Source organism: uncultured Rikenella sp., from assembly GCF_948810725.1.
Lineage (GTDB): Bacteria > Bacteroidota > Bacteroidia > Bacteroidales > Rikenellaceae > Rikenella.
In genome coordinates, this window is record NZ_CAQIVA010000010.1 from 1 (window position 1) to 57,671 (window position 57,671).

Here is a 57,671-nt window from a genome sequence, read left to right on the forward strand (position 1 = left end):
ATTCAACGCGTTTGAATGATTTTCTTCTTCAGCGATCGCGCGCGGATGAGCTTTGTCCCGCCTGAAACTGCCCTGCGCGGGCGGCGTCCGGGTGACCCCGGCGGGACGGAGCGATACTGCGTATCGCTTAATCAACTCAGCCCAACTCTTCGTTCGCGCGCCTGGGGAAATCTTGTCAAAACGCGCCAGCACATTTTGACGATTTCCCTCTTTAGGCGAGGCGCGCGATCTGATCACTGCCCCGGCTGGTACTGTTCTCGTTGGCTTTGCCTTCCTCCTCGCCGCTCGGCAATTCGCAAACTGCGTTTGCATTGCACTCGCTGGCAGCGTCGGTTGTGAACAAAGAGAACCAGAAAAACTTTTGACGGATGCTTCGCATCCTCCAGCTGCCGACGGCCCAATAAAACGCCCGATGGCAGTCTCGGCCCAGTCCCTTAGCTGGCGCCCTGTGCGGAGGTCGGAAAAAGACGAAAATTCCTGCCTTCTTCCCCTCTCCGACTGAACGACAAACAAATAAATGTCGTATCTTTGTACTTTAAAACAAACAACAACTTACGACAGTGAAAAAAATCAAAGGCGCGCTGATTTCCGTCTTCTATAAGGACGGGTTGGCAGAGATCGTTCGCGAGTTAGATAAGCACGGCGTGAAGATATATTCGACCGGCGGGACACAGACCTTTATCGAAGAACTGGGCGTCAAAGCCCATGCCGTCGAGGATCTGACCGGGTATCCGTCGATACTCGGCGGGCGGGTCAAGACCCTGCATCCGAAAGTCTTCGGCGGTATTCTCTCCCGCAGGGACAACGAGACCGATATTCAGCAGGTCGCACAGTATGAAATTCCCGAGATCGACCTCGTGATCGTCGACCTCTATCCTTTCGAACAGACCGTGGCCACGCCGGGAGCGACCGAACAGCAGATTATCGAGAAGATCGACATCGGCGGTATCTCGCTCATTCGCGCCGCAGCCAAGAATTTCAAGGACGTCGCGATTGTGCCGAGTGTGGCGCAGTACGGCTATATCCTCGACCTGCTTAAGACGCAAGATGGGGCGACTACGTTGGAGCAGCGCAGGCATTTGGCGGCAGAGGCGTTCAACGTGAGTTCGCACTACGACACCGCGATTTTCAACTACTTCAACCGCACCGAAGGGATTCCGGCATTCAAGCAGAGCTTTACGGAACAGAAAGCTACCCACTTGCGGTACGGCGAAAATCCGCATCAGGCGGCGACATTCTACGGGGATCTGTCCGAACGGTTCGAACAGCTGCACGGCAAGGAGATCTCCTATAATAATATGCTCGACATGGATGCCGCGGTGAACCTCATCGGCGAATTCGCCAATGACTCTTCCGACGCTGCATTCGTGATCATGAAGCACAACAACGCCTGCGGGGTGGCGGTAAGGCCTACTTTGGTCGAGGCGTGGAAAGATGCGCTGGCGGGCGATCCGGTGTCGGCGTTCGGCGGAGTGCTGATTACCAACCGGGTAGTCGATAAGGCTACGGCTGAAAAAATCAACGAAATCTTCTTCGAAGTCATTATGGCGCCGGGGTATGAACCGGAGGCGCTGGCCATTCTCGAAACCAAGAAAAACCGGATTATTCTCAAAACCAAGACCGATGTCAGTGCGGGGGGGGGCTGTGCTTGCGGACGGCAGTTCCGGTCGCTGCTCGGCGGGGTCGCCGTACAGGAGCGGGATGCGAAGGTAGGGGGGCTGGATTCCGAGGCTAAACAGGTGACGGCCAAAGGAATTACCGATGCGGAATTGAAAGACCTGATCTTCGCCAACAAAATTGTGAAACACTCGAAATCCAATGCGATCGTTTTGGCCAAAGGCGGCATGCTGCTCGCCAGCGGCATCGGGCAGACCTCGCGGGTCGATGCCTTGAAACAGGCCATTGCCAAAGCGAAGTCGTTCGGGTTCGACCTGCGGGGTGCGGTGCTCGCTTCGGACGCCTTCTTCCCGTTCGCCGACTGCGCCGAGATCGCTCATGGCGAAGGGATCGATACGATCATTCAGCCCGGCGGCTCGGTGCGCGACCAGGAGACCATCGACTATTGCAATGCTAACGGGATGGCCATGGTATTCACCGGATTGCGCCACTTCAAACACTAAACCGCCTCATGGGACTCTTTTCATTCCTCACCCAGGAGTTGGCCATGGACCTCGGGACGGCCAACACCATTATTATTTATAACGACAAGATCGTCGTCGACGAGCCCTCGATCGTCGCGCTCGACCAGCATGCCAACCAGCCGGTGGCCATCGGGAATCAGGCCCGGCAGATGCACGGGAAGACGCACCAGGATATCAAGACTATCCGGCCGTTGCGGGACGGGGTGATCGCCGACTTTACGGCTGCCGAGATGATGATCCGCGGGATGATCAAGATGATCAAATCGCGGAACAAGATGTTCAGTCCGTCGCTCCGGATGGTGATCTGCATCCCGAGCGGTTCGACCAACGTCGAGATTCGTGCCGTGCGCGACTCGGCGGAGCATGCGGGGGGGCGCGAAGTCTATATGATCTACGAACCGATGGCGGCAGCGTTGGGGATGGGACTCGACGTCGAGGCGCCGGAGGGACACATGGTCGTCGACATCGGAGGGGGGACGGCCGAAGTGGCTGTGATATCCTTGGGCGGTATTGTGTGCAACGAGTCGATCAACGTGGCAGGAGATGTTTTCACGGAGGACATCCAGACTTACATGCGGCAGCAGCACAACATCAAGATAGGCGAGCGGACGGCCGAAGAGATTAAGATTGCGGTGGGGGCTGCGATCGACAATCTGGACAATCCGCCGGACGACCACATCGTGCGGGGGCCGAACATCATCACCTCGTTGCCGCTGGAGATTCCGGTGTCGTACAAGGAGGTGGCGCATGCGCTGGATAAGTCGTTGATGAAGGTCGACGCGGCGATTATGAAGGTGCTCGAAAAGATTCCGCCGGAGTTGTATTCGGATATCGTGAAGAACGGGATCTACCTTGCTGGTGGGGGGGCTTTGCTGCGGGGTTTGGACAAACGGCTGTTTCAAAAGACGCGGATACCGTTCCACGTTTCGGAAGACCCGTTGCGTGCGGTGGCGCGGGGGACGGGGATCGCGCTGAAGAACATCGGTCGTTTCTCTTTCCTGATGCGGTAGGGCGCAGGGGGTAGAGGCTGCTAGTGGAAATGCGCGAGCATTTCCTGTCTACGGGACGTGGGGCCTGCGCGGCCTGAGCGCAGTTTTGGCGGGCGCGCGAACAGAGATTAGGGCCGTCGGCAGCTTTAGGATGCGTCAGCATCCGTCAAAAGTTTTTCAGGTTCTCTTTGTTCACAACCGACGCTACCAGCGAGGGCAATGCAAACGCAGTTTGCAAATTGCCGAGCGGCGAGGAGGAAAACGAGCTCAGCGAAGTTAAAAAGAACAGTTCCAGCCGGGGTAATGACCAGATCGCGCGCCGACGCCTTAAAAGGGAAATCGCCCAAATGTGCTGGCACGTTTTGACTGGATTTCCCCGGCGCGCACCAAAAACTGGGCTGAGTTGATTAAGCGATACGCAGTATCGCTCCGTCCCGCCGGGGTCACCCGGACGCCGCCCGCGCAGGGCAGTTTCAGGCGGGACAAAGCTCTTCCGCGCGCGATCGCTGAAGTAGGAAATCATTCAAAGCGTCTTGCGCTTTGAATAAGATTTCCGTCAGCGCGCGGAACAGAGAACTGCGTGCGAAAACCGTCGTCCGCCCGCTTAAAGGGCAGATTCTGCCGGTTGGCATTTAGCCAATCCGGCAAGAATTGCCGCGGGCGACGGCAAATGCGGCGGAGCGAAAGCGGAGCCGCAGTGAGGCTGATACGGGGCGGAGAACTGGGCCGAGCTTTTGCGGCTCTTTGAGCCGCGCAGTTCGCCGCCACCCCGCGCGGCGGACTGCAACTCGTCGGAGCTCGTTGCACTCACCGCTGGCGGCGAACAGCATCAACAAGGCGCGCCGAAGACGCATTTGAAAAAACGGGGCAAACTTAGATGTGGTGGGTTGGGCTGAGTTCTTGCGGTTCGAAGAACCGCGCGGGTCGGACGCTTCTTCACGGGAGGCCCGCAACACGCCGCTGCGCGTCGAAAATTGCAGTCTTTCCCGGGCGTCCGACCCACCAAGGTTAAAAAAAGTAGGGTAGCGGCTGCCGGTTGTTGGGGCAGTTCCAGCCAGTATTCGCGTGCCGAGCGTCCCCGTTTATTCCGAGAGGCAACGCAACGGAATACCGTGGCCGACACGTCCTGTGAAACCGGGAGCGAGCCAGGTCATGTGGAAATCCAAACGCATGCCACCGGCACTGTCGGCTTTCGAAGCCCAACAGAATCCTCCGTTGCCGACGCTCGTTGGATTGCCATGAGCAATCTCGCGGTAGCCCGGGGCGGTGTCGCTCAGCACTCGAAAGCTGGCCGTGTTTACCCTAGGCAATTGACCTGCCTCGGTTTCAAGTAGGGGTAGAGGCTGCAATAAAACACCCTGTGGGTGCGAGAGGCAACGCAACTGAAAACCGAAGCCGCGATGGTACGCATACGAAGGATCCATGCCCGCCGCACCGAACAACAAACGCCAGGCGCGCGTGCTGCCGCCCGGCACCCATGCAGACCAGACCGTACCCTCGCCGCCGACGCCGAGCAGCGCGCCATCCGTATGATTGCGGTAGCCCGGGGCGGGCGTGCGCAAAACCTTGAGCCAGCCTCGGAAGCGGCCGGAAGAGCGCTGTGGCAAACGCTCTCTCGACCGTAAACAAAGGCCGGAGCCTGATGTCCAACAGACTCCGCCGACACGATAAAACCGAACCAGAGTTGCTGAAACTACTTCTTTTTCTCAAACGGATCTACTACGTCCTCCTGTTTATCGCCCTCGAAGCGATAGCCATCGGCGTATTCCTCCACAGCAACCTCTACCAAAAAGCACGTCTTGCCGGTGCCTCCGACCGCCTCGTCAGCGGCATCTACGACAAACTCGCCGACATCGGCGAATACTTCAGTCTGCGCGCCGAGAACCGGCGGCTGCTCGACGAAATCGCCCGGCTGAGGAGCCTGCCCCAGCCCGTCACGCCCGTATTGGGACACACTGCAGCCACCGATTCGATCCCCGTCGCCGAACTCCTTCAACAGTATCGCTATCAGCCCGCCCGAGTCATCCGGAACAGCATCAGCAAACGCGAAAACTACATCACCATCGACCGCGGAACCGTCGATGGCGTCGAACCCGAGATGGCCCTGATCGCCGACGACGGAATCGTCGGATACGTCGTGCGCTGCTCCGACCACTTCTCCGTCGCCGTCTCCATTCTCAACACCCGGGATTTCCGAACCAGCGGACGGATACAGGGGAGCGACTTCTTCGGCTCCATCTATTGGGACGGGCTCAACCACCGCGAAGTCATCCTCGACGAGATTCCCAAATACGCCGACATGGAGGTCGGCGATACCGTCGTGACCACCAACTATTCGTATATCTTTCCGCCCGACCAGCCCATCGGCACCGTCGAGAGCTTCGAGATGGTCAACGGGACATTCTATAAAGTCCGCGTGCGGCTCTTTACCGACCTCGCACGGCTTCGCCGCGTCTACGCCGTGCACTACCTCGAGCAGGAAGAGCGGCGCGCCCTGGAGAGCACCGTCGGGAATGCCGAGACCGGCATCAGCGACCAGACCGCAGCCTCGGTGGCCGGAAACGGCGGCAATAACTTCGGCATTTCGGACGGAACAGAAGAAGGAGGTCGACCATGATCCGGTTTTTGGAATACACCGCAATTTTCCTGCTCCTGCTCATTCTTCAGGAGTTCGTCTTCGACAACATCAACCTCGGCGGCGTGGTGAACCCGTACATCTACATCATGTTCATCATCCTCCTGCCGTTAGATACGCCGGGATGGCTCTTGCTGATGCTCGGCTTCGGGAGCGGAGCCGCCGTGGACTTCATGTCCGGGACGGCAGGGTTGCAGACCATCGCATCCACCTGGCTCGCATTCGTGCGACCGACCGTCGTCGGGCTTTTTCTCGGCAAAGAACTCGTTTACGAAGGAGGGATACCTACGGCGGGGCGCGTCGGGACATCCCGTTTTCTGCGCTATGTCACCGCCCTCGTCCTGCTCTTCAACCTTCCGTTTTTTATCCTCGAAGATCCTTCGGGAGCGGTGTGGATGATCGCCCTCCGTATCGTGCTCAGCTCGATATTCAGCATCGGAATCATATACTTTTTGCACCTCCCGCTCGTTCGTACCGCAGTGAAAGCCTGATTCCCCCTCCTTTAGTTTGCAGCGAAAGTCCATGAATATCCCCTCCAGACGCCAACAGATACTCTACCTCGGCCTCATTCTCGTCGTGCTCGTTCTCGTCGGCCGCCTCTTTTGGATCCAGGTCGTGGACAGCTCCTACAAAGAGTACGCCCGGAACAACGCCATGCGCTACATGGTGCAATACCCCTCGCGCGGCGAAGTCTACGACCGGAACGGCGAATTCCTCGTCCAGAGCACCGAATCCTACGACCTGATGGTCATTCCGCGCGACGTCGAACCCTTCGACACCGTTTTCCTCGCCGAGACCTTGGGCGTCACCGTCGAAGATATCCGCAAAGCCCTCGACAAAGCCCGGCGGTACTCCAAACGGCGCCCCTCGATGATCTTCAAACAGCTCCCCAAAGAGGTGAAATTCAAACTCGACGAACGCCACCTCGTCGGTTTCTATACCCAATACCGCACCTCGCGCACCTATCCCCGGAAGATCGCCGGCAACCTCCTCGGCTACATCAACGAAGTCGACGAAGCCACCATCAAACGCGACCCCTATTACCGCATGGGCGACTACATCGGCAAGAGCGGCATCGAGAAGTCCTACGAGCAGTATCTGCGCGGGAAAAAAGGGGTGAAAGTCGAACTCGTCGACGTCTACGGCATGCCCAAAGGATCGTATGCCGACGGGCGTTACGACACCCTTCCGGTGCCGGGCGAGGCGATCACCTGCACCATCGACGCCGACCTGCAACAGCTCGCCGAAGAGCTCATGGCGGGTAAAATCGGCTCCGTCGTGGCCATCGAGCCCGCCACCGGCGAGATACTCGTCATGGCCAGCTCCCCCTCCTACGACCCCGACAAACTCGTCGGGCGCGATTTGGGGAACAACTACATGGAACTCCTGCGGAATCCGCGGCATCCGCTTTTCAACCGCGCCGTGATGTCCCGCTACCCGCCCGGCTCCACCTTCAAGGCAGTGACCGGCCTGATCGGGCTCGAAGAGGGCGTCTCGCGGCCCGAAGACTACCACCCGTGCAGCGGCGGATATACCGTCGGACGCGGCGTGAAGTGCCACACCCACTACTCGCCGATGAACCTCGTGCAGGCCACCGCCAATTCGTGCAACGCTTACTTCTGCTACGTCTTCCGCGACATCCTCGACAACCGCCAGTACGGCGGCGTCGCCAAGGGCGGATTCGACATGTGGTACGACTATGTGCGGAGCTTCGGTTTCGGACGAAAACTCGAATCCGACTTCTGGGACGAACTCGCCGGCTACGTGCCGACCAAAGAGTTCTACGACCGGCGGTATCGCAGCCGGTGGAACTCGCTCACCGTCATCTCGCTCGCCATCGGACAGGGCGAGCTCGGGGTTACCCCCTTGCAGCTCGCCAACCTCGGCGCCACGATTGCCAACCGGGGATACTACTACATTCCGCACGTGGTGAAGAAGATCGCCGGCCACGACTCCATCGACGCCCGGTTCTACCGGAAAAACTACACGAAAGTCAATCCGAAATACTTCGAACCCATCGTCGAAGGGATGTGGGAAGGGGTGAACGTCGCCGGAACCGGCGGACGCGCCAGCGTGCCCGGGCTGAACATCTGCGGCAAGACCGGCACCGCCCAGAACCCGAACGGGGCCGACCACTCGACCTTTCTGTGCTTCGCGCCGCGATACGACCCCAAGATCGTCGTTTCGGTCTACGTCGAGCACGGCGGTTTCGGCGGTTCGGCCGCCGCCCCCATCGCCAGCCTGCTGATCGAGCAGTACCTCACCGATACCATCCGGCGTCCCGAGCTCGTCCGGCAGATGAAAGAGATGACCATAGCTTATCCCATGTATGACAAACGCGGCAAATAGACTCATCTTCGGCTCCGACCGGGCCGCTGCTCACAAAGGCGGCGGACGGCTCTTTGCCGCCGACATCGACTGGTGGACCGTGGCCATCTACGTCGTGATGGTCTTCTTCGGCTGGCTCAACATCTTCGCCGCCGTCTACGACGAGGAGCACGCCGGGATTTTCGACCTCTCACAGCGCTACGGCATGCAGATGCTCTGGATCGGCATCAGCTTCTTTCTGGCCATCTCCATCCTGCTGATCGACGGCAAATACTGGCACATGCTTGCCTATCCGCTCTATTTTTTCATGTTGGGCGTGATGCTCTTCGTGCTGCTCTTCGGGCACGAGAGTCATGGGGCGCAGTCGTGGCTCTCGATCGGCTCCGTCAGGATACAGCCCGCCGAGTTCATGAAATTCGTCACCGCATTGGCCTTGGCCCGGTATATGAGCGCCTACAACTTCGACCTGCGAACCGGGAAAGCGATCTATTACATCGGGTTGATTATCGGGATTCCCGTTCTGCTGATTCTGGCCCAGAATGACACCGGGTCGGCCATGGTCTTCGCCGCCTTCTTCCTGATGCTCTACCGCGAAGGGTTCGGCACCGCGCTCTACGTGGTGGCCCTGATGTTCGTATTCCTTTTCGTCATCTCCTTCCTGCTCGAACCGCTGCCCATTCTCTTCGTCGTCTTCTTCCTCTGTCTGGCGGCACAGGGGCTCGTGAACCGAAACTGGCGCGACAGCGCGCGCTATGCCGCGCTGGTGCTGCTGCTCGGGACGGTCGTCTTCGGCATCGGGACGCTGGTCGGCGCGCACCTGTCGCTCTTCGCTTCGATGCTCACCGGAGCCGTCCTCTCCTTGCCTTGGCTCGTGCGGTACGGCATCCGGCACCACATGACCAACCTCTGGAAATACGTCGTCTTCTTCGCCGGGGCCGTCGTTTTCACCGGGCTGGTGGACTACGTTTTTGACAACATTCTCCAGCTGCACCAGCAGAAGCGGATCCTCGATCTGCTCGGTATCGAGAACGACCCGCACGGGTGGAGCTACAACGTGATCCAGTCCAAGATCGCCATCGGTTCCGGCGGATTCGCCGGCAAGGGCTTTCTGGGCGGGACGCAGACCCGTTTCAGCTTCGTGCCGGAGCAGAGCACCGACTTCATTTTCTGTACCGTGGGCGAGGAGTGGGGATTCATCGGGTCGCTGTTCGTCGTGACCCTCTTTTTCGCCTTGATTCTGCGGCTGATGCGCATGGGCGAACGACAGAAAGAGCCTTTCGGCCGGATCTATTGCTATTCGGTGGCGGCGATCGTCTTCACCCACTTCGCCATCAACATCGGGATGACCGTCGGCCTCTTTCCGGTGGTCGGGATTCCGCTCCCGTTCTTCAGCTACGGGGGCTCGTCGTTGATGGCCTTCACCATCCTGCTCTTCGTCGCCTTGCGGCTCGATGCGTCGCAGTACGAGGAGAGCGCGCGGAAATTGCTGTAAGACTCAGCGATTCTTCTCCGCCTTGGCCAGCTCCCGCTGCCGGGTGCGGCACCACGACGCGATGCCGCACGTCGCGCACTTCGGCGCGCGCGCCGTGCAGATATACCGGCCGTGCAGGATCAGCCAGTGGTGCGCCCGGCCGAGCAGCTTCTCCGGAATGTGCCGCACCAGCGCCCGCTCCGTCTGCAACGGATTCTTCGATCCGGTCGTCAGTCCGATCCGCTCCGCCACCCGGAACACATGCGTGTCCACCGCCATCGCCGGTTTGTCGTAGACGATCGAGACGATGACGTTGGCCGTCTTGCGTCCCACCCCTTGCAGGGTGGTGAGCTCCTCGACCGTGTCCGGCACCCGTCCTCCGTAGACCTCCTCCAACCGTTGCGCCATCGCCACTAAGTGCTCCGACTTCGACCGGGGGTAGGAGACCGACCGGATGTATTCGAACACCTCGTCCGAGGTCGCTCCGGCCAGCTCGTGCGCCGTGGGGAAGCGTTCGAAGAGCGCCGGCGTGACGAGATTGACCCGTTTGTCGGTGCACTGCGCCGAGAGCATCACGGCGACCAGCAGCTCGTACGGCGACCGGTAATGCAGTTCGGTATCCGCCCCGGGCATGTTTTCAGAAAACCAGCCGATAATTCCTTCGAATCTCTCCTTGACGGTCATAAAATAGAAAAGGTAGACATTACAACAAGAAACAAAGTTAGTGAAAAGCCGTTAATGCGGATAGATTTTCAGAATGACCATCCGATGTTTTAACCGCTTAAAATCGGATTTCGAAGATTTCCGGTTCCAGTGTATCCGGCGCCTTGCCGAATGCGAAGAGTCTTCCCTTGCCCGGAGCTCCGGCCGTTTCAGGCACCCACACGATTTGCGTTGCTGGTCGGTCGAGCATGATGTGTCGTACCGGTTTTCCGGAAAGGTCGAACACATAAATGTCTGAAGCCTCCAGGATTCGTTCTTTCATCGTTTTCGAAGAATATAACGCATAAAAATGTTTCTCGTCAGCCGTCGAACTTATGGTTCCCCACTCGTCGTTCTGATTGTGCTCCACCCCGTTTTGCGCACTTTCGCGAGCTGAGAATGAAGATACGTGCAATATATATTCGGTGATTTTGACCGGTTTATTGTTTGAAAAATCATAGAACCGGAAGATTGTACCCAGCACGGGCGTCCACATCATCCGGTGTCCGTCCGGTGACGGTGTCATGGTTCCCTGCATTCCCATGCATTGCTGCATGTATGTTAGGTTTGCCATCGGTGTCCCCTCCAGCGGGAACGAGTCGAAATAACGCGTGACTCGTAACGCGCTATCCAATAGGGCGAACTGTGCTTTTGTTTCCGGAGCCATAATTCCGGAAGCTACATAGCGATTCTTGGCTACCGGAACCATCTTGAACCAGGCGAAGTCGCGTTCCTGTGCGTGCGAACGTAGAACTCGTTCCGGACGCACGGAATGGAGGCTGTCCACCCTCCGCCAAAATACCTTACCGTCCATCGAGCTGTAAATGAATAACTCGTTCCCTGTCCCGTACATCGACGATATTCGGATCATCTCGTACTTTGATTTTCCCTTCGGTTGAATCCCTTTGACCGCCGTTTGAGTATCTACCTCATAGACCCCGATCATCGGATCGACAAAAAAGGATCCGCTTAATATCTTGTTGTTTAATGCGGTTAGGAATATGGGCTCGATAATTTGCTCGGACGGGATGTCGAGTTTTATCATCTTTGCTTCCGTCGTTTTTGTATGTCGGAACAGCTCTTCGATCTCGATTGTTTTTCCCGACGAGCAACTTGCCAGTAATCCTGATACAATCAGGAAAAAATGTAATTTCATGAATCTTTGCGCTTAATTAATAAAAGTACAGAGGAAAGAAATTTTTCTTTCCTCTGTGAAAATCTGAATTTTAATTGGAGTAAAAAATGCCGGGAAATTCCACGGGGATCGGGCCGCCGCTATTATCTGCCGGTTTGCCCGGATAACCGTTGTTAAATACGTCGACATCGCATAGACAATTCCACGGCGGATCACAACGTCCGACTTTGTCTCGACCCTCATTGTCATAGAGATAACCCAGCGCTTCGATATTGGCCAGCGTGAGGTCCGAGATCTGCGGTGCTGGCTGTGCCTGCCGGTAGCTCAGGTAGGCACTGAGCCCGAGAACTGCTGCAAAGGTGCAACCGACAATCTTTTTTAGATGTTTTTTCATGAATATAAAGTTTAGGGGGTTTAGGAAACAAAATTGATGTAATTCGCATCTTTGTTATGGCGTAAATGTAAGAATAAAATTTTAAAATGCAATAGATATAGTTGAGGCTGAAGTGGTGTTTTTTTGCCTGCTCGTCAAATTTCTTGGGTCGGAGCCTTGCTGCGGAGGTGACCTCCCTGTACCCCGTTTGCTTGACCTCTGACCGGACGAGCTCCTTTGGCAGAAATCGCTATCTTTGTCTTCGACCATACCGAAATCGATTCTTATGAAAAAGAGCCTTTTTCTTTTGCTCGCCCTTTTCGGGCTGTGTGCGGCCCACGGCATGCGGCGACAGAGCGTTTCGCTCGACCGCGGATGGACCTATACCCCCAGCTGGGAGATGAACGCCGCCGCTGCCGCCCGGCCCGTCGATCTGCCCCATACGTGGAACACCGACCTGCTCGGCGGCAAACCCGACTACTATCGCGGGCTCGGGAACTACGTCAAAGTGATCGAAATTCCCGCCGGATGGAACGGGCGGAGGCTTTTCCTGCGCTTCGGCGGCGCCAACTCCGTCTGCGACCTCTTCGTGAACGGCAAACATGTGGGGCAGCACCGCGGCGGGTACACTGCTTTTGCCTGGGAGATTACTCCTCTCGTGCGCTTCGGCGGGCGCAACACCTTATGGGTGAGGGTCAATAATGCCCCCGACCTCGACGTCGCGCCGCTGACCGGCGACCTCAATGTCTACGGCGGTCTGTATCGCAGCGTCGAGCTGATTTCGACTCCCGCGACGCACATCGCCCTCGACGATTACGGGTCGAGCGGGCTTTACATCACCCCCACCCGGGTTTCTGCCGAGCGGGCCGAGGTGAATGCCCTTGCGGCGGTGCGGGGACGGAGCGGTGAGATGACGACCGCCGTCTTCACGGTGCGCGACGGCGAGGGGAACGTCGTCGAGACGTTGAACCGGCGCGTGAAACTCGATCAGGAGGGGCGCAGCGAGGTAGGCGTCTCGTTCGCGATCGACCATCCGCACTTGTGGAACGGTACGGAAGATCCCTATCTCTATACCTTGGAGGCGCGTGTGAGCAGCTCGGCGGGGACGCAGGATACGGTGTGCCAGGCGTTCGGCGTGCGGTGGTTCAACGTGGGCGACGACAATCGGTTCTATTTGAACGGCAAACCGTTGCGGATTCAGGGGGTTTGTCGTGTGGAGGACTGGGACGGCATCGGGAATGCGCTGCGGCGGCAGAACCATCGGCGCGATGTCGAACTGATGCGCGAGATGGGGGTGAATGCCGTTCGGTGCGCCTATTTCCCGAACGATCCGTATTTTCTCGACCTGTGCGACCGGGCCGGGATTCTGGTTTGGAGCGACCTGCCGCTGGTCGGCGCGGGGGGCTATAGGTACAAGGGATTCAACGATAGCGAGGGGTTTCGGGCGAACCTGCTGCAACAGCTGCGCGAGATGATGCGGCAGCAGTACAACCACCCGTCGGTCATCTGGTGGGGGCTGTTCGATCAGCTGACCCAGCGGGGGGCTGATCCGATCGGGGTGGTGCGCGAGTTGAATCGGGTGGCGAAAGAGGAGGGCGGCGGTCGGTTGACGGTGGCGGCGAGCAATCAGGACGGCGAGTTGAACTTCGTGACGGATTTGATCGGGTTCAATCAGTTTTTGGGTTGGAAATCGGGTCAGCCTCAGGATTTTGCCATTTGGACGCGCGATTTGCGGCGCGGGTTTCCGACGCTCCGGAGCGGCGTGAGCGAGTACGGCGCGGGGGCGAGCATCTATCAGTGGGCCGACAGTCTCAGTCGTCCGGACGCGGCGGGGAGCTGGCATCCGGAGCAGTGGCAGACGTGGTTGCACGAGAATTATTGGGGGGTGATCGCGTCGCGTCCGAACTTCTGGGGGACTTTCGTCTGGACGATGTTCGATTACGGGGCGGCGCATCGCACGGACGGCGCACGACCGGGGGTGGCGGATTACGGGTTGGTGACTTTCGACCGGCGGGTGCGGAAAGATGCTTTTTACTTTTACAAGGCGAACTGGAATGCTTCGGAATCGTTTGTCCATCTGGCGGACAGCCGTATCGAGGAGCGGTTCTCGCGGGTGCAGGCGGTGCGGGTCTTCTCGAACGCGAGCGATGTGGAGCTTTTTGTCAATGGGGTTTCTCAGGGGTTGAGGTCGAACGACGGTTTGGGACGGTTTCAGTGGACGAGGGTGACGTTGCGGCCGGGCGAGAATCTCTTAGAGGCGGTCGATCCGTTGTCGGGGGCTCGGGACAGCAGTGTGTGGGTGGTCGGCAGCCGGATCCAGCTGCCGGGTATCGAGTCTGCGGGCGGTCCGGAGGTGACTTCGTCATCGGGCGCCCGTTTGCAGCGTTCGCGGCAGTAGCGGGCTGAGTTGAGCATTGGGTCGAGGCTGTCCATTCCGAGTGCCGGGAGGCACCGCCCGCCCGGCGGACGCGTTCGCGCCACGGCGGGCGGCCTTTATTACTTCAAAGCAAACGCGCCCCCCGCCTAAAGAAGCGATTCAACTACTTCGGCGCGAGCCGAATATAGATGAATCGCGCAAGGCGCGCGAAAAAGCGGCGGAGCGACAGCGGAGCCGCAGTGGGGTGGACACGGGGCGGAGAACTGGGACGAGCTTTGGGCTTTGCTTTTGGTCGGGCTTTGGGCTGCGAGCGAATAGCGAAGCCTCCGCAGGCTGCGGTCGAGAACGCACCCGACAACTGTGTGCAGTGAATGGGGTGAACTATTGGTCTGGCTTTGGGCTGAACTGTTGGTCGTGCTTCTGCGACCCTTTGGGTCGCGCGGGCCGGACGCCTGCCCACGGGCGGCCCGCAACACGCCGCTTGCGCGTCGATAGTTGCGAGACCTCCCGGGCGTCCGACCGCCCAAGGTCAAACCAAAGTAGGGTAGAGGCTGTCGGTTACTTGGAGTAGAGGCTGCCAGCAAAATGCCCTGTGGGCGCGTTTATTCCGAGAGGCAACGCAACTGGACACCGTGGGCGCGGTAGCCGGAGCTGTTGGGGTTGATCCGTTGGGTATAGAAGCTCAAAAATGTGCCGTAGATGCGGTTGGTGCCGCCGACTGCGGGCGACCAGCTGAATCCGCCGTAGCCGACGTTGTCGGGCTGGCCTCCTCGCCCATAGTAGCCGCAGTCGCGGAAGCCCGGGGCGGCGCTTGGTTTTCGAAAACTCCCCAACCGCCTCTTCCTACTCGCCACTACCTCAAGTCGGAGCACCTTGCCCGCGCCCGTTTGTCGAACCGTTAAACAAAGATCGCCTCGCCGATACGCCGAAAAAACGGTTTTTTGCCCTATCTTTGTGAACCACAAACCGAAACCCTATGGCCAAGACCGAAGAACAGCAGGCGGGAACCGAGAAAAAATACGTCCTCACCCCTTTGATGAAGCAATACTACTCCATCAAAGACCAGCATCCCGACGCCATTCTGCTCTTCCGCGCCGGCGACTTCTACGAGACCTTCGGGCCCGACGCCATCATCGCCAGCAAGATACTCGGCATCACCCTTACCAAACGCGCCAACGGATCCGCCGCCAGCGTCGAACTCGCCGGCTTTCCGTACCACGCCCTGGACGTCTATTTGCCTAAGCTCGTGCGGGCCGGCCAGCGCGTCGCCGTCTGCGAACAGCTCGAAGACCCCAAACAGGCCAAAGGGATCGTCAAACGCGGCGTCACGGAGCTCGTGACCCCCGGTATCACCTTCGACGACAATATCTTAGACCATAAGGAGAATACCTACCTCGCCGCCGTTTCGCTCGGGCCGAAGGGCAGGGCAGGCGTCGCCTTCATCGACATTTCCACCGGCGAATTTTACGCCGCCGAAGGAGCCTACGACTACATCGACAAACTCCTGGCCAACCTCATGCCCAAGGAGGTCATTTTCAAAAAAGGCGACGAAAACGACTTCCGGCAAGCCTTCGGCGACCGGTACTACACCTATAAACTCGACGAGTGGGCCTTCAACTACGACAGCAACCGCGAGAAGCTCCTCAAACAGTTCGACACCACCTCTCTGAAAGGATTCGGGATCGACCTCCTGCCTCTGGCCGTGAGCGCCGCAGGGGCCGTGATCTACTACCTCGAATACACCGAACACAAAGACCTGAGCCATGTGCGGGGGATTTCCAGACTCGATCAGGACAAATACGTCTGGATCGACCGCTTCTCGATCCGCAACCTCGAACTCTTCCACCCGCTGAGCGAGAACGGCACCTCGCTCACCGACGTCATCGACCAGACGCTCTCGCCGATGGGAGCGCGGCTCTTGCGACGGTGGATCTCGCTGCCGCTCAAGGACAAAGCGGCCATCGACACTCGGTTGGAAGTGGTCAGTCACCTGATGCGCGACGCCAAGTTGCGGGATGAGTTGGGGGCCGAACTCACCGATATCGGCGACATGGAACGAATCGTTTCGAAACTCGCCGTCGGACGCGTCAATCCGCGCGAACTCGTACAACTGGCCAAAGGGTTGGCTGCCGCTGAGCGGATACGGACGCTCTGCGCCGAGAGCCCGAACGCCGAGCTGCGCAAATTCGCCGAACGCTTTGCCGACTGCTCCTCGGCGCGGACAGCGATCGAACAGTGCATCCTCGCCGAACCGGCCTTGATTCCGGGGCGCGGGCCGGTGATCGCTTACGGCGTGCACGACGAGTTGGACCAGCTGCGCGAGATCGCCACCGGCGGGAAAGACTATCTCCTCGCCTTGCAGCAGCGCGAGAGCGAAGCCGTCGGTATTCCGCTTAAAATCAGCTACAACAACGTTTTCGGCTACTACATCGAAGTCCGCAATGCCCATCGCGACAAGGTGCCCGAGGGGTGGATCCGGAAACAGACCTTAGTGAACGCCGAACGCTATATCACCGAAGAGCTCAAGGAGTACGAAGAGAAAATTCTGGGGGCCGAGGACAAGATCAACGCCATCGAAGTGCGCTTGTACGGCGAACTCGTTTCGGTTTTGCAGCCCCATGTGGCGATGATTCAGGGGAATGCCATGGCTGTGGCCGAACTCGACTGCCTCCAGTCTTTTGCCCATGACGCCATCGAACACAACTACTGTCGGCCGGAGATTACCGAAGACGATGTGCTGGAGATCAAAGACGGGCGGCATCCGGTGATCGAACAACGGCTGCCCATCGGCGAACCGTACATCCCGAACGACCTCTATTTGGACGCTTCGTCGCAGCAGATTATCATTATCACGGGGCCCAATATGGCAGGTAAATCGGCGCTGTTGCGGCAGACCGCCCTGATCGTTCTGCTCGCTCAGATCGGATGTTTCGTGCCGGCCTCTTCGGCCCGGATCGGGCTGGTCGACCGGATTTTCACGCGCGTGGGGGCCTCGGACAACATTTCGCAGGGCGAATCGACCTTTATGGTCGAGATGCTGGAGTCGGCCAACATCCTGAACAACATCTCGGGGCGGAGCCTCGTGTTGCTGGACGAGATCGGGCGCGGGACGAGCACCTACGACGGAATTTCGATTGCGTGGGCGATGGTCGAATACCTCCATGAACATCCGGCGGGGCGGGCCAAGACGCTCTTTGCAACTCACTACCACGAGTTGAACGAGATGGAGGCGCGGTTCGAGCGGATCAAGAACTTCAACGTCCAGGTGCGGGAGGTGGACAAACGGGTGATTTTCCTTCGGAAGCTGGTTCCGGGCGGTACGGAGCATTCGTTCGGGATCCATGTGGCGAAGATGGCGGGGATGCCTCCGCGGGTGATCGACCGGGCCAAGACGGTGTTGGAGGACTTGGAGCGGCAGCGGCGCAACGGTTCTTCGGCTCATGATGCGTCGGATGGCGGTGGCTCGGCTTTGTCGGCCGATTCGCCGGATACGACCGCTGTGTCGGCTGCACCTTCTCCCACGCCTTCTGTGTCTTCGAGCGAGAAGTCGATGCAGTTGAGTTTCTTCCAGCTGGATGACCCGGTGTTGAAAGATATCCGGGATCAGATCAAGGATTTGGACATCAACTCGCTGACCCCTATCGAGGCGCTCAACAAGCTGCATGAGATCAAGAAGTTGAGCGGTTTGTAGGGATGGACTGGGCCGGCTGTGGCGCAGCTTGTTTGTGTTCTGCGGGTAGACCCGGCCAGAGCATCCCGCAGGGATGCGCTCTAAAGTTTTTTCGGTTCCTTTTGTTCACAACCGACGCTGCCAGCGAGGGCAATGCAAACGCAGTTTGCGAATTGCCGAGCTGGCGAGGAGAAAGGCGAAGCCAAAAGGAACAGTTCGAGCCGGGGCAATGACCATCCGCGCGCGGACGAAGAACGGGGGTAGAGGCGGCCAGTTGAAATGCGTCAGCATTTCCCGTCCACGGGACGTGGGGCCCGCCCGGCGTAAGGGCAGTACCCTCCCGTAGGACGCGCGCGCCCCGCCTAAAGAAGCGATTCAGCTGTTTCGGCGGTGAGCCGAAACAGCTGAATCGCGCAAGGCGCGCGAAAAAGCGGCGGAGCGAAAGCGGAGCCGCAGTGAAGGCGGACACGGGGCGGAGAGCTGGGCTGTGCTTGTTTTCGCGCCGCGTTGGGCCGAGCTGTTGGTCGTGTCTTTGCGGTTCGTAGAACCGCCGGGCCTGCGCGCTGGGCCTTTGGCCCACCCCCCGGAGCGCGCAGCCCGAACCCAACAGAATGGGGCGAGTTTTGAGCTGCGAATTGTGCTGAATCTTTGGGTTGATTTGTTGGCCGAGCTCTTGCGGCTCTTTGAGCCGCGCAGTTCGCCGCCACCCCATGCGGCGGGCTGCAACTCGACGGAGCTCGTTGCACTCACCGCTGGCGGCAAACTGCTTTAACAAGACGCGCCGAGGACGAATGCCACAGAATTGGGCCGAGTTTCTGCGACCCAACGGGTCGCGCGGGCCGAAGCCTCCCGTAGCGGAGGCCCGCAACTGACGTTGCCGTGGGCCCCGCAGGCTTCGGCCGCCAATGTCAAACAAAAAAGGTAGGGTAGAGGCTGCCAGTCGTTAGGGTAGCTCCAGCCCATTGCCCCCCCCGGGCCCGCGGCGTTTATTCCGAGAGGCAACGCAACAGAAAACCGCGGGCACGAGTATCCGAAGTTCCCGAGTAGAGACTCTGGACATTGAAATTCAAATCCATGCCGTTGGTCCCGCCGACCGTAGAAGCCCAGTTGAATGCGTAGTTGCCCACATAGTTCAGCATACCCGACGCGTGATGGCGGAAGCCCGGGGCGGTCTTCCGTTAGAGCAACTCGTACCGCTGGTTGCGCAGAGCCGGCGTGAAGCCCGCCGCACGGATCGCCTCCTGCATCCGCTCGGCATCGATCGTCGTTCGACCCTCGAATCCCGTCGCGCTCACCACATTCTCCTCGATCATGATCGAACCCATGTCGTTCGCCCCCCCGTGCAACGCCATCTGGCCCGCCGCCAGACCCGTCGTCAGCCACGACGCCTGAATGTTCGGGATGTTGTGCAGCACCAGCCGGCTGACAGCGATCATGCGCAGAAACTCCGCCGTCTCCGCCCCTCCCGAAAGCCCCGTCTCCGCCTCCAGCGCCGTTCCCCGTCCTTGGTACGGCCACGCGATGAACGACAGAAAACCCGGTGCCGAATCCGATTTCAGAGATTGTAAATCCCTGATTTTTAAAAGATGCAGTATGCGATGCTCCGGTCGCTCCACATGGCCGTACATCATCGTCGCCGACGTGCAGAGCCCCATTCGGTGCGCCACCCGCATCACCTCCAGCCACGTGTCCGCCGAGCACTTTCCCGGCGAGATGCGGCGGCGGATCTCGTTGTCTAAAATCTCCGCCCCAGCCCCCGGCAGCGAGTCCAATCCCGCCGTCACGAGCCGTTCCAGAATCGTCCGATACCCCTCGGCATCGCTGCCGAAGCCCGAAATGCGCGCGATATGCGCGATTTCGGGCGGTCCCAGCGCATGCAGTTTGACATTCGGAAACTCGCTCTTGAGCGCTGAGAACAGCTCCTCGTACCACGTCAGATCGAGCCTTGGGTGCAGTCCGCCCTGCAACAGCAGCTGTTCGCCCCCCAGTGCCAGCATCTCCCGGATCTTCCGGCGGTACTCCTCCATCGACGTTACGTACGCCCGCTCCCGATCGGCCAGTCGGCAGTGGAAACTACAGAACTTGCACCCGCTCACGCAGACATTCGTGATGTTCACATTGCGGTCGATCTGCCACGTCACCCTCTCTTCCGGATGGAGCCGACGACGAACCGCGTCCGCCGCAGTCATCAATTCGGCCAGCGGCGCATCGTTCCACAGGGCCATCGCTTCGGCGAACGTGAGCGGCGTCCCGTCCAGCGCACGGTGATAAATGTCAGTGAGTGAGGTCATGTCGTAGAGAAATTTTCGTGCGACAAAGATAATATCCCGCTCGCCGGAAAGCAACCGCGCCCGTCGGACAGTGCGTTTCGACGAAACAAAATTTTGGAAAACCCGACGAAAAGGGTTACCTTTGTTCTGTTGTTCGTCTCCGCTTGGTGCGGGGGCAGAACGCTGTCGGCGCCGTAGCTTAATTGAATAGAGCATCTGACTACGGATCAGAAGGTTACAGGTTTGAGTCCTGTCGGCGTCACTTATTTCGAAATTGGGGCGAGGGTTCGCCCCTTTTTTTTGTGCAGAGGAGTGAGAAGATTTGGCGATCTGTCTGAAAAATCGTATCTTTAGGGAGGATCACTCAACTGTTTCAGAGATGAAAATCATAGGATTTTATGCCGATAGTTTCGAGGCTTCGCTGGTGCAGGGACAGCTGGCGAATGCGGGCATTCAGGCTTGTTTGCTCAACGAATACGTCAATGAGGTGATGCCTTGGGGTTCGGATTCGGATCGGGCGGTACGCGTGGGGGTGGCCGACGAGGACTATGCGGCTGCGATGGCCGTGCTGGCGCCGGAGGGGAGCGAAGAGGCGGAGGCTGCGGTGCCGAAAGCGTGTCCGTTCTGCGGTTCGGAACAGGTCTCGCTGGGGCTCAGAGGGCCGAAACGGTGGCGGAAAATTTTGTGGACGGCATTGGCGGCGCTGACCATGTCGCCTCCGGGGAAGGTGCGGGCGAATTACTACTGCCGGGAGTGCCGTCGGGAGTTCTGAACAGAGGGATTTTTGGTCGCGGCGGGCTGTGATTCCCGCACAACGCGCCGGGAATCGTAGGAGGTCAGCAGCCGGATGTATTGCTCTTCGTCGATGACCTGCCCGGTCAGAATGTCGGCAATCAGTTGCCGGTACAAGTCTGTCGCTTTTTCCGCCTCGTGGCTTCGGGGCGAGTGAAGCGTCAGTGTCCAGAGGTCGTATCCCACGACGCTGCGGAAGGTGATCTGTTCGCCGTCGAAAACCATGTCCGGATATTCGCTGCCCACATACCGGTTGATAAGGTGGGTCGTGTATTCATAAATCTGTTTTGCCAGCGCCTCGCCGACGGGCACTTTTTTCGCCTCGATGCGATATAGGTCGGGAGCTTCTGTCCGGATGCGCCGGATCATGGCGCGATTGTGTCGCAAAGAGCTGTCGATCAGAGTGCTGTCTCTGAATTGTTCCGCCGAAAAGCTCATGAGCGGGAACGCTTTCGTTAATTCGTCTTCCACCTCCCTGTAATTCGTTACCTGCTTGGCCTCCAGCATCCAGTTGCCGGTCGAGTCCCGGTAGAGGCAGAGTCCCGAACTCCCTTCGAACGACGGAGCGACGAAAAATTCGATCGGGGCGTTGAAATCGCCGAAAAAGCGTTTCTCCAGCTCGCTTTTGGAGTCGAGGTTGTACATTCCGTGCACCGACCCGTCCGGCTCGATGACGCGCACGGAGTTGGCGTAGTTGTTTTCGATGCGTTTCAGGAAACGGCCTCCGTTTTGCTGTGCTTCGGCCGCCTTGTGTGCGGCGAGCAGCATGGAGGCGAGCAGGAGGAGTCGTTTTTTCATATCGGTTGTCGAGTCGGAGTTGCTTCCCGAAGATAGGTTATTTTTACGGATTTCTGCAATTTTCCGGATAATAGAAAAGGAGAGGGGGCGATGTGCACAATGTGTCACATCGCCCCCTCTCCTTTGGGTTATATAGAGGCATGGGCGAGAAACCCATGCCTCTATGTCGATTATTTCCCCTCTTTCAATGCCGCGTGAGCCGCTGCGAGCCGTGCGATCGGCACCCGGAACGGCGAGCACGATACGTAATTGAGCCCTGCATAGTGGCAGAACTCTACCGAGCTCGGTTCGCCGCCGTGTTCGCCGCAGATCCCGCACTTCAAGCCTTCGCGCACCCCGCGACCCTTGAACACCGCTTCGCGGATCAGCTGGCCGACGCCCTTGACGTCCAGAATCTGGAACGGGTCTTGTTTCAAGATCCCCTTCTTCAGGTATTCCGGCAGGAACTTGCTGATGTCGTCGCGCGAGAAACCGAGCGTCATCTGGGTCAGGTCGTTGGTACCGAACGAGAAGAATTGAGCCACTTCGGCGATTTCATTGGCCGTAACCGCCGCACGCGGAACTTCGATCATCGTACCGATCATGTAGTCGATCTTGTCGTTGCGTTCGGCGAACACTTCGTTGGCCGTTGCGTCGATGACCTTCTTCTGGTATTTGAGCTCTTTGTGGTTCCCTACGAGCGGCACCATGATTTCGACGTGTACCGGAATCCCTTTCTTCTTCACGTTCATGGCCGCTTCGATAATCGCGCGGGTCTGCATTTCGGTGATTTCCGGATAGGTGTTCCCCAACCGGCAGCCGCGGTGCCCCAGCATCGGGTTGAACTCAGCCAGCGCTTCGACCTTTTCGCGGATCGTTTCGTAGCTGACGCCCATTTCGGCAGCCATTTCGCGCTGTTCTTTTTCGAAGTGGGGTACGAATTCGTGCAACGGCGGGTCGAGCAACCGAACGGTCACCGGGTTGCCTTCCATCACTTCGAACAGCCCTTCGAAGTCGCCGCGCTGAATCGGCAGCAGTTTGGCCAGTGCCTTGCGCCGTCCTTCTTCGTCGTCGGCGAGGATCATTTCGCGTACTGCCTTGATCCGATCCCCTTCGAAGAACATGTGTTCGGTGCGGCAGAGACCGATCCCCTGTGCCCCGAACGCGAATGCCTGTTTCGCGTCGCGCGGCGAGTCGGCATTGGCCCGCACCTGCAAACGTGCATATTTGCTGGCCAAGTCCATCAACTTGCCGAAGTCGCCCGACAGGTCAGCCGCCTGCGTAGCCACTTTGCCTTCGTAAACTTCACCCGTCGAGCCGTTCAGCGAGATCCAGTCGCCTTCTTTCAAGACCGTCCCGTCGATGGTCATCGTCCGAGCTTTGTAGTCCACCTGAATAGCCCCCGCACCGGAAACGCAGCATTTGCCCATCCCTCTGGCAACCACAGCGGCATGAGAAGTCATCCCCCCGCGCGCAGTGAGGATCCCGTTAGCGGCGTTCATCCCTTTCAGGTCTTCCGGCGAGGTTTCGATACGGACAAGAATGGTCTCTTTGCCCTGTTCTTTCCACGCTTCGGCGTCGTCGGCGAAGAAGACGATCTGGCCGGTGGCAGCCCCCGGCGATGCCGGCAGCCCTTTGGTCAGCACTTTGGCCGATTTCACCGCAGTTTTGTCGAACACCGGGTGCAGCAGCTCGTCGAGCTTGGCGGGTTCCACCCGCAGCACGGCGGTCTTTTCATCGATCAACCCTTCTGCGAGCATCTCCATCGCCATCCGTACCATCGCTTCGCCGGTACGTTTCCCCGACCGGGTCTGGAGCATCCACAGTTTACCGTCCTGGATGGTAAACTCGATGTCCTGCATGTCGGTGAAGTAGGTTTCGAGGTGGTTCTGGATGTCGTTCAGCTCTTTGTAAACCGTCGGCATCACCTCTTCGAGGGAGGGGTATTTCGCTTTCCGTTCCTCTTCGCTGATCCCCTGCAAGGCTGCCCATCTTCTGGAGCCTTCGATGGTGATCTGCTGCGGAGTCCGAATCCCTGCTACCACGTCTTCCCCCTGTGCATTGACTAAGTATTCGCCGTTGAAGATGTTTTCGCCGGTCGCCGCGTCGCGGGTGAAAGCCACCCCCGTCGCCGAGTTGTCGCCCATGTTCCCGAAGACCATGGCCTGTACGTTGACCGCGGTTCCCCATTCCGACGGGTATTTGTGCATCTGGCGGTAGAGGATGGCGCGTTCGTTCATCCAGCTTTCGAACACGGCGCAGATGGCGCCCCAGAGCTGTTCCCACGGATCGGCCGGGAAGTCCTTGCCGGTCTGTGCCTTAACCGCAGCTTTGAACCGGGTCACCATCTCTTTGAGGTCGTCGGTGGTGAGTTCGGTGTCGTTCTTCACCCCGCGTTTCGCTTTGATTTCGTCGATGATGACTTCGAACGGGTCGTGGTCTTCCTTGGATTCGGGTTTCATCCCGAGCACCACGTCGCCGTACATCTGCACGAACCGGCGGTACGAGTCCCAGGCGAACCGGGCGTTCCCGCTTCGTTTGGCCACCGCTTCGACCGCCTGGTCGTTCATCCCGAGGTTGAGGATGGTGTCCATCATCCCCGGCATCGAAACGCGCGCGCCCGACCGAACCGACATCAGCAGCGGGTTGGTAGCCGATCCGAATTCCATGCCCATCTGGCTTTCGACCTCTTTCATGGCTTTTTCGACGTCGGGTTTGATCATGGCGATCACGCCTTCTTTCCCGTGCGTATAGAATTCGGTACAAACTTCGGTGGTGATGGTGAAGCCCGCCGGCACCGGAATGCCGATGAGGTTCATCTCGGCGAGGTTGGCCCCCTTGCCGCCGAGCAGTTCTTTCATCTTGCCGTTTCCTTCGGCCTTTTTGTTACCGAACGAATAAACGCGTTTTACGTTAGACATGTGTGTGTTGATTTATGAATGAATTGTTTGTAAATCAGGGTGATTTCGGGCCGATCCCGTCCGTGCGCGGGCGCGTCCGTTCGGCAAATATACTGTATTTTTCGGGAATTTCATACCGCCTTCCGAAGGTTGGGCTTGCGGAGGCGCGGGTGAACTGGAACATTTGCGGGAATAGCCGGTATTCTGTATCTTTGGTGATAAAAATCAGGAAAGAATGCAAAAGGAACGTTCGACTTTATGCGGCGCTTTGGTTGTGGAAAGTACGCCGCTGACGGTACTCGTAGGGTTTGACCTGGAAGAGGGGCAGGAGGATGCCACTCGTTTTTTCGACAGTAACGGGAAGGTCATTTCAGAAGAGGAGTACAATGAATTGTGGTGCAATGTGATAGAAAACAGCTGGGCTGAAAAGGTGGATGAGTTGGGCGAACGGCTGATAGCCGAGGGGAAAGAGGACGATTTGATGACCGTGGATTGGGATCAATACGGATTGGGGGAGGGAGACGAGTTCTGGAATGAGTTTTGGAGCCAGCCGTTTACGCATGTGAATGACATGAAGGGTAATATTCAGGGCTGTAAACTGGTCGTGTTCAATCAGGAGGAGTGGCAGGGGCGATATCGGAAGGGGGATACCTTGGTGTGTCGCGTGACCTGTAGCCGGCCGGATCCGGAGAGCGGACTCTGGACGCAGGCGGATATCGTTCCCGTGGCAGATGCCGAACCGACCGGGGAGCTGTTCCGGGCGCCGGTGTCCAAGATTCTTACGGATGCTGAAGAAACGGAACCGTTGAAGCAGGACGTTTTGTATCAGGTACTGTATCTGCCGGCCGGTGTATATTTACCCAGCGGAGACTCGTGGGAATATCGGTTGATTCCTCTTCTTCAGGGCGGAGAGTAGGCGGAGGTCGATTTTTCTGTATCAGCGCATGTCGGAGAGTCCGTTTGGGTTCTCCGACAGGTGTTTTAGGGGCGGCATATTGTCGTTAGAGCCTCGCCGCCCCGGGCTTCCGCGATGCGGGATTTTACGAACATTCGGGGGTGCTATATCATGTGGGGAATGATGGATACTGTTGGGCCTCTACGCTCAGCGAGACTTACGGTATGATTCTGGGATTCAGTGTCACTTGGCTCGCTCCCTGCGGCGTGTACCACCGAGCTGTCGGTTTTCAGTTACGTTGCCTCTCGGAATAAACAGGAACCGAGGCTGCCAGTAAACGCCCTGTGGGCATGCCCCGGGCTACCGCGAGAGAGCCAATGGCGGGCTGAGCAACGTCGGCAGCCTCGGGTTCAGCTATTCGTCGGCGGTCAGCGGTACCAATGGCATGAACTTGGATTTCGGCGTGATGCACCTCAATACCAGCAACGCGAACGGCCGCATCTACGGTCATCAATTACGTTGCCTCTCGGAATAAACGGGGCCGAGGCGGCCTTAGCGATGCGCAAGCATCGCCCGTCCCGCCGGGGTCACCCGGCCGCCGCCCGCGCAGGGCAGTTCTATCCGGGGCAATGACCGGATCGCGCGCCGCCGCCTATAAAAGGGGAAATCGTCAAAATGTGCTGGCACGTTTTGACAAGATTTCCCAAAGGCGCGCGGGAAAAGAAAGCCCCGCCCCGGGCTTCCGCCAGGGTGCCTCGGGCGTGTTGGGCGATATCGGAGGCAACAGTTATAGCTGGTCTTCTGCGGTCAGTAAAATTAATGCTATTTATTTTTATTTCAGCATGATCCAGCTGACTCCGAGCAATGCGGCATACCGCACCTACGGTTTTCAGTTGCGTTGCCTCTCGGAATAAACGGGACAAGCGAGCTCCGCCCCGGGCCACCGCTATTCCCATTCGGGCGCGCTGATGGGCATCGCCAACTGCGGGTTCGTCTGGTCGTCCGTCACAAGCGACATCTACGGTTTGGACTTGCTTTTCAGCGTGACGAGTCTCGGTCTTGGCTATTCAGACAACTGCGCCCATGGTTTTCAGTTGCGTTGCCTCTCGGAAGAAACGGAACCCCCGCCCCGGGCTGCCGCGATTTCGGTCGCACGGACTATGAGGGCATAATAAGATTCGTTGGCAATAGTGGATTTTACTGGTCATCCACCACGAACGACATCTACGAGTTCGATTTACTTTTCCACTCACAGGATCTCGTTCCCAGTTATACAGACAGCCGCGGCCACGGTTTTCAGTTGCGTTGCCTCTCGGAAGAAACGGAACCCCCGCCCCGGGCTACCGCTGGTCAGCTTCAGGCGTGCTGGACGGCTACGGCAACGTCGGATTTTGCTATTCGTCGTCGGTGCACGGCAGCGGTGGGATGTACTTGTACTTCGACACGCAGAACCTCAATCCCAGCCACTCGGACGGACATGCCTACGGTCTTCAGTTGCGTTGCCTCTCGGAATAAACGGAGGGAGAAACGGCGCATTGAAAAAAATCGTAAATTTGTTGCGCTAACTGCGCCCTCGCCGCGCCCTCACGATGAGCATGGAACCGAACGAACCTTCGTCATACTACACCCTCTACCACTTCTTCCGCGAGCGGTTCGTGCTGCCCGTGCGGTTGTGGCTCTTCCGGTTCGTCCGGACGGTGCTGCTCGTCTTCATCGTGGCCTCGGTCGTCAATTTCGTCTTCTCCTACTTCTTCTATACCCCCAAGATGCACCGCCTGAGCGAGCAGAACGAAGCGATCGTGCACGACTACCAGCTGCTCGAAAAGCGTGTCGACGCTTCGCTGGCCCAGCTCTCGGAGCTCCGGGAGCGCGATCATGCCGTCTATCGGGCCATCTTTTCGGCCGATACGCTCGATATGCCGGGCGTCTATGTGCCGTATGCCGACGAGAAATACGCGTCGGTGGGCTACGGACGCTATGCGCCGCTGATGACCCGCGTGTGGGAAAAGATGGACGCTTTGGCCCGGCAGCTCTATTTGCAGTCCCTCTCTTACGACGAGATCGAGAAACTTGCCGTCGACAAGGACTTGATGGCCGAGGTCGTGCCGGCCATCATGCCGCTCGACAAGACCAAACTGCGCGGCGATATCGGCGCCTTCGGGATGCGGATGCACCCGATCCTGAAACGGTGGATCGGTCACGAGGGGATCGACATGGGGGCGGCGACCGGAACCCCGGTCTATGCCACCGGGACGGGGCTCGTCGCCGACCAGAAACCGCAGTCCGGATACGGTATCCAGATCGTGATCGACCACGGATTCGGCTACCGCACGCGTTATGCCCACCTCAGCAAAAGCCTCGTCAAACCGGGACAACTCGTCAAACGCGGCGAGCTGATCGGCGAAGTCGGCAGCACGGGACGCTCCACCGGGCCTCACCTCCACTACGAAGTGATCTACCGCGGACGCCCCGTCAATCCGATCAACTACATCAGTCGCGATATGAGCGAAGAAGAGTTCCGCACCATTACCGAATCGGCCAAGGCCACCATTTACGAACTCGATGAGTAAGAACCCGGTACATAATTCGACCCGTCCCCGGCGGCGCAAGAAACTGGTGACATGGACCTTCCGGTTCTTCAGCGGGTTGGCCGTGGCGGTGATCTATTTCGTCGTCTTCTCCCTCTTTTTCGACACCCCGATCGAGTACGAACTCAAGAAAAGCACCGCGAAGATCGAAAAAGAGTACCGCGCTTTGGAACAGCGGTACGCCATGTTGCAGGAGATTCTGGAAAACGTCTCGGAACGGGACAGGAGCGTCTATAAGATTCTTTTCGAGGCCGATCCGGCGACCCGGGCCGAAGAGGATCGGCAGCGGGGCATCGCTTTTCGGACACGCCTCGACGGGATGACCAACAAGGAGTTGGGGAACTATTTCGACGAACACCTCGGGCTGCTGTATCAGCGGGTCTCGAACTACGACGCCACCACGGAGCGGTTGCACGAGCGGGTGGCCCGGGATGTCGCCCGGGCGCTCTCCACGCCGGCGATCCAGCCGGTCGACAACCGGCAGCTGAAACTCCTCACCGCATCGTTCGGCGAGCGGGTGCATCCGTTTTTCAAGACCATGTCGCAGCATAACGGAGTGGACTACTCGGTGCCGGCGGGTTCGGCGGTCTTCGCCACGGCGGACGGCACGGTACAGAGCTTGCAGACCCGGGGACAGACTTCGGGGCTCAGCCTGACGATCGACCACGGGAACGGCTATCAGACCGTCTACTCGCATCTGGACAAGGTGACGGTCGAGCCGGGCCGGCGGGTGAGTCGGGGGGATATCATCGCTTTTTCGGGGAATTCGGGCCTTTCGTTCGCGCCTCACCTGCACTACGAGGTGCACTATCGGGGGCGGCCGGTCGATCCGATCAACTACTTCTTCATGGAGCTCGGGATGCCCCAGCAGCAACGGCTTCAGGATATCTCCCGACTCGGGATGCAGTCCTTCGACTAGGATTCGGGCTGTTAGGAAAATAAAAATAAATACCACATAACGAAATGAAAAACAAAGTCTTACTGATGATCCTCGACGGTTGGGGGAAAGGCGACCACTCGTCGCGGGACGCCATCTTCTCGACCCATCCGAAATTCATCGACTCGTTGATGCAAAGCTATCCCAATGCCGAACTGCTCACCAGCGGCGAAAACGTCGGACTGCCCGACGGACAGATGGGGAACTCCGAAGTGGGACACCAGAATATCGGTGCCGGGCGCATCATCTACCAAGACCTCGTGAAGATCAACCGCGCGGCGAAAGACGGCTCCATTATGAAGAATCCGGAGATCGTCGCCGCTTTCGAATATGCCAAATCCAACGGCAAAAAAGTCCATTTTATGGGACTCGTTTCAGCCGGGGGAGTGCACAGCTCGCTGGAACACCTGTTTACGCTGTGCGACATCGCGAAACACTACGGGATTTCGGATACTTACGTCCATGCCTTTATGGACGGTCGCGACACCGACCCCAAGAGCGGAGCGGGATACTTGCGCGAGTTGGAGGCACACATGGCGAAGTCGACCGGAAAGATTGCCAGTGTGATCGGACGCTACTACGCCATGGATCGCGACAAACGGTGGGAACGGGTCAAAGAGGCTTACGATTTGATTGTCAAGGGAGTTGGGGCGAAGGCGACCGACGCGGTGGCGGCAGTCGAGGCGTCGTATGCCGAAGGGGTGACCGACGAGTTTATCAAACCGATCGCTCTGACCGATGCGGCCGGGGCGCCGATCGGTTTGATCGAAGAGGGGGATATGGTCATCTTCTTCAACTACCGGAACGACCGCGCCAAGGAGCTGACCCAGGTGCTGACCCAGTGCGACATGCCGGAGCAGGGGATGACGACCATTCCGCTCTACTATTGTACGATGACTCCTTACGACTCGTCGTTCCGGGGGTTGCATATTCTGTTCGACAAGGAGAATGTGGAAAACACGCTCGGCGAGTGGATATCGAAGCAGGGGCTTTCGCAGTTGCGGATTGCCGAGACCGAAAAGTTCGCTCACGTGACCTTCTTCTTCAACGGCGGCCGCGAGCAACCGTTCGAGCGGGAAAAACGCATCCTGATCAACTCGCCGAAGGTGGCGACCTATGATTTGCAGCCCGAGATGAGCGCTTACGAGGTGGCTGACGCGTTGGTGAACGACATTCGGTCCGAGGCGCCGGACTTCATCTGCCTGAACTTCGCGAACGGCGATATGGTGGGGCATACGGGGGTCTATGACGCGATTCAGAAGGCGGTTCGTGCGGTGGACGAGTGTGCCGAAAAGGTGGTGACAGCGGCTCGGGAAGCGGGTTATACGATCTTGATTTGTGCTGACCACGGGAATGCGGACAATGCGGTGAATGCGGACGGGACGCCGAATACGGCGCATTCGTTGAATCCGGTGCCGTTGATCGTGGTTTCGGATTCCATCAAAGCGGTGCATGACGGTGTATTGGCGGACTTGGCGCCGACGGTGCTGAAGATCATGGGCCTGCCTCAGCCGGCTGAGATGACGGGACACGCATTGGTTTAGGCCGGTCGTTTTCCGAGGCTTACGGACGTTTCTCGGGGCCTTAAATATGAGCGAGGGCGTCGTTCTGCGGAACGACGCCCTCTTTTTGTCAGCCTTTTCCGCCCCGGGCTATCGCTATGCCGGATCGGGCACACTGGGCGAAGTCGGCAGCTACGGATGCAGTTGGGCATCTGCAATCAGCGGGACTAATAGTATAGACTTGAACTTCAATGCGACGTGGCTCTACCCCAGCGGCACAAACGGTCGTAACCTCGGTTTTCAGTTGCGTTGCCTCTCGGAATAAACGCAACTGAAGACCGTAGGTGCGGCGATCCGCAACGCTGGAAAAGAACCATGTCGTGCCGAAACTCAAGTGCAGGCCGTAGGTGTCGCTTGTAATGGAAGACTAGATGAAACCACCGTAGCCCATGTCGCTCAGCGCGCCCAAGGGGTAGTAGCGGTAGCCCGGGGCGAACCTCAGCACGCCGAAACTCAACGTGCTTATCCGGTATCCAGCGCCTACTTTTTCCGTGCCATCACCCGGCGAACGGCAGCTATGACGTCCGGCGTGTCAAGATGGAACTTGACCAACAATTCCTCCGGAGTTCCGCTCTCGCCGAAATGGTCGTTGACCGCCACATACTCCTGAGGCACAGGCTGATTCTGGGTTAACAGCTGTGACACGCTATCCCCCAAGCCTCCGTTGATCATGTGCTCTTCGCACGTGACGACACAGCCGGTCTTTCGCACCGAAGCGAGGATAGCTTCCGTGTCCAACGGTTTGATCGTGTGGATGTTCAGCAAATCTACACCGATCCCCTCCCGTTCGAGCTGTTCGGTGGCCTGAATCGCCCGCCACATCAGATGGCCGGTTGCCAGAATCGTCACGTCCTTACCCTCGCTCCACCGGACGGCCCGACCGATCTCGAACGGTTCGTCCGCCGGCGTGTAGATCGGCTCCGTCGGCCGGCCGAAACGCAGATAGACCGGCCCCTGATAAGCCGCCGCCGCTAGTGTGGCAGCTTTGGTCTGGTTGTAGTCGCACGGGTTGATGACGACCATATTGGGCAGCATTTTCATCAGCCCGATGTCTTCCATGATCTGGTGCGTGGCTCCGTCTTCCCCCAGCGTGATTCCGGCATGCGAAGCCGCGATTTTGACATTCGTGCAGGAGTAGGCGACGCTCTGCCGGATCTGGTCGTAGACGCGTCCGGTGGCGAACGCGGCGAAGGTGGTCACGAACGGCACCTTTCCGCCCAACGCCAAGCCGGCGCCGACGCTGATCATATTGGCTTCGGCAATCCCTGCCTGGAAAAAGCGGTCGGGGTTTTCCTTGGCAAAGGTGTTGAGTTTCAGCGATCCGGTGAGGTCGGCGCAGAGGGCGACGACTCGCGGGTCGGTCTCTCCGAGCAGGGTCATGGCGTCGCCGAATCCGGAACGGGTATCTTTTTTCCCTGTGATGGTATAGGGTCTCATGGTGTATGTAGGTTCTGTGTTAGTGGTTTGATTTCGGGGCCGTGTGGCTCTTTCGCTTTTTTCCGCCTCAATAGTCCCCCAGCTCTGTCGCCGGCAACTGTGCCAGGGCCCGTTCCGTCTGTGCCGCGTCCGGAGCCTTGCCGTGCCATTCGTTCGTCCCGGCCATGAAATCCACCCCGCAGCCCATCACCGTGCGTGCCAGAATCACCACCGGTTTCCCGTGTCCGCACGCCTCGTTCCGGGCATAGCGCAGCGTTTCGACCACCTGGCGCATGTCGTGTCCGTCCATCTCCAGCACCGTCCAGCCGAATGCCTCCCACTTCGCCCGCAGTTGCGCTCCGCATCCCATCCCCAGCACCGTGTCGCAGGTGCCGTCGATCTGCTGGCCGTTCATGTCCACGATGCCGACCACGTTGTCGATGCCTCGCGCCGCGGCGAACATCGCCGCTTCCCAAATCTGTCCCTCTTCGAGCTCGCCGTCGCCCATCATGACGAAAACGCGGTGTTCCGCATCTCCCGAGAGCCGCTTGGCCAGCGCCGCCCCCAGCGCCACGGAGAGTCCCTGTCCGAGCGATCCGGAGGCGACCCGCACACCGGGCAATCCTTTTGCCGGCGTGGGGTGTCCCTGCACTCGCGTTCCGAGTTTCCGGAAGCCGGACAGCTCCGACACTGGGAAATATCCTTTCCGTGCCAGAACGCTGTACCAAACGGGCGAGATGTGTCCGTTGGAGAGGAAAAAGAGGTCTTCACCGATTCCGGTATTTTCTGTTCCGGCTGCCGGAGTCTGCGGAATCTGCATCGTGTCGAAGTAGAGCGCGACGAGGGTGTCGGTGGCTCCGAGCGAACCGCCGGGATGGCCCGAGGCGGCTCCGGAAACCATCCGCACGATGTCGCGACGTACTTGTGCGGCCAGGGTTTCCAACTGTTTGATTTCTGCCATGTGTGATCTGTGTATCTGTTCTTTATGCGGGGACGGAAAGGGGTTATATGTTTTCCGTCAGTTTTTGTACCACCCGGAAGTGGTTGAAAAATTCTTTGGCGAAGACGCGGATGACGGTGTAGGCCGGAATGGCGAACAGCATCCCTGTCACGCCGGCGATGTAGCCGGCCATCAGGATGACCAGAAAGATCTCCAGCGGGTGTGCTTTCACGGAGCTGGAGTAGATGTAGGGTTGCAGGATGATGTTGTCGATCAGCTGGAATACGACGAGAATGATCACCATCGGGAAAATGATCGCTCCGGGTGTCGCTCCGGCCGGGAGGCTGAGCAGGGCGATGATGCAGCCGAGAATCCCGCCGATCAGGGGCCCGATGTAGGGTATGACGTTCAGCACGGCGGTGATCGCGCCGATGACTACGGCGGTGTTGAATTCCAGTCCGATCAGGTACAAGGGTACGGTAATGCAGATCAATTTGATGAGCATTTCGATGCAGATGCCGATAAAGTAGCGCACGAGGAGGGTGGTGGTGGAGTCGAGCGCGCGTCGGATGTTGGCTTCGTATTTGGAGGGGAAGAAGATGACGACGCTTTCGAAAAAGAGGCGGTCGTCTTTCAGGAAGAAGTAGGTGATGAAGCTGATGGAGAAGAGGGCGATGGCGAGGTCGACGACCCAGACGGTGACCGAGGTGATGGATTGTCCGAGGTTGACGCTGTCGAAGAGGGGGGCGAGCCGGGTGTCGAGGTAGGCTCGTGCCGAGAAGTTGTTGTCGGGCAGGAAGGTGTTGATGTAGGTTTCGATCTGGTGCATGGGTTCGCCGAGTGCGGCGGTGAGCCGGTCGATGTCGAACGAGGCGAGTTGGTTGATCTGCTGGAGCACGACGGGAATGAGCCACCGGGCGAGGATGTAGATCACGACGAGCATGACGATCAGTGTGGCCATGGCGGCGAGCCATCGCGGAATGTGGCGGCCTCGTATCCGGAGGTGTCCGAATGCGGTGACGAGGGGTTTCCCCATCAGCGAGAGGACGGCGGCGATGAGGATATAAAAGACGATGGTCTGGAAGTACCAGACGAGGAAGCCGGCGGCCAAAAGGCCGGCGCCTGCTGCGATCCATCGGTATATGGGGTTCATCGTCGTTCGGTTTCGCCGTTGTCCGTGCGGGTGCTGGACGTGGCGTTTCAATTATATGCTGGTGTGAGTCGACTGGCAGTCTTGTCGGTTTGTCGGGGTCGGCCGACTTTTGGTTGAGGCCGCCGGTTGTTTGGGGTCGAGGTGCCCGATTAGGGTAGAGGCTACCCGGTTCGAGTGCTGTTCGGCCCCGCCCCGGGCTACCGCAACTATAATACGGGCGCGCCGGTGAATGTCGGCAATTACGGGTTCAACTGGTCTTTCACGGTTAGCGGTGCTTATGGCATGAACTTGGGTTTCTACGCGACGTGGCTCGATCCCAGCTATGCGGACAACCGCGGCTATGGTTTTCCGTTGCGCTGCCTCTCGGAATAAACGGGGCCGAAAACCTGCGGTTCGCAGAACCGCCCGGGCCGGATGCCTTCCCCTCGGAAGGGACGCACAGCGTCTTTTGCTGACAGTCTCTACCCACGATGACCACTCCCGGGCGTCCGACCCACAAAAGCTATCCCCAGTCACCGCCCGGCTGTCATGTTCGGCCTGTCGCCTGGCCTCGTAGAGCCGCTAAAGCACGACCCATTCGTCTCTTTTAAGCTGTTCGCTGCCAGCGGTGAATGCAACGAGCCCCGACGAGTTGCAGTCCGCCGCGCGGGGTGGCGGCGAACTGCGCGACCCTAAAGGGTCGCAAGAGCACAGCCAATGATTCAGCTCCCCGCTCGGCCCAGCGCGGCGGGAAAACCGGCTACGGTTTTCCCGCCCAAAACAGGCACAGCCCAAAACTCGCCCCAGTTCTCCGCCCCGTGTCCGCCTCACTGCGGCTCCGCTGTCGCTCCGCCGCGTTTCCGCGCGCCTGGGGAAATCTTGTCAAAACACGCAAGCGAGTTTTGACGATTCCCCTCTTTAGGCGGCGGCGCGCAATCTGGACACTGCCCCGGCTGGTACTGTTCTTTCTGTGAACAGAAAGAACCAAAGAAACTTTAGACGGATGCTAACGCATCCTCAAACTGCCGACGGCCCCGTTTTTCGTTCACGCGCCTGCGCGATTCATTCCATTTCGGCTCATGCCGAAATAGCTGAATCGCTTCTTTAGGTGTGGCGCGCGTTTGGTTGGAGGGGACTGCGCTCGGGCCGCGCGTCCCGTGGACGGGAAATGCTTACGCATTTCAACTACCAGCCTCTACCCCACTTTGTTCACGCGCCGGGGGAAATCTTGTCAAAACGCACAAGTGCATTTTGACGATTTCCCTTTTTAGGCGTGGCGCGCGGTCTGATCACTGCCCCGGATAGAACTGTTCTTTCTGTGAACAGAAAGAACCAAAGAAACTTTAGACGGATGCTAACGCATCCTCACGCTGCCGATAGCCCAACCCTTTGCCCGGCACTCGGAATGGGCCGCTTCGACCTTAATCAGCTGTCTTTATGGTTTTCGGCAGACGTGCGATCACGGTGCGCATCCCCGTGGTCTTCTCGTCCAATTTCACGCAAATCTCACTCCCGACCGGTAACAAAATGTCAACCCGGGAACCGAATTTGATAAAGCCGCACTCGCGTCCCCGCTGCGCCGTCCCGCCCACGCAGGAATAACTCACGATCCGTCGCGCAACGAAACCGGCGATCTGGCGAAACAAAACCCGATGACCGCCCGCCGTCCGTACCACGGTGGTCGTCCGTTCGTTGTCGGTCGAGGATTTCGGATGCCAGGCCACCAGAAAACGTCCCGGATGGTACCGGAAGTAATCGATGATGCCGTTCACCGGATACCAGTTGATGTGGATGTTCCAGATCGACATGAAGATCGAGACCTGGATCCGCGGCTCGGAGAGAATCTCCTCTTCGAAGACCTCTTCGATCGCCACCACGCGACCGTCGGCCGGTGCCAGCACGCAGGCGTCGTCCGTGCAGTCCAACGCCGCCCGACGCACCGGAATCCGGAAAAATCGGCACACGAAAAGCACTTTCAGCAGCATGAAAAAGACAATCGTCCCGCTCAGCCAGAGCGGGAGAAAACGCACCGCCGCAAGTGCCGCTACGAGAGCGATAAGAATACTGGTCGTGATGATCCGTCGTCCTTCCCGGTGTAAATATTTGCGCATCTGGTTCGATTATAGTCGTTTCCGTATCGTTTCGGGCTGGGCCCGACCCCCTCTGATTCATCCTATTCGATCAATCCGGTCAGCAGGATGTAGACCCACGCCGCCGGCACCGCCAGCAACAAGGCGTCGAACCGATCCAGCAGGCCGCCGTGTCCCGGAATGATATTTCCGGAGTCCTTGACTCCGATCACGCGTTTGAATTTCGATTCGATCAGGTCGCCTCCCGTCGCCGCCAGGGCAATGATGAGGCCGAAGCCGAACCAGGCTAACCTGAGCCACAGCGGATTCTCCACGCCCGCCGTTCCGAACAAGTTCCGCAGGTCGGCATATAGCGCCCCCGTCTCCGGACTCCAATAGAGCGCGTACCACACCAAAGCCGTCCCCACCGCAAAAAGAATCCCTCCCGCAAACCCCTCCCACGTCTTTTTGGGCGAGATCACCGGCGCCATCTTATGCCGCCCCACCGCGCTCCCCACCAGATAAGCCCCCGTGTCCGAAAGCCACACGACGGTCATCAGCGTCACCACCAGCATCGGGTTCAAGAGCTGGATCAGGACGAAAGCCTGCGCGATGTACAATCCGCCCCACACCGTCCATCTCCCCCGCCGCTCGCCGAGAACGCCCCGGTTTTTGGCGAGCAGGCGGTAGTATTCCCACAAAGTAAGCCCCCCGAGTGTCGTCCACAGCAGGTAGAACGTTCCTCCCGGTCGCTCCGTCTCCGGATCGTACCACGCCAGCGTCAGGCCCACCATCACCAGAACGAGAACGATTCCGCTCACGGTGCGTGTGATCAGAGACTTAGCTTTCATTCGCCGAGCCCTCCTCCGTTTTAGCCTCCGTTTTGTCCGCTTCGGTAGCTGCGGGCTGCACCGAGTCCAGCGGATTCCGCGCCCCCTCCTGCCGTTTGCCGAAAATCCGCTCCAAGTCCTCCGTAAAAATCACTTCACGTTCCAACAGCAACTCTGCCAGCTGCCGAAGCCCTTCGCGCTGTTCCCAGAGCACTTGTTTGGCCAGTTGGTAGCACTCTTTGAGCAGGGTGTTGACTTCGTCGTCGATCAGCCGGGCGGTCTCCTCGCTGTACGGCTTCCCGAAAGCCATCTCGCTCTGCCCCGTGCTGTCGTAAAAACTCCGGTGTCCCACCGCCCGGCTCATCCCGTAGTAGGCCACCATCGCGTATGCCTGCTTCGTCGCCCGCTCCAGGTCATTCAACGCCCCCGACGATATCTCCCCGAAGGTAAGTTCCTCCGAAGCCCGCCCGCCGAGCAGCGACGCGATCTCGTGGGTCATCTGTTCGCGTGTGGTGATCTGCCGTTCGTCCGGCAGGTACCACGCCGCTCCCAAAGCCTTTCCGCGCGGGATAATGGTCACTTTCAGCAGCGGATCGGCCCATTTGAGCATCCAGCTGACCGTAGCGTGCCCCGCCTCGTGGTAAGCGATCGCCCGCCGTTCCACGTCGGTGAGGATTTTGTTTTTCCGCTCCAGACCGCCGATAATCCGATCCACAGCGTCCATAAAGTCCTGTCGTTCGACCTGTTTCTTGTTTTTCCGGGCCGCGATCAACGCCGCCTCGTTGCAAACATTCGCAATATCGGCTCCCGAGAAGCCCGGTGTCTGCCGTGCGAGGAAGTCGGTGTCCAAGTCCGGATCGAGTTTCAGCTTCTTGAGGTGGACGGCGAAGATCTCGGCCCGCTCCTTGATGTCCGGCAGTCCGACTTCGATCTGGCGGTCGAACCGGCCCGCCCGCAGCAAAGCCTTGTCCAAAATATCCGCCCGATTCGTGGCGGCCAAAATGATGACCCCCGCATTGGTGCCGAACCCGTCCATCTCGGTCAGCAGCTGGTTGAGGGTATTTTCCCGCTCGTCGTTGGACGACCACCCGCTGTTCTTCGACCGGGCCCGTCCGATGGCGTCGATTTCGTCGATAAAGACGATACACGGCGCCTTCTCTTTCGCCTGCTTGAAGAGGTCGCGCACGCGCGATGCCCCCACCCCCACAAACATCTCGACAAAATCGGAACCGCTGATCGAGAAGAACGGCACATTGGCCTCCCCGGCCACCGCCTTGGCCAGCAAGGTCTTACCCGTCCCCGGAGGCCCCACGAGCAGAGCACCTTTCGGAATCTTCCCGCCGAGTTCGCTGTATTTCCCCGGATTCCGCAGGAAGTCGACCACCTCCATCACTTCGATCTTCACCTCTTCGAGCCCCGCCACATCTTTGAAGGTGACTTTCTGGTCGTTGTCCTTGTCGAAAAGTCTGGCCTTCGCTTTCCCCACGCTGAACACGCCGCCGCCTCCGCCTCCCGCGCCGCCCGACATCCGCCGCATCAGGATGATCCAGAAGACGACGATGGCGATAAACGGCAAGGCCTGCCAGAACAGCGTCCCCCATCCGGAGTTGTCGTTCTCGAACGTGAGCCCCGGCACGTCGCCCTGCCCCCGTCCCGCAGCCGTCCCGTCGATCGTCCTGCGGTTGATGCTGTCCCGCGCCGCCTGGTAGTCGTTCTCGAACTTTTCGAGCGAGCCGATGTTGAAGTAGAATTGCGGCCCTTTGGTCGGAATGTATTTATAACGCTCCTGTGCTTTGTATTTCGCCACTGTGCCCGGCCGGAGCCACACTTCGGCCACTTCGCGATTGACGATCTGCACGCGTTGCAGGTCTCCGCTCGGCATCAGGGTGTCGCGCAGGGCGTCCCAGCTGATCCGACTCTGCCGTCCGCTCTCGCCGAAGTAGGCCCAGCCGAGAATGACGGCTATAATAATGCCCCACATCCAATAGATATTGAATCTGGGGCGCAAGGTATTCCGTTTTTCGTTTGCCATATATCAGAGGTGTGCCGCAAGCGGGCACGGATATGCGTTTTTTGTGTGCGGTTAGTATGCTTCGTATCTTTAATACTGGTCTTCGTGCCGGGTCAGTTCTCCGTCGGCCCAGAGCTCTTCGAGGCGGTAGAAGTCGCGCATCTCGCTTTGGAAGATGTGTACCATGACGTTCCCGTAGTCCATGGCCACCCACAGCGCATTGTCGAGCCCCTGTATCCGGTAGGGTTTTTCGCCGATCTCCCGGAGGGTGAGCTCCTCGACTCCCGCGGTGATAGCGGCGACCTGGGTGGTGGATTCGGCCTGACAGATCACGAAGGCGTCGCAGACGGCTCCGTCCAGCGCGGTGAGGTCGAGGCTGACGATCCGGTCGGCTTTCTTGTCCTGCATGGCGTGGACGATGGTGCGGAGGAGGGTTTGGGTATTTTCGTTCATTCGTTTCGATGGGGTTGCGGTCTCCCGCGGTCAAGGGGGCCCGATTTCGGACACTTTGCAGGAAACAAAGGTAAGTAATTTTTTTCTTTCGTGTTTTTTTCGAGCGGGGTGCGGGCGCTATCGGATTTCGGGCCGGTTGGCGGCGGGTTCTCCGGCCGGCAGGGGTCGCAGGGTGCCGAGGAACTGGAGGTGCTGGGTGCCGGAGCCCTGGATGGTGAGCGAGGTCTCGCCGGTGTCGAAGATTTCGAAGGTGAGGATGTAGCTGCGGTGGTTGGAGCGTTCATGGGCGCCGATGACGATCCATCCTTTCTGTTTCCCGGCGGGGAGATTCTCCACGCGGATGGCGGGGTCGGGAGCGGTGAAGAAGAAGGGCGACCGGTCGGGGTTGTAGATGGTGTTGTAGACGTAGCCGTAGTAGGGGAGGCTGCACACGAGGCTGTCGGGGGTGACGGCGACTTCGTAGTAGGTGTTGAGGTTGGCGTAGGGGATGCCTGTGATCTGGGTGACGACGCGGTTGGGGACGAAGAGGAACCGTTCGCTGCGGAGGATGGAGTCTACGGAGCGGGCGGTGGCGGCGGCTTGTTCGGCTCGCCGGGTTTTGCGGTCGTTGTTTCGGCCTGCGGAGGCGGGCAGGGCGTGGGGCAGCACGAGCAGCACGAACAGGAGTCCGAGCAGCAGGGTCGGAAAGAATGATCTGGTTTTCATGGGTGTGACGGATTAGGTGATATAGGTACAGGGTTTTGAGCAGAAATTGTGCCACGGTTGAGGGGTGTGGGTTTGAGTAGCGAACGGGGCGAAGCTTTAGGTCGAGCAGAAAAGTGGAAATGCGGAGCATTTCCCGTCCCGCCGGGGTCACCCGGACGCTGCCCGCGCAGGGCAGTTTTAGGCGGGGCAAAGCTTGCCCGCGCGCGACTGCTGGATAAGGAAATCATTCAAACGCGTGTTTCGCGTTTGAATAAGATTTCCGCCAGCGCGCGGACGAAGAACGGGGGTAGAGGCTGCCCATTCCGAGTGCCGGGAGGCACCGCCCGCCCGGCGTAAGGGCAGTCCCCTCCTGTAGGACAGCCGCGCGCCGCCGCCTAAAGGAGCGATTCAACTATTTCGGCAGTAAGCCGAATATAGATGAATCGCGCAAGGCGCGCGAAAAAGTGGCGGAGCGAAAGCGGAGCCGCAGTGAGGCGGACACAGGGCAAAGAACTGGGGCGAGCTTTGGGCTGTGCTCGTTCTTCGGGCGGGAAAACCGTAGTCGGTTTTCCCGCCGCGCTGGGCTGAGAATGGGGCTGTGGTGTGGACTGTGCTTTGGGCTTTGCTTTTGGCCGGGCTTTGGGCTGGAATCTGGGTCGAAAGCGAGTAGCTGAGTCCCCGTGGCCCGCAGCCTCCGGATGCGGAGGGGACGCACAGGGTGTTTTACTGGCCGTGTCTACCCCAAACAACAGGCCGTGTCTACCCCAAACAACAGGCCGTGTCTACCCCAAAGCTACCCCAAGTAACCGACAGCCTCTTCCCGAAAGCTACCCCATGCAAACCGCTCCGCCTTCGAAAGGCCCGAAAAACCCTTCCGAAGCCTCGCGAAACGACCGAATCGAAAAATATCGTATTTTTGTAAATTGTTCCCGTTGTGGAGATCTCCACAGGACAGATGAACCGATAAAACACGAAAAGAGAACTCAATACCAGATGAACTCCAACGAAATCCGCCAGACCTTTCTCAACTTTTTCCGCGAAAAACAGCACCGTATCGTGCCCTCCGCGCCTATGGTCGTCAAGAACGACCCCACGCTGATGTTCACCAACGCCGGGATGAACCAGTTCAAAGACATCTTCCTCGGCAACCAGCCCGCCCAGTCGCCGCGGGTCGCCGACAGCCAGAAGTGTCTGCGCGTGAGCGGCAAACACAACGACCTCGAAGAGGTCGGCCACGACACCTACCACCACACCATGTTCGAGATGCTCGGCAACTGGAGCTTCGGCGACTACTTCAAGAAAGAGGCCATCGCCTGGGCCTGGGAACTGCTCACCGAACGGTATAAACTGCCCGTCGACAGGCTCTATGCCACCGTCTTCGAGGGCTCGCCCGACGAAGGCGTGCCGTTCGATCAGGAGGCCTACGATTTCTGGGCCGAGCGGCTCCCCGCCTCGCATATCCTGCGGGGGAACAAGAAAGACAACTTCTGGGAGATGGGCGATACGGGCCCCTGCGGGCCGTGTTCCGAGATCCACTTCGACCTGCGCGACGATGCCGAACGGCAGGCGGTCGACGGGGCCAGCCTCGTCAACAAAGACCACCCGCAGGTGATCGAAATCTGGAACCTCGTCTTCATGCAGTTCAACCGCAAGGCAAACGGCTCGCTGGAGCCGCTGCCCGCGCGTCATGTCGATACCGGGATGGGTTTCGAGCGGCTCTGTATGGTGATCCAGGGCAAGAAATCGAACTACGACACCGACGTGTTCCAGCCCTTGTTGCAGGAGCTGGCCCGGATGGCCGGGGTCTCATACGGCAAGGAGGAGAAGAAGGACATCGCCATGCGCGTGATTGCGGATCACCTGCGGGCCATCGCCTTCTCCATCGCCGACGGACAGCTGCCCGGCAATGTGAAGGCGGGGTATGTCATTCGGCGCATCTTGCGGCGGGCGGTGCGGTACGGCTACACCTACCTCGGGTTCACCGAACCGTTCATCTGCCGCCTCGTGCCGACTCTCGTGGCGCAGATGGGGGGGCAGTTCCCGGAACTGAAAGCCCAGCAGCAGCTGATCGAAAAGGTCATTTCCGAAGAGGAGAGCTCCTTTCTGCGGACGCTGGCCACGGGGATCAACCTGCTCGACTCCATTATTAAGAAGCTGCCCGCTTCGGGGGCGGAGCGCACGATCGGCGGGACGGACGCCTTTACGCTCTACGACACCTACGGATTCCCGATCGACCTGACCCAGCTGATCGCTTCGGAACAGGGGGTGAAGGTGGATATCGAGGGGTTCGAACGGGAGCTGGAGGCGCAGAAAAACCGGTCGCGGAACGCTTCGGCGGTCGAAACCGACGACTGGGTCGACGTGCTGCCGGTCGAACGGTCGGAGTTCGTCGGCTACGACCATACCACTTATAAAGGGGTGCACATCGCCCGGTATCGGCGGGTGACTTCCAAGGGGAAGAGTCATTATCAGATCGTTTTGGACTATACTCCCTTCTACGGGAATATGGGGGGGCAGGTCGGCGATACCGGCTATCTGCTCGATCCGGCGACGGGCGAACGGACGGTGATTACCGATACGAAGAAGGAGAATAACCTGACGGTGCACATCGCGTCGGCCCTTCCGACCGATCTCGGGGCAACGTTTGAAGCCTTCGTCGATACCGACCGGCGGATGGCCTCGGCGGCCAACCATACGGCGACCCACCTGATGCACCATGCTTTGCGCGAGGTGCTCGGGCCGCATGTCGAACAGAAAGGGTCGCTCGTGACGCCGGAATACCTGCGGTTCGACTTCTCGCACTTCCAGAAGATGACCGATGAGGAGCTGCGGGCAGTGGAACGTCGGGTCAACGCGGCGATCCGCGCCAACTTCGTGCTCGAAGAGAACCGCCACTGCACGATGGAGCAGGCCAAGGAGCTGGGGGCGATGATGCTCTTCGGCGAGAAGTACGGCGACACGGTGCGGGTGGTGAAGTACGGCCATTCGGTGGAGTTGTGCGGGGGGCTGCACGTGCCGGCGACGGGGAATATCGGCCTGTTCCGGATCGTCTCCGAAGAGTCCAGCTCGGCCGGTATCCGGCGGATCGAAGCGGTCACGGGACGGGCGGCGGAGGAGCTGTGCGAACAGCAGAACGATGTGATTAAGGAGTTTATGGCCGCTTTGCGCACCAATCAGGTGGTGGCGGCGCTGAAGAAACTCACGGAAGAGAATGCCGAGATGGGCAAACAGATCGCTCAGGTGCGGCAGGATCGCGACCGGTTTATGGTCGAAAAACTGATGGATTTTGCCGAGCCGTTCGGCGATTTCAGCCTGATTTCGAGACAACTGGATATTATGCCGGAGTCGGTGAAAAACATCGCTTTGGGGCTGCGCGGGCGGATCGGCAACGGGGCGGTGGTATTCGGGAGCGTGTTCGGCGGGAAACCGACCCTGACCGTGGCGTTGAGCGATTCGGCGGTGGAGGCGGGCTTGAATGCCGGGGCCATCGTGCGCGAGGCGGCCAAACTGATTCAGGGCGGCGGCGGCGGTCAGCCTCACTTCGCGACGGCGGGCGGGAAGAGCGGCGACGGGATCGAGGCGGCGATCACGGCGGCGATCGACCTGATTAAGGCAAAGTTGAATGCGTAATCGTATGAAATCGGCCCGTCTGTATACGATTTTCTGGGTAGCTGTGCTGCTGGGGAGCGTTTTTTCGTCGTGCGACCACACGCCGGAACGGAAGACGACCTTTGCCGTGGTGCCCAAGGTGGACGACGCGTCGGTGGCGCTGGCCAAGGCGGCGGCGCTGGCGGCGCGGGAGAGGTATGATGTGGCGGTGCGGTGGGATGTTTCGTATCGCCCGACGGCCGCTTCGCAGGCCGAGCTGATCGACAAGCTCGTTCAGGCGGGGGTGGATGGCATTCTGTTGAGTTGTATCGACGCTTCGGATGCGGAGTTGAGTGGGGCGATCGACGCTGCCGTGGCGGCGGGGGTCTTTGTCGGGACGTTCGACTCGGATGCGCCGGGCAGCGCGCGGAGCTTCTATATCGGTTCCGACCAGACGGCTGCCGGCGAGCTGGCGGCGGTTACCCTGCGGGAGCTTTGTGCCGAAGGGGGTCGGGCGGCGACGGGGATCGGTCTGTTCGGCGGGGTCGAGGGAGATGCGGCTATGGAGCAGCGGTTGGCGGGATTCCTGCCCGAGGTGCCGGACACGGCGGCTCTCTTGTGGTCGGGCGATGTGCCGGCGACGGGGCGGAAGCAGGCGACCGATTTTCTGACGGACGAGGCGCAGCTGCCGATCAACGGAGTGGTTTTCCTCTCGGGGACGACCTTGGCGGAGGCGAACAGTATCGGCGGGATGGCGCGTTTGGACAGTCTCTGCCGGGCGGCGACGGAAGCGGAGGAGGGGGCTGCGGCTGCGGCGGTCTTTTTCGACCCGACGAACGACGTGCTGGAGTTCGTGCACCGGATGCCTCATTGTGCGGCGATCCGACAGGATTATCCCGTGATGGTGAACGGCGGGATCGAGCGGTTGCTCCGGCTGGTGCGGGGCGAGGGGAATGGGGGCGAGGAGGTGGTCTATATGCCGGTCGAGGTGATCCGGTAGCGTTTCTTTACGGCATGAACGAATCGTTCGACATATCGCAGCGCTGGGCGGCCATCGTCAATCCGGTGGCCGGGAGCGGCCGCGGGCTGACCGACTGGCCGCAGATCAGCGGCCTGTTGCGCGACGAGGGGATTGCCGTGGATGCCATGTTCACGCTGCGCAAGTACCACGCTACGGAGTTGGCCGTGGCGGCGGTGCGGCAGGGCTATCGGCGGATCATCGTGGTGGGCGGCGACGGGACGATTCACGAGACGGTGAACGGCTTCTTCATCCAGCAGTCTTGTCCGACGACCGATATTCTGATGGCTGTGATTGCGGTGGGGACGGGGAACGACTGGATTCGGATGTTCGGTATTCCGCGGAATTATGTGGATGCGATTCGTTCGATTCGCGAGAGCCGCTCGTTCCTGCAAGATGTCGGGCGGGTCAGCTATTACGAGTCGAAGGTGCATCAGGTCAGGTATCTGGCCAATGTGGCGGGGTTCGGCTACGACGCGGCGGTTTGTCGAGGTTTCAACCGGCTCAAGGAGAGGGGGTATCGGGGGCGGTGGATCTATCTGTTCAGTGTTTTTCGCGAAGCGATTCGCTATCGGGCGCGTCGTGTGCGGATCGCGGTGGATGGCAAGGAGGTCTTTCACGGACGGTTGTTCACCGGCACGGTCGGCATCTGCAAGTACACGGCGGGGGGGCTTTCGCAGACGCCGAATGCCATTGCGGACGACGGGCTGTTCGACCTCACGGTGATTCCGAATATGAATCGGGTGCGGTTGTTCCGGCGGTTCCGGGTGGTTTACACGGGCAATATTTACGATATTCCGCAGATTCGACTGTTTCGCGGGGGGCGGATCGAGGTGCGGGCGGATCGTCCGGTTCGGTTGGAGATCGACGGCGAGATACTGGGGTATTCCGATTTCGAGTTTCAGATCATCGAGCGTGCGGTGCGGGTGGTGGTGAGCGAGAAGTTCATCCGCGATCGGGCTTAGGGCGGGGCTTAACCGGCTGCCCGCGCGCGGATAAAGAACAGGGCGAAGATTTGGGCCGAGACTGCCCATTCCGAGTGCCGGGAGGCACCGCCCGCCCGGCGTAAGGGCAGTACCCTCCCGTAGGACAGATGCGCGCCGACACCTAAAGAAGCGATTCAACTGTTTCGGCGGTGAGCCGAAATAGAATGAATCGCGCAAGGCGCGCGGAAACGCGGCGGAGCGAAAGCGGAGCCGCAGTGAGGCTGACACGGGGCGGAGAACTGGGGCGAGCTTTGGGCCGTGGATTGGGCTATGCTCTTGCGACTCGCAGAGTCGCGCGGGCCGAAGCCTCCCGCCGCGGAGGCCCGCAACTCACGTTGCTGTGGGCCCCGCAAGCTTCGGCCGCTTGAACTGAGAGCGAGTAGCGCGCCCGAGGACGAACTTCGCAGAATGGGGGCGGTGAATGGATGCGGTGCTCGTGCGGCTCTTTGAGCCGCGCAGTTCGCCGCCACCCCACGCGGTGGGCTGCAACTCGTCGGGGCTCGTTGCTGCTCTCCGCTGGCGGCGACTGCTGTTGTTGGTCAAGGGGTGAATGGGGGTGTTGCTTTTGCGACCCAACGGGTCGCGCGGGCCGGACGCCTGCCCACGGGCGGCCCGCAACACGCCGCTCCGCGTCGATAGTTGCGGTGCCTCCCGGGCGTCCGTCCGCAAAGTCAAATTGAAATAGGGTAGAGTCACCTAATTAGGGTAGCTCCAGCCCCTTGCCCACCGCGGGCCCGCGTCGTTTATTCCGAGAGGCAACGCAACTGAAAACCGTAAGCACGGTGGTACGAATCGTTGGGATGGAGCCACGTCGCTCGGAAACTCCAGTGCATGCCATTGTTCCCGTCGAACGTGGAACCCCAGCTGTAACCACTGTTGCCGACGTTCCATAACGCCCCCGTATCCCGATGGCGGTAGCCCGGGGCAGTGCCGCTCGGCACTCGAACCGGGCCGCCTGTACCCTCCAAAGATACCTCTACCCCGACAGGCCGGCTTTCCGCCCCGAAAACCCCTTGCATACAAGCAGATACCCCCTCCGAAAAACACATGGGTCAGGTCAAGATACTGAAAGCCTCCGCCGGTTCCGGAAAAACCTACCGGCTGGCCTACGAATATATAAAAGGCGTCGTCCGCGACCCCTCTCTCTACCGGAGCACCCTGGCCGTGACCTTCACCAACAAGGCCACCGAGCAGATGAAGCGGCGGATCGTCGAGAGCCTCCACGCCCTCGCCTCCGCTCCCGCCGAAGAGCCTGAAGGCGGCGAACCGGAGGTGCCCTATCTGCGCGAGCTGATGCGCGAGACCGGCCTCACCCGGAGCACCATTGTCCGGAACGCCGGTGCGGCCCGGAGCCTGATCCTGCACGACTACTCCCGGTTCGCCGTCTCCACCATCGATAAATTTTTCCAACGCGTCGCCCGCGCCTTTTTCCGCGAACTGGGGCTCGATTTCGACTACACCGTCGAGATCGACCGCGAATGGGTGTTGGACGCCGCCATCGACCGGCTGCTGGAGCGGACAGCCGCCGAACCCGCCGTGCGGGAGGCCGTGAACCGGCTCCTCGACGAACGCGCCGAACAGGGACGCAGCTGGGACGTGCGATCCGACCTCGTGCGAATCGGCGGCGAGCTCTTCAAAGAGAGCTACGTGCCCGACTCCGGAGCCTTCAAACGACTCGTCGGGGTGTTCGATGAGATCGTGCGCGACATCGAACTGCGCTTCGGACAGGTGAAAGAGACCGCCCGGCGTGCTGTGGAGCTCATTACCGCCGCCGGGCTGACCCTCGACGACTTTCCCTATAAGCGGATGAGTTTTGCCGGCTACCTCTTCCAGCTTGCCGAAGCCGACGCGCCGAAGCCTTATGGATTGCGGTTCCGGCAGGCCGTTGAGAGCGTCGAAACATGGAGCACCAAACGCGCCCCCGCCCGCGAGCGGATCGAAGCCCTGGAACCCGCTCTGATGCCCCTGTTACAGGAGGTGCGCGACGGCGTCGACCGGCTGATTCGGGACGTCAACTCGCGCGAGCTGGTGCGCGAGAACCTCTCGCGGAGCCTCCTGCTGTCGCGGCTCGAAAGCGAAGTGCGCGCTGTGGCCGCCGAGGGGAACCTCGTGATGATCGACCAGACCGCTGCCCTCATCCACCGGCTGGTGACCGGCAACGACGCTCCGTTCATCTACGAGAAGGTCGGAAACGCCTACTCGCGCTACATGATCGACGAATTCCAGGACACATCGGCCAAGCAGTGGGAGAACTTCATTCCGCTGTTGGACAACGCTTTAGCCGAAAACGAGGGCGAGGCCGTCATGCTGATCGGCGATGTGAAACAGTCCATCTACCGGTGGCGGGGCGGCGACTGGCGGATTTTGGGGGCCGAGGCCGAAACGCGCTTTGCCGGCGCGCTGGCCGAGCCCGTACCGATGGATACCAACTGGCGCAGCGAACGGAACATCATCGCTTTCAACAACCTCCTGATGCGGAGCATCGTGGAGCGGGACGCCGCCGAGTTGGAGGAGCTGCTGGCCGAAGCTCCTCCAGCCGTGCGGTCGGGGGCCGGGATGCTGCGACGCTCCTACGAACGGTTCGAACAGCGATGTGCCCCGGGCAAGCTGTTGCGGTCGCCCGAGGGGTATGCCGAGGTGATTCCCGCTCCGCGCGAGCAGGTCGGAGCGCTTTTGACCGCCCGCGTGGCCGATATGCTGGCCCGCGGCTATGCCTTGCGCGACATCGCCGTGCTGGTGCGGAACAACTACGAGGCTCCGATGGTGGCCGACGTGCTGCTCGAAGCCGGCTATCCGATTGTGAGTCAGGAGGCGTTGCTGCTCAGCAGCTCGCCTGCCGTAGGGTTCGTGATGACCCTTTTCGCGCTGGCCGTCTCCGGCGAGGATACCGTCGCCCGGGCCCAGTACAACGCATTTTTGGAACGCCCTTACGGCGCGCCGTTGTCCGAGGAGGAGGGCACGTTTATCGGGAGCCTGCTCCGGAACTCCCTGACCGAGGGGCTGGAACGGATCATCGAGCGATACGGGCTCGGGCGGCGGCGCGAAGCGACCGCTTTTCTCCAGGCGCTCTACCAGGCGATGCTCTCGTATGAAAAACAGGCCTTGCCCGACCTGCCGATGTGGCTCGAGTGGTGGCGCGAGAAGGGGGTGCGGAAGACGGTCTATCTCCCTTCTGAACAGGACGCTATCACTATTATGACTGTTCATAAGGCGAAGGGGCTGGAATTTCCGTGCGTCGTGCTGCCTTACTGCGACTGGGAACTGCTGCCCAAGGCGGGTCGGACGACCCTCTGGACGGCTGCGTCGGGCGTCGGGGCCGACCGCTTTGCCGAGCTGGGCACCGTGCCGGTGGGGTACAAAAAAATCATGGAGCAGTCGCACTTTTCCGAGGCTTACTACCGCGAGAGTGTCTATGCCCATGTCGACAACCTGAACCTGCTCTATGTGGCCCTGACGCGGGCCGAGCGGGAGCTCTACGTGATGTACGATCCGCAGGCGCAGGGCACGGCGCGGGTGTCGCGTCTGATCGACGCGGTTTTGCCGGAGGTCGAGGCGTTGGGCGAGGAGCGTTATGTTCTGCCGGATGGCGTCGGGGAGGGAATTTTTTATACTTTCGGCGAACGGGGGCCGGCACCTTCGGCGGGCAGTCCGGGGAAGGGAGTTTCCGAGGGGGGGATCGAGCTGGAGGACTTTCCGTCTCACGACGCGGGCCAGCGGGTGCGGGCACGGTGGCGGTCGGATCGCTACTTCGGAACCGACCGGGAGGCGGTGTCGCCGCGGCGATACGGGGTGTTGATGCACCGTTTGTTCGAGCTGACGGCGGGGCCCGAGGGGGTCGGGACTGCGATCGAGCGGATGCGGACGGCCGGCGAGATCGTCTCGGACGAGGAGGAGCGGTTGTTGCGGGAGCGGGCTGCGGCGGCGTTGTGCGATCCGGTGGTGGCGGAGTGGTTCTCGCCGGAGTGGGAGGTGGTGCACAGCGAGCGGGAGATTATCGCGGGACAGGGTGTCCGGCGTCCCGACCGGGTGATGACGCGGGGGCGCGAGCAGGCGGTGGTGGTGGACTATAAGTTCGGGGCGCTGCGGAAGCCGGGCTATGGGCGGCAGGTGGAGGAGTACATGTCGCTGCTGCGCGAGATGGGATACGAGCGGGTGGAGGGTTACCTGTGGTTCGTGGAGCTGGGCGAGGTCGAACGGGTCGGCTGATGGGCTTATCTGTCCCGTTCTTTGTGCTGGAGGGAACCGTACCTTCTTGAAAGAAAGGTACCCAAAGAAAATACCGAGATTTGGGTGACCGGCAGCTGGAGGATGCGTCAGCATCCGTCTAAAGTTTTTCTGGTTCTCTTTGTTCACAAAGAGAACAGTACCAGCCGGGGCAATGACCAGATCGCGCGCCACGCCTTAAGAGGGAAATCGTCAAAATGTGCTGGCACGTTTTGACAAGATTTCCCAAGGCGCGCGGACGGAGAAGTCGGGATAGAATTAGGTGTAAAGGATTACAAAAATCAAAATACGATAAACAGGATGAAGAAAAACGGATGGCGTTGGGCGATGGCCGCAGCCCTGTTGGGCTTGTGGGCCACAGGGGCACAGGCCCGGAAGAAAATGTTGGATCGGGAAGTTTTCGACGGCTGGAAGCAGATCGTAGCCCCCCGGATCAGCGACGACGGCCGGTGGGTCGTGTACGGTCTGAACCCCGCCCGGGGCGACGGACAGACCGTCGTGTACGATGCCCTCTCGAGCAAAGCCGATACCCTGCACCGCGCCTCCGGAGCCCGGTTGTTCGGTTCCTCCGGAGCGCCGTGGGTGGCCGCGAAAGTCGTTCCGACACGTGCCCAGCAGCGGCGCGAGCAGATCGACAAAACCAAAGCCGACCGGAAACGGCCCGATACCCTGGTGTTGGCTGCGCTCGGCTCCCGCGATCGGATCGTCGTGCCCCGGCTGAAAAGTTTTCAGACCGCTGATCGGGACGGGAGCGGCGTGGTCGCCTACCTCTACGAAGTGGTGCCCGCGAAAGATACCTCCGAGGCGGCCAAAAAAGCGCCCAAACCGAAGAAATTCAACCGGTTGGTGTTGTGGGACGCCTTGTCCGGCGGCGACAGTACCGTGGTGGACAGCGTGGAGAGCTTTCGCCTCTCGCGGAACGGGCGGCTCTTGCTCTACACCCTGAAAGGCGACAGCCTGCGGAGCGTCCGGGCTTGGAACGACGGGCGAGACACCGAGCTCTACGCCGCCAAAATCGGTAAAACCGGGGCACTCGCCGTGGACGAAGCCGGACGGCAGGGAGCCTACCTCGTCACTGCCGACACCACCTCGACTGGGGCTCGGTACGACCTTTATTGGTTCGATACCAAAGATCGGAAACCGCGGCGCGTGGCGGCCGAAGGGGCGGCGAACGGCTTTGTGGTGAGCGAGTTCGGCCCCCTGCGTTTTTCGCGCGAAGGGGGACGGCTGGAGTTCGGCATGAACCGCCCGCCGCGGGTGGTGCCCAAGGACACCTTGCCCGAAGACGAGAAGAGCCGTTTCGACCTCTGGAGCTACACCGACACCCTGCTGATGACCCAGCAGCTGGCCGGTCTCGAACGGCTGCGGAAGCAGACCTTCCGCGCCGTGTACGACACGCGGCGGGGGAGCTGGGCACTGCTCGGCGACGAGTCGCTGCCCTCGGTGACCTTGGCCGAAGCCGACGGGGCGCGGTATGCGCTGGGGACAGACGCCGGGCCGTACGAGTGGGCCAGCACGTGGGAGTCGCCCGGAAAACGCGACCTCTATGCCGTCGAGACGTCGACCGGCGTGCGTCGGCCGGTGGCGCGGGCCGCTAAGGCCGAAGCCTCGATCTCGCCCGACGGACGGTATATCGCCTGGTACGACGCGCCGCGCGGCGAGTGGCGCGCGGCTGCGACGGCAGCTGGGAAAGGAGAGGCAGAGGTGTCGCTTTCGGCCCGGATTCCCTATCCGATGTACGAACAGGGTTTCGATATGCCGGACGACCCGTCGGCCGAAGGGATGGCCGGTTGGACGACCGACGGCCGGGCGGTGATTTACGACAATTTCGACCTCTGGGCGACCGATCCTTCGGGGCGTCGGGCGCCGGAGTGCCTGACGCGCGGTGCGGGACGGCGCGACAGCGTCGCTTTCCGGTATGTGGAGCTCGATCCGGAGGCTCCGGCGATCGACCTTTCGCAGCCCCTTTTGCTCTCGGCCTTCGACCGGGCGTCGCGCGAGGCGGGCTACTATCGGCTGCCGGTCGGCGGCGAACCGCAGCGGCTGGTGATGGACGGTCACCGGTATACTTTCGTGGGGCGGGCGAAAGAGGCGGATGTGCTGCTGTGGCAGCGGGAGAATTTCAGCGAGTATCGGGATTTGTGGCTCTCGGGGCTCGGTCTGGAAGAGCCCCGGCGTGTGAGCGAGGCGAATCCGCAGACGGCGGATTATCGCTGGGGCAGCGTGCGGCGCGTGGCGTGGGACGATATGAACGGCGCTCGGGCCGAGGGGCTGCTCTACCTGCCGGAGGACTATGACTCGACGCGGCGTTATCCGGTGATCGTCTATTTCTACGAGACGCACACGGACGATATTCACAAACACCTCCATCCGCAACCGAGCTGGTCGATCGTGATTCCGGCGGTCTGCACTTCGCAGGACTATGTGGTTTTCATGCCGGATATCCATTACCGGACGGGGTATCCGGGGCAGTCGTGCTACGATGCGGTGGTGAGCGGCGCGAAGATGCTGATCGACCGCGGTATTGCCGATCCGGATCGGATCGGGTTGCAGGGGCAGAGCTGGGGCGGCTATCAGATTGCCTATCTGGTGACGCGGACGAATATGTTTCGTTGCGTGAGCGCCGGGGCACCGGTGTCTAATATGACGTCGGCGACGGGGGGGATTCGTTGGGGGTCGGGCCTGCCGCGGATGTTCCAGTACGAACACGGCCAGAGCCGGATCGGGGGTTCGCTGTGGGAGAAACCGATCGAGTATATCGAAAATTCGCCGCTCTTCTTTGCGAACAAGGTGCGCACGCCGATCCTCCTGCGGCACGACGATGCGGACGAGGCGGTGCCGTGGTATCAGGGGATCGAGTATTTTCTGGCCCTGCGGCGTCACGGGGTTCCGGTCTGGATGCTGAATTACAACGGTCAGCCGCATAACTTGCGCCGCTATGCCGACCGGTTGGATTGGGATCGCCGGATGATGCAGTTTTTCGACCACTATCTGAAGGATGCTCCGGCGCCGCGGTGGATGGAGCGGGGGATTCGCGCTGTGGACAAGGGGATCGATCGGGGCTGGGACGAATAGAGGGCTCGGCGCGGAGGCGGAACTTGATCGGTTTGAGTGTGATAGGGGAATAGGTTTGGCGGGCCGGGTGCCCGGCCTGCGCGGCTCTGCAAGCCGCAAAAGCTATCCCCCAGTCACCGCCTAAATGGCCAAGTTCGGCCTGTCGCCCACTCCCCCAAGCCGCTACGCGGCTTGGGGGACAAGGCCGGCGACCCTGCGGGTCGCAGAAGCAACGCATCATTCACCGCCTCCCATTTGATGACATTCGTCCTCGGACGCAGTTTAAGCGGACGAAGCCTGCGGGGTTTAGGGTAGAGGCTGGCAGTAAAAGACGCTGTGCGTCCCTCCGCGGCGGGAGGCTGCGGCCCGCGCGACCCTAAAGGGTCGCAGAAGCAGCACCTCGTTCACCGCTCAAAGCTGTCGGGTTCGTCCTTGACCTACAGCTGTTCGTCGTCAGCGGTGAGTGCAACGAGCTCCGTCGAGTTGCAGTCCGCCGCGCGGGGTGGCGGCGAACTGCGCGGCTCGAAGAGCCGCAAGAGCAATGCCATTCACCGCCCAAGGCTGCCGAGTTCGTCCTCGGCGCGCCCCCCACGCGCCGCTAAAGCGTCGCCCTTGCCGAGGACGGCGACCTAAAGGTCGCAAAAGCACCGCCCAAAGCCCGGCCAAAACAAAGCCCCAAGCACTGCCCCGTGTGTGCCTCACTGCGGCTCCGCTTTCGCTCCGCCGCTGCCGTCGCCCGCTGGGGTTTCATCTCGATTTTGCTCACCGCAAAACGAGCGAAATCCCCTTTTAGGCGGGCGGGCGACGGATTTTTCGGCAAAATCGATTTTTTCGCGCGCCGTTCTTTTTTCGCGCGCCTTGCGCGATTCATTCTATTTCGGCTCACCGCCAAAATGATTGAATCGCTTCTTTAGGCGTGGCGCGCGTCTTCGCCAACAGGAGGGTACTGCGCTCGGGCCGCGCGGGCCCCACGTCCCGTGGACGGGAAATGCTTGCGCATTTCCACTGGCCGCCTCTACCCCCGTTCTTTGTCCGCGCGCAGGCGAGCTTTATTCGCGCGCCTTGGGAAATCTTGTCAAAACGTGCCAGCACATTTTGACGATTTCCCTCTTTAGGCGGCGGCGCGCGGATCGAGCTTCGAGCCGGACGGAACTGCCCTGCGCGGGCGGCGTCCGGGTGACCCCGGCGGGACGGAGCGATACTACGTATCGCTTAATCTGCTCAGCCCAATCCTTTGTCCGTGCGCCTGCGATAGCTGAAATTATGACCGCTCTCAGAGGAAGTTCGGGCGAAAAAACGTAACTTGCACACGTATGGATATTGAAACGATTCGAAACTATTGCCTGGAGAAGCCTGGCGTGACCGAGGCTTTCCCGTTCGACGACAAGACGATTGTCTTTCGGCTGGGGGATACCGCTGCGAAACAGGGGCGTATCTTTGCGCTGTGTGCGTTGGAAAGGCCGGATTATCTGCTCCTTAAGTGCGAACCGGAACGGGCCGAAGAACTCCGTGACCGCTATCCCGAGGAGATCGAACCGGGGTGGCATATGAATAAACGGCATTGGAACGGGGTACAACTGGGCGGCCCGCACTTGACCGATGCGCAGATTTGCGAGATGATCGATCATGCGTATGGCGAGATCTTGCGCGCGTTGCCGAAGCGACAGCGGATGGAGGCGGGGTTGTGACGGCTGAAGTCGGGTGTGAAAGCAATCGAGAGTAAAGCATATAAATAAAGGGGAGGGAGACACCTACTGGGTGTCTCCCTCCTGTGTGCAGTCCAATGCCTGATTGGAAGCTTTAGAACGGCAGGTCGTCCACTTCGTCAGCCGACGTAGCGGTTTCCTGCGTCGCCGCCATATTGTTGCCGCCGACCGGTGCCGCAGCCGTGTATCCTCCGCTCTGCGCCGCCGCGGTTGCAGCCGGAGTGGAAGAGGCCATCGGTTGTCCGCCTCCCATCGCCTGATTCGGCTGCTGTGCGACGTCCAATTTACTCATCCGCCAAGCCCGTACTTCGGTGTACCAGCGTCCGTTGTATTCGCGCGATTCGATGTTGACGCTCAGCGCCACCCGATCTCCCGGCCGCAAGGCCGCTGCATCCACTGCGCGGTCGTTCCAGAACCCTACGCAGAGTTTCCGGCTGAATTCCCCCGGAATTTCGAAAATCACCTCTTGTTTGGTCCACTCCCCGCGTGCGCTCTGGCCTTTCACCACCGGGAGAAGCATGTTTACTGTCAGTTCCAAATCCATAATCGTTCCTTTCGCTTAACTATTCTCTTAGTTTTCGTCCTCGCCGTTGTCGGCGGAGGCAGTCGCACCGTTGGGCAGGATGACGATCTTTTCGATCACGTCTCCCTGTCGAATCGCATCGATCACTTCCAATCCTTCGTACACACGACCGAAGCAGGTGTGCACCCCGTCGAGGTGTGCGGTATTCTGTCGGTTGTGGCAGATGAAAAACTGCGATCCGCCGGTGTTCCGCCCGGCGTGTGCCATGGAGAGTACGCCGCGGTCGTGGTACTGTCGTTCGCACTCCGTTTCGCACGGAATGGTGTACCCCGGCCCCCCGCGTCCGTCGCCGTTCGGGCATCCGCCCTGGATGACGAAGTCCGGGATCACGCGATGAAAGGTCAGTCCGTCGTAGAATCCGCTTTCGGCCAGTTTGCAGAAGTTGGCTGTCGTCCCCGGCACTTCGCGGTCGTAGAGTTCGACTTTCATCATGCCTCGGGCGGTGTGTATTTCGGCTCGTTTCATCTCGATTTCTCGGTTTGATCCGGGGCAAAGGTAGCTATTTCCGGGTTTAAAATCAAACTGAAGACAAAAATCGACCTTTCCCGGAAGCGTGGTGTGCGTTCCGGAAAAGGTCGGTGTTTTTGCAATGGAAGGTGTGCTTACTTGGTCGGTGCCGGAACGACTTTGGTCACTTCGATGTCGAATTGCAAAGCCTGGTTCGGTGCGATCGGGCCGTGGCCTTGTTCGCCGTAAGCGAGGTCGGCCGGTACGAAGAGGGTGATTTTGCCGCCTTCGCCGATCTGCGGAATGCCTTCGATCCAACCTTTGATGAGTTTGCCTTCTTCCAACAGGAACGGAACGGCGTTGGTTTGTTCTTCAACGAGCTGGCCGTCGGGCAAGGTGAGCTTGTATTTGGCGTAGATCGAGTCGCCCACTGCGACTTTCCGATCCGACCCTGCGTTTTCGATCTTGTAGACCAAGCCGCTAGGCAAGGTCTGTGCTCCGTCTGCGACTGCTTTTTCGATGAATTCGGTGTTCTTGGCAGCGCTTTCGCGGATGAATTTGTTCATCATGTATTCGCGCATGAAGGCGTCGGCTTCGAGGTCGGTCATTTTACCTTTCTTGGCATAGACGTCTTTGATGGCGGCTGCGATGAGGTTGGGGTTCATGGTGGAGTCCATCCGGTAGGCCATGGTTCCGAGCACGATCCCGGCGGAGTAGGCGAGCGAGTCGGTGTCGGTGGTCATTTTGGCGTTTCCGCCGCAAGAGGTTGCTCCGACGGCTGCCAAGGTGCCGGCAGCGGCCATGATAAATAATTTTTTCATCGTTCGATATGGGTTTATGAAGTTTTCGATTTCTGAAAATCAGGTGCAAAGATAGGGATTTTTTGTCAATTATTATGCCGTTTCTGTCGGAGGGGGCAAGGTGGGCTGTGTTTGGGCGGGTTGAGGTCTGTGGGGTCTCTTGGGGGGAAGGGGCCGGGGTGGTCGGGCAGAGTCGGGCCGGTTAGGGTAGAGGCTGCCTATAAAATGCCCGGTGGGCTCGCCCCGGGCTTCCGCGATCCGGGACATCATGGACAATTCGGGAATGCCATATATATCGGCGACTTCGGCTATAGCTGGTCGTCCGCCACGAACGGCATCCGCGGCATGGACTTGAATTTCAGTTCGCAGACCCTCGGCGCCAGTAGCTCGGACTACCGCGCCCACGGTTTTCAGTTGCGTTGCCTCTCGGAATAAACGCCGCGTGCCCGCGGTGGGCAAAGGGCCGGGTCTACCCTAAAAATAAGGGCAGCCTCTACCCCAAACAACTGGCCGCCCTACCCCATTTGCACTCTGCGGTTCGAAGAACCGCCCGGGCCGGAGCCACCCCAGGCGTAGGCCTGCAACTTCGCAGAACTCATTTCCGGCCACGCTGGCTCCGACCCGAATTACAAGAGCACATTCCTATCGGTTGAATGAAAGCGCGCTACATGGCAGGCCGGGCGCCCGAGAGGAACGGCAACTCTCGACGCGCGAGCGGCGTGTTGCGGGCCTCCCGTGGGCAGGCGTCCGGCCCGCGCGACCCATTGGGTCGCAAAAGCTCAACCAACAAATCAGCTCAAACCACGACCAAAGGTTCAGCCCAATTCTGTCGGTTTCGGGCTGCGGCGTCCGGCCCGGGCATCAAAGATGCCCCGCCGCAAGCCCGGCGACCCTGCGGGTCGCAAGAGCACGGCCTCTTTGCTATGAGGTTCGTCCTCGGCGCGCCCCCACGCGCCGCTGATGCGTCGCTCTCGCCGAGGACGGCGATTCCTCTGGAATCGCGCTATTCGCTCTCGGACTAAAGCACTACCCAAAGTACGGACAACAAGTTCAGCCCAATCCACAGCCCAAATCTCATCCCCCATGCCCGGCCCAGCGCGGCGCGAAAACCGTAATCGGTTTTCGCGCCTGAAGAACAGGCACGGCCCAAAGCTCGCCCCAGTTCTCCGCCCCGTGTCCGCCTCACTG

General features: G+C 59.8%; 49 protein-coding genes and 1 tRNA gene. 27 read left to right on the top strand and 23 right to left on the bottom strand.

Annotated elements, in window-relative coordinates:
• The coding region (locus Q9S52_RS05090) for a hypothetical protein (protein WP_304708374.1) at nt 1–237 on the bottom strand (237 nt) is incomplete at its 3' end.
• A gap of 323 nt (nt 238–560) precedes the next feature.
• Between Q9S52_RS05090 and purH the strand changes: the two genes are divergently transcribed.
• On the top strand, nt 561–2,120 hold the full coding sequence (gene purH / locus Q9S52_RS05095; RefSeq protein WP_304708375.1) for a bifunctional phosphoribosylaminoimidazolecarboxamide formyltransferase/IMP cyclohydrolase: 1,560 nt from the start codon (nt 561–563) through the stop codon (nt 2,118–2,120).
• Between the two features lie 8 nt (nt 2,121–2,128).
• Nucleotides 2,129–3,151, top strand: coding sequence for a rod shape-determining protein (locus tag Q9S52_RS05100; protein WP_294593487.1), 1,023 nt, complete (start codon nt 2,129–2,131; stop codon nt 3,149–3,151).
• A 145-nt stretch (nt 3,152–3,296) separates the two neighbouring features.
• Here Q9S52_RS05100 and Q9S52_RS05105 read toward each other — a convergent pair whose 3' ends face one another.
• Both Q9S52_RS05105 and Q9S52_RS05110 read right to left on the bottom strand, forming a co-directional pair.
• Nucleotides 3,297–3,653, bottom strand: a complete 357-nt coding sequence (locus Q9S52_RS05105; RefSeq protein WP_304708376.1) for a hypothetical protein — start codon at nt 3,651–3,653, stop codon at nt 3,297–3,299.
• A gap of 559 nt (nt 3,654–4,212) precedes the next feature.
• Nucleotides 4,213–4,692 carry a hypothetical protein gene (locus Q9S52_RS05110; protein WP_304708377.1) on the bottom strand — a complete coding sequence of 160 codons (480 nt, stop codon included), beginning with the start codon at nt 4,690–4,692 and terminating at the stop codon, nt 4,213–4,215.
• 122 nt (nt 4,693–4,814) lie between these two features.
• Between Q9S52_RS05110 and mreC the strand changes: the two genes are divergently transcribed.
• From mreC to rodA, 4 genes are read left to right on the top strand one after another with little or no spacing between them, the layout of a single operon-like run.
• Nucleotides 4,815–5,747, top strand: a complete 933-nt coding sequence (mreC, locus tag Q9S52_RS05115; protein ID WP_304708378.1) for a rod shape-determining protein MreC — start codon at nt 4,815–4,817, stop codon at nt 5,745–5,747.
• Nucleotides 5,744–6,256, top strand: a complete 513-nt coding sequence (locus Q9S52_RS05120) for a rod shape-determining protein MreD (RefSeq protein WP_297831299.1) — start codon at nt 5,744–5,746, stop codon at nt 6,254–6,256. Before mreC ends, Q9S52_RS05120 begins: the two co-directional genes overlap by 4 nt.
• Before the next feature lie 31 nt (nt 6,257–6,287).
• A complete protein-coding gene (gene mrdA / locus Q9S52_RS05125; RefSeq protein WP_300601726.1) occupies nt 6,288–8,114 on the top strand; it encodes a penicillin-binding protein 2 in 1,827 nt (608 codons plus the stop codon).
• Nucleotides 8,095–9,585: a rod shape-determining protein RodA gene (rodA, locus tag Q9S52_RS05130; RefSeq protein WP_297628634.1), complete on the top strand. Its 1,491-nt coding sequence runs from the start codon at nt 8,095–8,097 to the stop codon at nt 9,583–9,585. Before mrdA ends, rodA begins: the two co-directional genes overlap by 20 nt.
• A gap of 3 nt (nt 9,586–9,588) precedes the next feature.
• On the opposite strand, the gene nth is transcribed toward rodA, so the two are convergent.
• The 3 genes from nth to Q9S52_RS05145 form a co-directional block, all read right to left on the bottom strand.
• Entirely contained in the window at nt 9,589–10,248 is a 660-nt protein-coding gene (gene nth, locus Q9S52_RS05135) for an endonuclease III (protein ID WP_297628636.1), read from the bottom strand.
• 97 nt (nt 10,249–10,345) lie between these two features.
• Entirely contained in the window at nt 10,346–11,422 is a 1,077-nt protein-coding gene (locus Q9S52_RS05140; RefSeq protein ID WP_300400780.1) for a BF3164 family lipoprotein, read from the bottom strand.
• Between the two features lie 70 nt (nt 11,423–11,492).
• Nucleotides 11,493–11,795, bottom strand: coding sequence for a hypothetical protein (locus tag Q9S52_RS05145; protein WP_297628640.1), 303 nt, complete (start codon nt 11,793–11,795; stop codon nt 11,493–11,495).
• A 265-nt stretch (nt 11,796–12,060) separates the two neighbouring features.
• Between Q9S52_RS05145 and Q9S52_RS05150 the strand changes: the two genes are divergently transcribed.
• Nucleotides 12,061–14,172 carry a glycoside hydrolase family 2 TIM barrel-domain containing protein gene (locus Q9S52_RS05150; protein ID WP_304708380.1) on the top strand — a complete coding sequence of 704 codons (2,112 nt, stop codon included), beginning with the start codon at nt 12,061–12,063 and terminating at the stop codon, nt 14,170–14,172.
• 581 nt (nt 14,173–14,753) lie between these two features.
• Here the strand turns inward: Q9S52_RS05150 and Q9S52_RS05155 are convergent.
• Entirely contained in the window at nt 14,754–14,984 is a 231-nt protein-coding gene (locus Q9S52_RS05155; protein WP_300828318.1) for a hypothetical protein, read from the bottom strand.
• 143 nt (nt 14,985–15,127) lie between these two features.
• On the opposite strand from Q9S52_RS05155, the gene mutS reads away from it, so the two are divergent.
• A complete protein-coding gene (mutS, locus tag Q9S52_RS05160) occupies nt 15,128–17,842 on the top strand; it encodes a DNA mismatch repair protein MutS (protein ID WP_297623516.1) in 2,715 nt (904 codons plus the stop codon).
• Nucleotides 17,843–18,807: 965 nt separating this feature from the next.
• On the opposite strand, the gene Q9S52_RS05165 is transcribed toward mutS, so the two are convergent.
• Both Q9S52_RS05165 and Q9S52_RS05170 read right to left on the bottom strand, forming a co-directional pair.
• Entirely contained in the window at nt 18,808–18,960 is a 153-nt protein-coding gene (locus Q9S52_RS05165; RefSeq protein WP_300828688.1) for a hypothetical protein, read from the bottom strand.
• 39 nt (nt 18,961–18,999) lie between these two features.
• Nucleotides 19,000–20,112, bottom strand: a complete 1,113-nt coding sequence (locus Q9S52_RS05170) for a CofH family radical SAM protein (RefSeq protein WP_304708381.1) — start codon at nt 20,110–20,112, stop codon at nt 19,000–19,002.
• 167 nt (nt 20,113–20,279) lie between these two features.
• On the opposite strand from Q9S52_RS05170, the gene Q9S52_RS05175 reads away from it, so the two are divergent.
• Nucleotides 20,280–20,353: transfer RNA gene (locus Q9S52_RS05175), tRNA-Arg, on the top strand.
• 117 nt (nt 20,354–20,470) lie between these two features.
• Nucleotides 20,471–20,863, top strand: coding sequence for a DUF2007 domain-containing protein (locus tag Q9S52_RS05180; RefSeq protein WP_294593689.1), 393 nt, complete (start codon nt 20,471–20,473; stop codon nt 20,861–20,863).
• Here the strand turns inward: Q9S52_RS05180 and Q9S52_RS05185 are convergent.
• Together Q9S52_RS05185 and ppdK are read right to left on the bottom strand one after the other, a co-directional pair.
• Nucleotides 20,833–21,681, bottom strand: coding sequence for a hypothetical protein (locus tag Q9S52_RS05185; RefSeq protein ID WP_304708382.1), 849 nt, complete (start codon nt 21,679–21,681; stop codon nt 20,833–20,835). The two genes, Q9S52_RS05180 and Q9S52_RS05185, sit on opposite strands and share 31 nt — an antisense overlap.
• A 170-nt stretch (nt 21,682–21,851) precedes the next feature.
• A complete protein-coding gene (gene ppdK, locus Q9S52_RS05190) occupies nt 21,852–24,581 on the bottom strand; it encodes a pyruvate, phosphate dikinase (protein WP_294593693.1) in 2,730 nt (909 codons plus the stop codon).
• A gap of 214 nt (nt 24,582–24,795) precedes the next feature.
• Between ppdK and Q9S52_RS05195 the strand changes: the two genes are divergently transcribed.
• The 9 genes from Q9S52_RS05195 (at nt 24,796) to Q9S52_RS05235 (ending at nt 30,807) form a co-directional block, all read left to right on the top strand.
• The gene (locus Q9S52_RS05195) at nt 24,796–25,476 is read left to right on the top strand and encodes a hypothetical protein (RefSeq protein WP_304708383.1); all 681 of its coding nucleotides are present in this window, start codon (nt 24,796–24,798) and stop codon (nt 25,474–25,476) included.
• A gap of 140 nt (nt 25,477–25,616) precedes the next feature.
• Nucleotides 25,617–25,769 carry a hypothetical protein gene (locus tag Q9S52_RS05200; RefSeq protein WP_304708384.1) on the top strand — a complete coding sequence of 51 codons (153 nt, stop codon included), beginning with the start codon at nt 25,617–25,619 and terminating at the stop codon, nt 25,767–25,769.
• Nucleotides 25,770–26,132: 363 nt separating this feature from the next.
• Nucleotides 26,133–26,369 carry a hypothetical protein gene (locus Q9S52_RS05205; protein ID WP_304708385.1) on the top strand — a complete coding sequence of 79 codons (237 nt, stop codon included), beginning with the start codon at nt 26,133–26,135 and terminating at the stop codon, nt 26,367–26,369.
• 54 nt (nt 26,370–26,423) lie between these two features.
• The gene (locus Q9S52_RS05210; protein WP_304708386.1) at nt 26,424–26,627 is read left to right on the top strand and encodes a hypothetical protein; all 204 of its coding nucleotides are present in this window, start codon (nt 26,424–26,426) and stop codon (nt 26,625–26,627) included.
• A gap of 133 nt (nt 26,628–26,760) precedes the next feature.
• Nucleotides 26,761–26,970: a hypothetical protein gene (locus Q9S52_RS05215; RefSeq protein ID WP_304708387.1), complete on the top strand. Its 210-nt coding sequence runs from the start codon at nt 26,761–26,763 to the stop codon at nt 26,968–26,970.
• An 80-nt stretch (nt 26,971–27,050) separates the two neighbouring features.
• Nucleotides 27,051–28,025 carry a M23 family metallopeptidase gene (locus tag Q9S52_RS05220; protein WP_294593700.1) on the top strand — a complete coding sequence of 325 codons (975 nt, stop codon included), beginning with the start codon at nt 27,051–27,053 and terminating at the stop codon, nt 28,023–28,025.
• On the top strand, nt 28,018–28,962 hold the full coding sequence (locus Q9S52_RS05225) for a M23 family metallopeptidase (RefSeq protein ID WP_297628313.1): 945 nt from the start codon (nt 28,018–28,020) through the stop codon (nt 28,960–28,962). Before Q9S52_RS05220 ends, Q9S52_RS05225 begins: the two co-directional genes overlap by 8 nt.
• Nucleotides 28,963–29,006: 44 nt before the next feature.
• Entirely contained in the window at nt 29,007–30,524 is a 1,518-nt protein-coding gene (gpmI, locus tag Q9S52_RS05230; protein ID WP_300726852.1) for a 2,3-bisphosphoglycerate-independent phosphoglycerate mutase, read from the top strand.
• Between the two features lie 46 nt (nt 30,525–30,570).
• Nucleotides 30,571–30,807, top strand: a complete 237-nt coding sequence (locus Q9S52_RS05235) for a hypothetical protein (protein WP_304708388.1) — start codon at nt 30,571–30,573, stop codon at nt 30,805–30,807.
• Between the two features lie 215 nt (nt 30,808–31,022).
• Here Q9S52_RS05235 and Q9S52_RS05240 read toward each other — a convergent pair whose 3' ends face one another.
• The 3 genes from Q9S52_RS05240 to Q9S52_RS05250 form a co-directional block, all read right to left on the bottom strand.
• Nucleotides 31,023–31,979, bottom strand: a complete 957-nt coding sequence (locus Q9S52_RS05240) for a transketolase family protein (RefSeq protein ID WP_300828683.1) — start codon at nt 31,977–31,979, stop codon at nt 31,023–31,025.
• 67 nt (nt 31,980–32,046) lie between these two features.
• On the bottom strand, nt 32,047–32,919 hold the full coding sequence (locus Q9S52_RS05245) for a transketolase (protein ID WP_304708389.1): 873 nt from the start codon (nt 32,917–32,919) through the stop codon (nt 32,047–32,049).
• 43 nt (nt 32,920–32,962) lie between these two features.
• Nucleotides 32,963–34,051 (bottom strand): AI-2E family transporter, encoded by a 1,089-nt coding sequence (locus Q9S52_RS05250; protein ID WP_304708390.1) that lies wholly within the window; start codon nt 34,049–34,051, stop codon nt 32,963–32,965.
• A 225-nt stretch (nt 34,052–34,276) separates the two neighbouring features.
• Here Q9S52_RS05250 and Q9S52_RS05255 point away from each other — a divergent pair, with 225 nt between their 5' ends.
• A complete protein-coding gene (locus Q9S52_RS05255; RefSeq protein WP_304708392.1) occupies nt 34,277–34,423 on the top strand; it encodes a hypothetical protein in 147 nt (48 codons plus the stop codon).
• A gap of 1,028 nt (nt 34,424–35,451) precedes the next feature.
• Here the strand turns inward: Q9S52_RS05255 and Q9S52_RS05260 are convergent.
• From Q9S52_RS05260 to Q9S52_RS05280, 5 genes are all read right to left on the bottom strand, one after another.
• The gene (locus Q9S52_RS05260) at nt 35,452–36,141 is read right to left on the bottom strand and encodes a phosphatidylserine decarboxylase family protein (RefSeq protein WP_304708393.1); all 690 of its coding nucleotides are present in this window, start codon (nt 36,139–36,141) and stop codon (nt 35,452–35,454) included.
• Nucleotides 36,142–36,203: 62 nt separating this feature from the next.
• A complete protein-coding gene (locus Q9S52_RS05265) occupies nt 36,204–36,950 on the bottom strand; it encodes a phosphatidate cytidylyltransferase (RefSeq protein ID WP_304708394.1) in 747 nt (248 codons plus the stop codon).
• Complete coding sequence (gene ftsH, locus Q9S52_RS05270; protein ID WP_304708395.1) at nt 36,940–38,961, bottom strand: ATP-dependent zinc metalloprotease FtsH; 2,022 nt, start codon at nt 38,959–38,961, stop codon at nt 36,940–36,942. The genes Q9S52_RS05265 and ftsH overlap by 11 nt, the downstream gene beginning before the upstream one ends.
• Nucleotides 38,962–39,030: 69 nt before the next feature.
• The gene (rsfS, locus tag Q9S52_RS05275; protein WP_297623427.1) at nt 39,031–39,393 is read right to left on the bottom strand and encodes a ribosome silencing factor; all 363 of its coding nucleotides are present in this window, start codon (nt 39,391–39,393) and stop codon (nt 39,031–39,033) included.
• A gap of 117 nt (nt 39,394–39,510) precedes the next feature.
• Nucleotides 39,511–40,098 carry a DUF4251 domain-containing protein gene (locus Q9S52_RS05280; RefSeq protein ID WP_300726872.1) on the bottom strand — a complete coding sequence of 196 codons (588 nt, stop codon included), beginning with the start codon at nt 40,096–40,098 and terminating at the stop codon, nt 39,511–39,513.
• Nucleotides 40,099–41,070: 972 nt separating this feature from the next.
• Here Q9S52_RS05280 and alaS point away from each other — a divergent pair.
• From alaS to Q9S52_RS05295, 3 genes are read left to right on the top strand one after another with little or no spacing between them, the layout of a single operon-like run.
• Nucleotides 41,071–43,707 (top strand): alanine--tRNA ligase, encoded by a 2,637-nt coding sequence (gene alaS / locus Q9S52_RS05285; protein ID WP_304708396.1) that lies wholly within the window; start codon nt 41,071–41,073, stop codon nt 43,705–43,707.
• Between the two features lie 4 nt (nt 43,708–43,711).
• Nucleotides 43,712–44,665, top strand: coding sequence for a substrate-binding domain-containing protein (locus Q9S52_RS05290; protein WP_304708397.1), 954 nt, complete (start codon nt 43,712–43,714; stop codon nt 44,663–44,665).
• Nucleotides 44,666–44,679: 14 nt separating this feature from the next.
• Nucleotides 44,680–45,648: a diacylglycerol kinase family protein gene (locus Q9S52_RS05295; RefSeq protein WP_297623443.1), complete on the top strand. Its 969-nt coding sequence runs from the start codon at nt 44,680–44,682 to the stop codon at nt 45,646–45,648.
• Between the two features lie 764 nt (nt 45,649–46,412).
• Here Q9S52_RS05295 and Q9S52_RS05300 read toward each other — a convergent pair.
• Complete coding sequence (locus Q9S52_RS05300) at nt 46,413–46,610, bottom strand: hypothetical protein (protein WP_304708398.1); 198 nt, start codon at nt 46,608–46,610, stop codon at nt 46,413–46,415.
• 106 nt (nt 46,611–46,716) lie between these two features.
• Between Q9S52_RS05300 and Q9S52_RS05305 the strand changes: the two genes are divergently transcribed.
• The 3 genes from Q9S52_RS05305 to Q9S52_RS05315 all read left to right on the top strand — a co-directional run bounded on the left by Q9S52_RS05305 (nt 46,717) and on the right by Q9S52_RS05315 (nt 54,635).
• Nucleotides 46,717–49,875: an exodeoxyribonuclease V subunit beta gene (locus tag Q9S52_RS05305; RefSeq protein WP_304708399.1), complete on the top strand. Its 3,159-nt coding sequence runs from the start codon at nt 46,717–46,719 to the stop codon at nt 49,873–49,875.
• A 318-nt stretch (nt 49,876–50,193) separates the two neighbouring features.
• Nucleotides 50,194–52,968: a prolyl oligopeptidase family serine peptidase gene (locus Q9S52_RS05310; protein ID WP_304708400.1), complete on the top strand. Its 2,775-nt coding sequence runs from the start codon at nt 50,194–50,196 to the stop codon at nt 52,966–52,968.
• Between the two features lie 1,292 nt (nt 52,969–54,260).
• Nucleotides 54,261–54,635 (top strand): MmcQ/YjbR family DNA-binding protein, encoded by a 375-nt coding sequence (locus tag Q9S52_RS05315; protein ID WP_294594691.1) that lies wholly within the window; start codon nt 54,261–54,263, stop codon nt 54,633–54,635.
• Between the two features lie 112 nt (nt 54,636–54,747).
• On the opposite strand, the gene Q9S52_RS05320 is transcribed toward Q9S52_RS05315, so the two are convergent.
• The 3 genes from Q9S52_RS05320 to Q9S52_RS05330 all read right to left on the bottom strand — a co-directional run bounded on the left by Q9S52_RS05320 (nt 54,748) and on the right by Q9S52_RS05330 (nt 56,504).
• Nucleotides 54,748–55,197 (bottom strand): DUF3127 domain-containing protein, encoded by a 450-nt coding sequence (locus Q9S52_RS05320; protein WP_297628613.1) that lies wholly within the window; start codon nt 55,195–55,197, stop codon nt 54,748–54,750.
• Nucleotides 55,198–55,224: 27 nt separating this feature from the next.
• Nucleotides 55,225–55,701, bottom strand: coding sequence for a peptidylprolyl isomerase (locus tag Q9S52_RS05325; RefSeq protein WP_304708401.1), 477 nt, complete (start codon nt 55,699–55,701; stop codon nt 55,225–55,227).
• A gap of 137 nt (nt 55,702–55,838) precedes the next feature.
• Entirely contained in the window at nt 55,839–56,504 is a 666-nt protein-coding gene (locus Q9S52_RS05330) for an FKBP-type peptidyl-prolyl cis-trans isomerase (protein WP_294594696.1), read from the bottom strand.
• 204 nt (nt 56,505–56,708) lie between these two features.
• Here Q9S52_RS05330 and Q9S52_RS05335 point away from each other — a divergent pair, with 204 nt between their 5' ends.
• A complete protein-coding gene (locus Q9S52_RS05335) occupies nt 56,709–56,918 on the top strand; it encodes a hypothetical protein (protein WP_304708402.1) in 210 nt (69 codons plus the stop codon).
• Nucleotides 56,919–57,671 lie beyond the last annotated feature (753 nt).

Bases quoted from the DNA above. Each gene is read 5' to 3' on its own strand.
- Q9S52_RS05240 (WP_300828683.1), bottom strand. From the start codon at position 31,979: ATGAGACCCTATACCATCACAGGGAAAAAAGATACCCGTTCCGGATTC.
- Q9S52_RS05170 (WP_304708381.1), bottom strand. From the start codon at position 20,112: ATGACCTCACTCACTGACATTTATCACCGTGCGCTGGACGGGACGCCG.
- Q9S52_RS05260 (WP_304708393.1), bottom strand. From the start codon at position 36,141: ATGCGCAAATATTTACACCGGGAAGGACGACGGATCATCACGACCAGT.
- mrdA (WP_300601726.1), top strand. From the start codon at position 6,288: ATGAATATCCCCTCCAGACGCCAACAGATACTCTACCTCGGCCTCATT.
- Q9S52_RS05165 (WP_300828688.1), bottom strand. From the start codon at position 18,960: ATGCTGAACTATGTGGGCAACTACGCATTCAACTGGGCTTCTACGGTC.
- Q9S52_RS05315 (WP_294594691.1), top strand. From the start codon at position 54,261: ATGGATATTGAAACGATTCGAAACTATTGCCTGGAGAAGCCTGGCGTG.
- Q9S52_RS05280 (WP_300726872.1), bottom strand. From the start codon at position 40,098: ATGAAAACCAGATCATTCTTTCCGACCCTGCTGCTCGGACTCCTGTTC.
- Q9S52_RS05100 (WP_294593487.1), top strand. From the start codon at position 2,129: ATGGGACTCTTTTCATTCCTCACCCAGGAGTTGGCCATGGACCTCGGG.
- Q9S52_RS05250 (WP_304708390.1), bottom strand. From the start codon at position 34,051: ATGAACCCCATATACCGATGGATCGCAGCAGGCGCCGGCCTTTTGGCC.
- Q9S52_RS05210 (WP_304708386.1), top strand. From the start codon at position 26,424: ATGGGCATCGCCAACTGCGGGTTCGTCTGGTCGTCCGTCACAAGCGAC.
- Q9S52_RS05140 (WP_300400780.1), bottom strand. From the start codon at position 11,422: ATGAAATTACATTTTTTCCTGATTGTATCAGGATTACTGGCAAGTTGC.
- ppdK (WP_294593693.1), bottom strand. From the start codon at position 24,581: ATGTCTAACGTAAAACGCGTTTATTCGTTCGGTAACAAAAAGGCCGAA.
- Q9S52_RS05185 (WP_304708382.1), bottom strand. From the start codon at position 21,681: ATGAAAAAACGACTCCTCCTGCTCGCCTCCATGCTGCTCGCCGCACAC.
- Q9S52_RS05325 (WP_304708401.1), bottom strand. From the start codon at position 55,701: ATGAAACGAGCCGAAATACACACCGCCCGAGGCATGATGAAAGTCGAA.
- Q9S52_RS05225 (WP_297628313.1), top strand. From the start codon at position 28,018: ATGAGTAAGAACCCGGTACATAATTCGACCCGTCCCCGGCGGCGCAAG.
- gpmI (WP_300726852.1), top strand. From the start codon at position 29,007: ATGAAAAACAAAGTCTTACTGATGATCCTCGACGGTTGGGGGAAAGGC.
- Q9S52_RS05120 (WP_297831299.1), top strand. From the start codon at position 5,744: ATGATCCGGTTTTTGGAATACACCGCAATTTTCCTGCTCCTGCTCATT.
- Q9S52_RS05330 (WP_294594696.1), bottom strand. From the start codon at position 56,504: ATGAAAAAATTATTTATCATGGCCGCTGCCGGCACCTTGGCAGCCGTC.
- Q9S52_RS05145 (WP_297628640.1), bottom strand. From the start codon at position 11,795: ATGAAAAAACATCTAAAAAAGATTGTCGGTTGCACCTTTGCAGCAGTT.
- alaS (WP_304708396.1), top strand. From the start codon at position 41,071: ATGAACTCCAACGAAATCCGCCAGACCTTTCTCAACTTTTTCCGCGAA.
- Q9S52_RS05290 (WP_304708397.1), top strand. From the start codon at position 43,712: ATGAAATCGGCCCGTCTGTATACGATTTTCTGGGTAGCTGTGCTGCTG.
- Q9S52_RS05105 (WP_304708376.1), bottom strand. From the start codon at position 3,653: ATGATTTCCTACTTCAGCGATCGCGCGCGGAAGAGCTTTGTCCCGCCT.
- Q9S52_RS05180 (WP_294593689.1), top strand. From the start codon at position 20,471: ATGAAAATCATAGGATTTTATGCCGATAGTTTCGAGGCTTCGCTGGTG.
- Q9S52_RS05235 (WP_304708388.1), top strand. From the start codon at position 30,571: ATGAGCGAGGGCGTCGTTCTGCGGAACGACGCCCTCTTTTTGTCAGCC.
- Q9S52_RS05245 (WP_304708389.1), bottom strand. From the start codon at position 32,919: ATGGCAGAAATCAAACAGTTGGAAACCCTGGCCGCACAAGTACGTCGC.
- Q9S52_RS05335 (WP_304708402.1), top strand. From the start codon at position 56,709: ATGCCCGGTGGGCTCGCCCCGGGCTTCCGCGATCCGGGACATCATGGA.
- ftsH (WP_304708395.1), bottom strand. From the start codon at position 38,961: ATGGCAAACGAAAAACGGAATACCTTGCGCCCCAGATTCAATATCTAT.
- Q9S52_RS05195 (WP_304708383.1), top strand. From the start codon at position 24,796: ATGCAAAAGGAACGTTCGACTTTATGCGGCGCTTTGGTTGTGGAAAGT.
- nth (WP_297628636.1), bottom strand. From the start codon at position 10,248: ATGACCGTCAAGGAGAGATTCGAAGGAATTATCGGCTGGTTTTCTGAA.
- Q9S52_RS05320 (WP_297628613.1), bottom strand. From the start codon at position 55,197: ATGGATTTGGAACTGACAGTAAACATGCTTCTCCCGGTGGTGAAAGGC.
- rodA (WP_297628634.1), top strand. From the start codon at position 8,095: ATGACAAACGCGGCAAATAGACTCATCTTCGGCTCCGACCGGGCCGCT.
- Q9S52_RS05305 (WP_304708399.1), top strand. From the start codon at position 46,717: ATGGGTCAGGTCAAGATACTGAAAGCCTCCGCCGGTTCCGGAAAAACC.
- rsfS (WP_297623427.1), bottom strand. From the start codon at position 39,393: ATGAACGAAAATACCCAAACCCTCCTCCGCACCATCGTCCACGCCATG.
- Q9S52_RS05265 (WP_304708394.1), bottom strand. From the start codon at position 36,950: ATGAAAGCTAAGTCTCTGATCACACGCACCGTGAGCGGAATCGTTCTC.
- Q9S52_RS05295 (WP_297623443.1), top strand. From the start codon at position 44,680: ATGAACGAATCGTTCGACATATCGCAGCGCTGGGCGGCCATCGTCAAT.
- Q9S52_RS05310 (WP_304708400.1), top strand. From the start codon at position 50,194: ATGAAGAAAAACGGATGGCGTTGGGCGATGGCCGCAGCCCTGTTGGGC.
- Q9S52_RS05220 (WP_294593700.1), top strand. From the start codon at position 27,051: ATGGAACCGAACGAACCTTCGTCATACTACACCCTCTACCACTTCTTC.
- Q9S52_RS05150 (WP_304708380.1), top strand. From the start codon at position 12,061: ATGAAAAAGAGCCTTTTTCTTTTGCTCGCCCTTTTCGGGCTGTGTGCG.
- mutS (WP_297623516.1), top strand. From the start codon at position 15,128: ATGGCCAAGACCGAAGAACAGCAGGCGGGAACCGAGAAAAAATACGTC.